Genomic DNA, 56942 nt, shown 5'->3' on the forward strand with positions numbered 1-56942 from the left:
AAGAACGAAGACCTGCTGCTGCCGATCTCCACCTCCTTCGACCTGAAGCTGGGCAGCAACGGCAACATGAACTGCTTCGGCGAGAATCCGGACGGCAACAGCTATTCGCTCAACGCACCGTGCGCGTGGCTGCAGTACTGGGTGGAGATGGACCCGGCCAAGGCTGGCGACTACCGTCGTTACCTGGAGAACTACTCGACCCAGCAGCGCGAGGCCGGCCGCTTCAAGCATCCGCCGAACGTGCGCCTGCGCACCGTGATGGAATGGCTTGACTTCAACGGCGCGGTGCCCAGCGACGTGCGCCTGCAGCTGTGGCTGGCGTTGGGCTTCCTGGGTGTCTGCCTGGTCAACACGGTGGGCCTGCTGCTGGCCAAGTTCCTGCGTCGCAGCGGTGAGATCGGCGTACGCCGCGCGCTCGGTGCCAGCCGCGGCCAGATCTTCCTGCAATGCCTGGTGGAAGCAGGTGCGGTCGGCGTGGTCGGTGGCGTGCTGGGTATCGGCCTGGCGCTGCTCGGCCTGTTCGCGGTGCGCCAGCAACCGGTGGAATACGCCAAGCTGGCCCACCTGGACGGCAACATGCTGCTGCTCGCACTGGGCCTGACCCTGCTCGCCAGCCTTGCTGCCGGTTTCCTGCCCGCCTGGCGCGCCATGCAGGTCACCCCGGCCATCCAGCTCAAGTCGCAGTAAGCACCCGAACGAGGACTCCCATGGACATCCGCCCCATCCTCAGCACGCTGCGCCGGCACAAGACTGCCGCTGCCCTGATCGTGCTGGAAGTCGCACTGACCTGCGCCATCGTCTGCAACGCGCTGTTCCTGGTCAGCCAGCGCGTGGAGAAGATCAGCATGCCCAGCGGCATCGCCGAGAGCGAACTGGTGATGCTGCGCGTCAGTGGCATCGGCAAGCAGACCGACGCCATGGCCCGCACCCGCGAGGACCTGGCATCGCTGCGCGCGATTCCCGGCGTCAGCAACGTCACCATCATCAACCAGGTTCCCTTCCGCAACGGCTCCTCCAGCAGCAGCATCTCGCGCGAGGTCGACCAGGAACGGCCGACCACCAACGCCTCGATGTACACCCTGTCCGAGAACGGGCTGGCCACGATGGGCATCAACCTGATCGCAGGCCGCGATTTCCTGCCCGACGAATACCAGAACTTCGAAGACGCCAGCAAGGGCGGCGCCAAGGAAAAGGCGATTCCGGTGATCTTCACCCAGGCCACCGCCGCCAAGATGGAACCCAACGGCAGTGCGCTGGGCAAGACCTACTACATGGGCAAGCAGCCGCTGCATGTGGTCGGCATCGTCGACACGCTCAGCACGCCCAATGGCTGGAATGACAACTGGACCAACTCGATGCTGCTGCCCATGCGGCGCACCTTCGATGAAGGTGGCACCTATGTGCTGCGCACTTCGCCAGAGCGCCGCCAGGAGGTCCTCGATGCCGGTGCCGCCGCGCTGGAACGCAACGATCCCAACCGGCTGATGCGCGACAAGCTGACCTATGAAGACCAGCGCAAGGACTTCTTCAAGAACGACCGCGCGATGGTCGGCCTGCTGATCACCGTCAGCATCTCGCTGCTGGTGGTCACTGCGCTGGGCATCATCGGCCTGGCCAGCTTCTGGGTGCAGCAGCGCAGCAAGCAGATCGGCATCCGCCGTGCGCTGGGCGCGACCCGCGGGCAGATCCTGCGCTACTTCCAGACCGAGAACTTCCTGCTGGCCTCGCTGGGCATCGTGCTGGGCATGCTGGCGGCCTACGCGATCAACCTGGCGCTGATGAACCTGTACGAGCTGCCGCGCATGCCGCTGTACTACCTGCCGCTGGGTGCGCTGCTGCTGTGGGTGCTGGGCCAGATCGCGGTGTTCGGTCCGGCACGGCGCGCGGCGGCGGTACCGCCTGCGGTCGCCACGCGGGGCGCCTGAGATGCGTGCCTGCGCGATGTGCCTGATGCTGCTCCTGCCGCTGCCGGCGCTGGCCGGCGGTGGCAACGCGCAGACACTGGAATGGCGCCAGGATGCCGCGCGGCTGTCACTGCGCTCGACCGAGGGCCAAGTGCGCGTGGAGGCTGCCAGCCCGGAAGCACGCTTCGGCGTGCGCAGCGGTGATCGCATCCTCCGCGTGGACGACACGGCGGTGCGCCGGGTCGAACATCTGGCCGAGGCACTGCGCCATTCCCACGCCGCCACCGCCTATCTGTTGCTGCGCCGCGACAGACGCGAACTGACGGTGGCGGTCGACGCCGCAGCCTGGCGCCAGGCACTGGAAGTGCCGCCGCCACCTGCGCCGCCAGCGCCCCCGGCGCCTCCCCGGCGCTGAGCAGGGGCCGCTCCTGCACAACCACGGGTTTGGCTATGCTTGATGGGTGGCGCCGGGCTCTCCCGGTGCGTGGACACGAACGGCTCCAACGGCGCCGCCCATCCCTTTCTGCAGAACCGTTTGATGCCTGCGATCCTGATCATCGACGACAACGCCAGCGTGGGTACCGCGCTGGACGTACTGTTCTCCCTGCACGACATCGACACCCTGCAGGCGCAGACGCCCGCCGACGGGCTGGCGCTGCTCGAATCACAGCCGGTCGACCTGGTCATCCAGGACATGAACTTCAGCGAGGACACCACCTCCGGCGAGGAAGGCGAGGCCCTGTTCGCGCAGATCCGCGCGCGCCATCCGGACCTGCCGGTGATCCTGCTCACGGCGTGGACCCATCTGAGCAGCGCCGTGGACCTGGTCAAGGCCGGCGCCGCCGACTACCTGGCCAAGCCCTGGGACGACCGCAAGCTGATGACCACGGTCAACAACCTGCTGGAACTGTCCGAGGCGCGCCGCGAACTGGACCGGCGCCGCAGCCGTGAACTGCACCAGCGCAACGCACTGGAAGAGAAGTACGACCTGTGCGGCGCGGTCTTCGCCGACCCCGCCAGCGAGCGCGTGATCGCGCTGGCCTGCCAGGTCGCACGCTCGGAACTGCCGGTATTGATCACCGGCGCGAACGGTGCCGGCAAGGAAAAGATCGCGCAGATCATCCAGGCCAATTCCCTGGTGGCCAAAGGGCCGTTCGTGGCAGTCAACTGCGGCGCGCTGCCCTCGGAACTGATCGAAGCCGAACTGTTCGGTGCCGAAGCCGGTGCGTATACCGGCGCCAACAAGGCCCGCGAAGGCAAGTTCGAGGCCGCCGATGGCGGCACCCTGTTCCTGGATGAGATCGGCAACCTGTCACTGGGCGGGCAGATGAAGCTGCTGCGCGTGCTGGAAACCGGCCGCTTCGAGCGCCTGGGCTCCAACCGCGAGCGCCAGGTCAAGGTCCGCGTGGTCAGCGCGACCAATGCCGACCTGCCGGCGATGATCCGCGACGGTACCTTCCGCGAAGACCTCTATTACCGCCTCAACACGGTAGAACTGGTGCTGCCGCCGCTGGCCGAACGACCGGGCGACATCGTGCCGCTGGCCGAGCGCTTCCTGACCGCTGGCAAGCCGTTGTCCACTGCGGCCACCGCGGCCTTGCAGCGGCACCCCTGGCCGGGCAACGTGCGCGAGCTGCGCAACGTGATCCAGCGCGCCGAGCTGCTGGCCACCGGCAACCGCATCGAAGTGGCCGATCTCAACCTGCCGCGCGCAGCCGCCACACCGCGCCCGGCCCCCAGTGCGGGCAATGATCCCGACCGTGCACGCATCGAAGATGTGCTGGCGCGCAACCATGGCGTCATCGCCCAGGCCGCCGCAGAACTCGGCCTGAGCCGCCAGGCGCTGTACCGGCGCATGGACCGCCACGGTATTCCCCGCGAATGAAACGCCGCTCGTTCACTTTCCGCCTGTTCCTGCGCCTGCTGCCGGTATTGGCACTGGCGGCGGCACTGCCGTGGCTGCTGGCCTACTGGATGGACCATGGCTGGGTGGTGACCACGGTGTCGGCGTTGATCCTGCTGTCATTGATGTGGTGGACCCTGCGCCGGGCGACCGCCCCGGTGCGATCTCTGATGCGGGCCCTGGCGGGTACCACCAGCAGCTATCGCGACGGCGAGTACAACTTCGGCGTGCACTGGCCGGGGAACGACGAGCTGGGCGACCTGGTGCAGGCCCACCGCGAACTGGGCGATGTACTGCGTGAGCAGCGGCAGGGCCTGGTGCAGCGTGAACTGCTGCTGGACACAATGGTGCAGAACACGCCGGTGGCGATGCTGCTGATCGCCTCGGGCGGTGATGGCATCGCCCGGGTGGTGTTCTCCAATCTGGCGGCACGCAAGCTGCTGCATGGCGGCTGGAAGCTGGAAGGCCAGCGCCTGGAGGACGTGCTGGAACAGGTGCCGGTGGAACTGCGCGATGCCATCGCCCGTGGCGGTGACAGCCTGTTCGCGGTGCATGCCGAGGGCGAGGACGGCGACGAGGATGACGAGCAGGTCTACCACCTCTCGCGCCGCGCGTTCCAGCTCAACGGCCGCCCGCACGACCTGTTGCTGGTGCGGCTGCTGACCGCCGAACTGCGCCGCCAGGAAGTGCAGACCTGGAAGAAGGTGATCCGGGTGATCAGCCACGAGCTCAACAACTCGCTGGCGCCGATCGCTTCGCTCGCCCATTCCGGCGGCGTGCTGGTGCAGCGTGAGCGCTTTGACCGGCTGCCCGAGATCTTCACCACCATCGAGGACCGGGCGCGTCACCTGGAAGGCTTCATCCGTGGCTACGCACGCTTTGCCAAGTTGCCGCAGCCGCAACTGCAGACCGTGCACTGGGCCCCCTTCCTGTCCAGCCTGCGCCAGCAGATCCCGTTCACCATGGAGCGCGAGCCGGACGAAGAACTGAGCAGCCGCATCGACATCGCGCAGTTCGGGCAGGCGCTGCTGAACCTGTTGAAGAACGCGCACGAAGCCTGCGCCGAAGCAGAGCCGCCGAACGATGATGTACAGGTGCAGCTGACCCGGTTGCCGCAGTGGCTGCGCCTGGATGTGCTTGACCGCGGCAAGGGCATGAACGAGCAGGTGCTGCAGAATGCGCTGATGCCGTTCTATTCGACCAAGCGCAATGGCACCGGGCTGGGGCTGGCGCTGACCCGCGAGATCGTGGAGGCACACGGTGGTCGGGTGTCGTTGCAGAACCGCGGCGATGGCGGGCTGTGCGTGTCGATTCTGTTGCCGGTGGGCTGAGCGGGCAGATCCACGCCATGCGTGGACGTGCCGACCCAGGTCGGCACCTACCAGACCTGCCGCATCGCCACCCGCAGGTGCATCGGGAACCCAAGCGCGGCTTCTTCGGCCATCACCGCACGCAGGCCATCGTTCCACTGCGCCTCGGGCACTACCTCGAACCCTTCACTGGCATAGAAGGCCGCATTCCACGGCACGTCGGACAACGTGGTCAGCACCGCTGCCGCGTAGCCGCCAGCCCTGGCCTGTGCCAACGCATGGCGCAACAACACGCGACCATGACCGCGGCGCGCGTGCGCGGGATCCACGTCCATCTGCAGCACATGGAAGTCACCGCACAGCTCACCGGCCAGCAGGTAGCCCGCGATGCCACCGTCAGCCGCATCCAGCACCCACAACTGGCCACGTTGAAGGCCATCCTGCAGCGTCGGCAGGTCCAGGCCATGCCCGGCAAATACCGGGTAGGCCTGGTGCCCCTTCAGCAGCTCACCGGCACGTTGTTCAATTGCCGGCAGCATGCCGAGTTCGTCGGCGTGCGGGATGCGTGGCTCAGGACTTCTTGAGCGGGCGCTTCCAGCCATCGATGGTTTCCTGTCGTGCACGTGCCAGCGTCAGCTTGCCATCCGGGGCGTTGCGGGTGATGACCGAACCGGCAGCGATGGTGGCGCCCTCACCGATCAGCACCGGTGCCACCAATGCGCTGTTGGAACCGATGAAGGCGTTGTCGCCGATGGTGGTGGTCGACTTGTTCACGCCGTCGTAGTTGCAGGTGATGGTGCCGGCACCGATGTTCACCTTGCTGCCGATCACCGCGTCGCCCAGGTAGGTCAGGTGATTGGCCTTGCTGCCAACACCGAGGGTGACCTTCTTGGTCTCGACGAAGTTGCCGACATGCACGCCATCGGCGAGCACTGTACCCGGGCGCAGCCGTGCGAACGGCCCCACCAATGCAGCACCTTCGGTGACCACGCCTTCCAGGTCGCAATGCGCGCGCACTTCGGTGCCCGGGCCAAGATTGACGTCCTTCAGCCGGTTGAACGGGCCCACGGTGACGCCGTCGCCGAGCACGATATTGCCTTCCAGAACGACGTCGACATCGATCAGCACGTCGCTGCCCACGGTGACGGTGCCACGGATATCCAGGCGTGCCGGGTCACGCACGCGCGCGCCCTGCGCGCACAGGGCCCGAACCGCACGGCGCTGCCAGGCACGCTCCAGCTGCGAAAGCTGCCAGGGATCATTTGCCCCTTCGGCTTCCTGCGCGTCGGCCACCAGCGCCATCTCGGCCGGGGTGTACTCGTGCGCGGCAAAGGCGAACACGTCGGTCAGGTAGTACTCGCCCTGCGCGTTGCTGTTGGACAGCTGCGACAGCCAGCGCCGCAGCGCGGTCGACTCGGCGGCAATGATGCCGGTGTTGATCGTGCGCACACGCAGCTGGTCGTCGGTGGCGTCCTTCTGTTCGACAATCGAGCCGACCTTGCCTTCGGCATCGCGCAGCACGCGGCCGTAACCGGTCGGGTCATCGACATCGGCGACCAGCACCGCCAGTCGACCCGGCTGTGCCAGCAGGTCGCGCAGGGTTTGCGCGCGGATCAGCGGCACGTCGCCGTACAGCACCAGCACCTGCGCGGCGTCGGGCACCTGCGGCATCGCCTGCGCGACGGCGTGCCCGGTACCGAGTTGCTGTGCCTGCTCGGCCCATTGTAGATCGGGCTGGTCGGCAAAGTGCTGGCGCACCGCTTCACCACCATGGCCGTAGACCACGTGGATCGCGGCCGGCTGCAGCTCGCGGGCGGCATCGATCACATGCGCCAGCATCGGCTGCCCAGCGATCGGCTGCAGCACCTTCGGCAGCACCGACTTCATGCGCTTGCCCGCGCCAGCGGCGAGGATGATGACGTGCAGGGCTTGGGTCATGGGAGCAGCAGTCCGTAGTTCGTTGCCGGTGATTCTAGAGCGTGGGCCGTTAACATGGGGATCTGCCCGCCCACACTCCGACCATGAGCCTGCTCCGCCAGGGAAGCGGCTACCTCATCATCGGCGTGCTGCAACTGCTGCTCGACTGGGCGGTGTTCGTGCTGGTCACGGCCGCCGGCCTGCCCGTGGTGCAGGGCAACCTGGCCGGGCGCGTGGCCGGCATGCTGCTGGGGTTCTGGTTGAACGGGCGAATCACCTTCGCCACTGCCGACGGCGAGCAACGGCTGGGCTGGCGACGCTTCGCACGCTTCCTGCCGCTGTGGTTGCTGCTCACCACCGCCAGCACGCTGCTGGTCTTGAGCGCCGACCATGCATTGGGCCTGCAGTACGCCTGGTTGGCCAAGCCACTGGTGGAGGGCGGCCTGGCCGTGATTTCCTTCCTGCTGCTGCGGCACGTGGTGTACCGCTGATACGACGTCAGGATCGGGATCGGTAGCGTCGACGGTCAATCGACTGCCCTTCCATCAGACCGCGGAAATCCCTCGCTGCGCGCGACAGTCGACTCGACCCGCCGCCCAAACAAAAACGCCGGCACAGGGCCGGCGTTCTCGTGGGTGCAGCGCGAACCTCAGTGCTTGAGGTTCTTGCGCAGGCGCTCCAGCGCCTGCAGCTGGACAACGGCTTCAGCCAGCTTCTGCTGGGCCTCAGCCACTTCCATCGCCTCGCCGCGGTTGGCCAGGATGCGCTCGGCTTCTTCCTTGGCCTTGCGGACCGAGGCTTCGTCGATGTCCTGCGCGCGGATCGCGGTGTCGGCCAGCACGGTCACCACCTGCGGCTGCACTTCCAGGATGCCGCCGGAAATGGCGAAATCCAGCTGCTCGCCGTTCGGCGTGGTCACCACCACCTTGCCCGGCTTCAGGCGGGTGATCAGCGGCGCGTGCTTGGGCGCGATGCCCAGTTCGCCCAGCTCACCGGTGGCCACGACCAGGGTCGCTTCGCCACGGAAGATTTCCTGCTCGGCGCTGACGATGTCGCAACGGATCGTGCTCATGCAAATCTCTTCGCTGTTCGCGGCGGCGCAATGCCACCGTGGGGGTCCACCGGCGCGGGCGGTTGCCCGGCGCCGGCGTCAGGTCGGGCAGGATCGCTCCCGCCCGTCCCGGATCAGGCCTTCTCGGCCATCTTCTTGGCCTTCTCGACCGCTTCTTCGATGCCGCCGACCATGTAGAACGCCTGCTCCGGCAGGTGGTCGTACTCGCCATCAACGATGGCCTTGAAGCCACGGATGGTGTCCTTCAGCGGCACGTACTTGCCCGGCGAACCGGTGAACACTTCGGCCACGTGGAACGGCTGGCTGAAGAAGCGCTCGATCTTACGGGCGCGCGACACGGCCTGCTTGTCCTCTTCGGACAGCTCGTCCATGCCCAGGATCGCGATGATGTCCTTCAGTTCCTTGTACTTCTGCAGGGTCTGCTGGACGCGCTGGGCGGTGTCGTAATGCTCGTGGCCGATGACCAGCGGGTCCATCTGGCGGCTGGTGGAGTCCAGCGGATCGACGGCCGGGTAGATACCCAGCGAGGCGATCGAACGCGACAGGGTGACAGTCGAGTCCAGGTGGGCGAAGGTGGTCGCCGGCGACGGGTCGGTCAGGTCGTCCGCGGGAACGTAGACGGCCTGGATCGAAGTGATCGAACCGTTCTTGGTCGAGGTGATGCGCTCCTGCAGGACGCCCATTTCCTCGGCCAGGGTCGGCTGGTAACCCACGGCCGACGGCATACGGCCCAGCAGTGCCGACACTTCGGTACCAGCCAGGGTGTAGCGGTAGATGTTGTCGACGAACAGCAGGACGTCCTTACCCTTGCCGTTTTCGTCCTTCTCGTCGCGGAAGTACTCGGCCATGGTCAGGCCGGTCAGGGCGACGCGCAGACGGTTGCCCGGCGGCTCGTTCATCTGGCCGTACACCATCGCCACCTTGTCCAGGACGTTGGAGTCCTTCATTTCGTGGTAGAAGTCGTTGCCCTCACGGGTACGCTCACCCACGCCGGCGAACACGGACAGACCGCTGTGCGCCTTGGCGATGTTGTTGATCAGTTCCATCATGTTGACGGTCTTGCCGACGCCGGCGCCGCCGAACAGGCCGACCTTGCCGCCCTTGGCGAACGGGCACATCAGGTCGATGACCTTGATGCCGGTTTCCAGCAGTTCGGTGGCCGGGGACTGGTCTTCGTACGACGGGGCCGCACGGTGGATTTCCCAGCTGTCGCTGGCGGCCACCGGGCCGGCTTCGTCAATCGGACGGCCGAGCACGTCCATGATGCGGCCCAGGGTGCCAGCGCCGACCGGCACGGAGATGCCGCGGTTGGTGTTGGTGGCAACCAGGTTGCGCTTCAGGCCGTCGGTGGAACCGAGGGCGATGGTACGCACCACGCCGTCACCCAGCTGCTGCTGGACTTCGAGGGTGATTTCGGTGTTGTCGACCTTCAGTGCGTCGTACACCTTCGGCACCGACTCACGCGGGAATTCGACGTCGACGACCGCGCCGATGATCTGAACGATCTTGCCCTGACTCATTGCTGCATCCTCTAAATGTGTGCTTTGAACGAACGCGGTCAGACTGCTGCCGCGCCGCCGACGATTTCGGAGATTTCCTGGGTGATCGCTGCCTGGCGCGCCTTGTTGTAGACGAGCTGGAGGGTGCCGATCAGCTTGTTGGCGTTGTCGCTCGCCGCCTTCATCGCAACCATGCGTGCGGCATGCTCGGAGGCGACGTTTTCCAGCAGTGCCTGGTACACCAGCGACTCGATGTAACGCGTCATCACGTGCTCCAGCACGGTCGCGGCATCGGGTTCGTACAGGTAATCCCAGTCGTGGTGAGCGACCTGCTTCTCAGCCGGCGGCAGCGGCAGCAGCTGATCGAAGCTGGCCTTCTGCACCATGGTATTCACGAAGCGGTTGTAGACCAGGTACACGCGGTCGACCTTGCCTTCGGTGAAGGCGTCGAGCATGACCTTGATCACACCGATCAGCGATTCCAGCTTCGGCACGTCGCCGATGTGGGTCACGCTGCCGACCATGTTGACCTTCACGCGGCGGAAGAAGGTCGATGCCTTCTGGCCGATGGTCACCAGGTCCACTTCCGCACCCTTGTCCTGCCATGCCTTGGCTTCGCCCAGCATCTTGCGGAACAGGTTGTTGTTCAGGCCGCCGGCCAGGCCGCGATCGGAGGAGATCACGATGAACCCGACCCGCTTGACCTGCTCGCGCTCGACCAGGAACGGATGCTGGTAGTCGGTGCTGGCCTGGGCCAGGTGGCCGATCACCTGCTTCATCGCCTGCGCGTACGGACGCGAGGTCTTCATCCGATCCTGCGCCTTGCGGATCTTGGAGGCCGAGACCATTTCCAGGGCGCGCGTCACCTTGCGGGTGTTCTGCACGCTCTTGATCTTGGTTTTGATTTCGCGTCCGCTTGCCATCTCTTGTTTCCCGTGGCGCGGGGCTGATGCCCCGCGTTGTTCAACCGTTTGAGCGGGGCGAGCCCCGCTCTACGAGCGCTGGATTACCAGCTGCCGGTGGTCTTGAACTCGGCGATGCCCTTCTTGAAGGCACCTTCGATGTCGTTGTCCCAACCGCCGGTGGCGTTGACCTTGCTGACCAGTTCGCCCTGGGTGTTGGCGAAGTGGGCGTGCAGGCCTTCTTCGAACGCCAGCAGCTTGTTGACCGGCACGTCGTCGAGGTAACCCTCGTTGACGGCGTAGATCGACAGCGCCTGGTTGGCGATCGACATCGGCGCGTACTGCTTCTGCTTCATCAGCTCGGTGACGCGCTGGCCACGCTCCAGCTGCTTGCGGGTCGCCTCGTCCAGATCCGAGGCGAACTGCGCGAACGCAGCCAGCTCGCGGTACTGGGCCAGCGAGATACGGATGCCGCCCGACAGCTTCTTGATGATCTTGGTCTGGGCCGAGCCACCGACGCGCGACACCGAGATACCGGCGTTCACGGCCGGGCGGATGCCGGCGTTGAACAGGTCGGTTTCCAGGAAGATCTGGCCGTCGGTGATCGAGATCACGTTGGTCGGAACGAACGCGGACACGTCGCCGGCCTGGGTTTCGATGATCGGCAGCGCGGTCAGCGAACCGGTCTTGCCGGTGACCTTGCCTTCGGTGAACTTCTCGACGTATTCCTCGGACACGCGGGCAGCGCGCTCGAGCAGGCGGGAGTGCAGGTAGAACACGTCACCCGGGTAGGCTTCACGGCCCGGCGGGCGCTTCAGCAGCAGCGAGATCTGGCGGTAGGCAACGGCCTGCTTGGACAGATCGTCGTACACGATCAGCGCGTCTTCGCCGCGGTCCATGAAGTACTCACCCATGGTGCAGCCCGAGTAGGCGCTGATGTACTGCATGGCAGCCGATTCGGAAGCGGTCGCGGCCACCACGATGGTGTGGGCCAGCGCGCCGTTCTCTTCCAGCTTGCGCACGATGTTGGCGATGGTCGAAGCCTTCTGGCCGATCGCAACGTACACGCACTTGATGCCGGTGCCCTTCTGGTTGATCACCGCATCGATCGCCATCGCGGTCTTGCCGGTCTGGCGGTCACCGATGATCAGCTCGCGCTGGCCACGGCCGATCGGGATCATCGAGTCGACCGACTTGTAACCGGTCTGCACCGGCTGGTCGACCGACTTGCGCCAGATCACGCCCGGAGCAACACGCTCCACCGGAGCGGTCAGGTCGGTGCCCAGCGGGCCCTTGCCGTCGATCGGTTCGCCCAGCGCGTTCACGACGCGGCCCAGCAGCTCCGGACCAACCGGCACTTCCAGGATGCGGCCGGTGGTCTTGGCGACGTCGCCTTCGCGCAGGTGCTCGTAGTCACCCAGCACCACGGCGCCGACCGAGTCGCGCTCCAGGTTCAGGGCCAGGGCGAAGGTGTTGTTCGGCAGTTCGATCATTTCGCCCTGCATCACGTCGGCCAGACCGAAGATGCGCACGATGCCGTCGGACACGCTGGTCACGGTGCCTTCGTTGCGCGATTCCGCGGCCAGCTTGACCTTCTCGATGCGGTTCTTGATCAGTTCGCTGATTTCGGAGGGGTTGAGCGTGGTTGCCATCGTCAAGTCCTAGTGCCGGCAGCGGGGCCGGACGTTAAATGAATTCAGTTAGCGAGCGCGGTCTGCAGACGGGCCAGCTTGCCCTTCAGCGAACCATCGATGACCACGTCGCCGGCGTCGATCACGGCGCCGCCGATCAGCGAGGCATCGACCGCGGTGGTCACATCGACCTCGCGGTTGAAGCGCTTGCGCAGCGCGACCTTGATCGCGTCCAGCTCACTGGCCGACAGTTCGGCGGCCGAGGTGACGGTGGCCTTGACCACGTGCTCGGCTTCGGCGCGCAGGGCGTCGAACATGCCGGAGATTTCCGGCAGCAGCGGCAGACGATGCGATTCGGCCAGGATGGCCAGGAAGCGCGAGTAGGTCTCGCCGTGCGACACCGGCGCCAGCAGGGCGACGGCGTCGTCACGACCCAGCTCCGGGTTGGCGAGCAGGGCCGCCACGCGTGGGTCGGCGGCGACGTGGGCGGAGAACGCCAGGGCGTCCGACCACGGCGCGAACGCGCCTTCGTCGCGCGCGGTCGCGAACGCGGCGCGGGCGTACGGGCGGGCAAGCGTGAGGGCCTGGCTCATCCTTAGATCTCCGAGGCCAGCTCGTCGAGCAGCGCCTTGTGGGCGTTGGCGTCGATTTCGCGCTTGAGCAGCTTTTCGGCACCGGTCACGGCCAGCGCGGACACCTGCTTGCGCAGATCTTCACGGGCACGGTTGGCGGCGGCGTCGATTTCAGCCTGGGCCAGTTCCTTCTGACGGGTGGCTTCGGTGATCGCTTCGTTACGGGCAGCATCAACGATCTGGTTGGCACGTGCGTGGGCCTGATCGATGATCTCGTTGGCCTTGGTGCGTGCTTCCTTCAGCGCTTCGTTGACCTTCTCCTGCGCCTGGGCCAGATCTTTCTGGCTGCGGTCGGCAGCAGCGAGGCCTTCAGCAATCTTCTGCTGGCGCTCTTCGATCGCGTTCATCAGCGGCGGCCAGATCTTGGTCGCGATGATCCAGATCAGACCAGCGAAGGCCAGCGCCTGCGCAAGAAGGGTGAAATTGATATTCATGGTTAGCTCGATCGCTGGTTTCGGGGTGGACGCGCCGCCGTAGCGGCGCATCCGGCCTTCATCCGAAACCGGGTGCATCAGCACCCGGTCGTCTCAAACCGCTGTATCAGCCGGCCAGAGCCTTGGTGACGGCGCCAGCGAAGGCAGCCGACAGCGGGTTGGCGAAGGCCAGCAGCAGGCCGACGGCGACCGAGATGATGAACGCGGCGTCGATCAGGCCGGCGGTGATGAACATACGGACCTGCAGGACCGGGATCAGTTCCGGCTGGCGGGCGGCCGACTCCAGGAACTTACCAGCCATGATGGCCAGACCCAGACCGGCGCCCAGCGCGGCCAGGCCGATCATGATGCCGACGGCAAGGGCGGTGGAGCTCTGAATCTGCGCGAAGTTGGTCAGGACGGCGAAGTACATGGTTATCTCCAGGAACTTAAGTTGCTAAGGGTGATGAAACGGATGAAGGTTGAAACGCGTTGAAGCTTGAAACTCAGTGAGCGTCTTCCGACAGGCTCAGGTACACGATCGACAGCATCATGAAGATGAAGGCCTGCAGCGGGATCACCAGCAGGTGGAACAGCATCCAGCCGAGGCCGAACACACCACCGGCAATGGCACCGAAGAAACCGGCACCACCCAGCACCCAGATCAGCAGGAACACGATTTCGCCGCCGAACATGTTGCCGAACAGTCGCATCGCCAGCGAGATCGGCTTGCTCAGCCACTCGACGATGTTGAGGATCAGGTTGAACGGCATCATCCACTTGCCGAACGGCGCCGTCAGGAATTCCTTGATGAAGCCACCCAGGCCCTTCGACTTCAGTGCGAAGAACAGCATCAGGAAGAACACGCTGATGGCCATGCCCAGGGTGGCATTGACGTCAGCGGTCGGGACCGGCTTCCAGTAGTGCACGCCCACCCACTCCAGCGGCTTGGCGATGAAATCGGCCGGGATCATCTTCAGCAGATTCATCAGCAGAATCCAGAAGAAGATGGTGATGGCGATCGGCGTGACCAGCTTGCTCTTGCCGTGGTAGGTGTCCTTGGCCTGGCGGTCGACGAACTCCAGGCAGATCTCGACGAAGGCCTGCCACTTGCCCGGCACGCCGGCGGTGGCCTTGCGGGTCCCCAGCCAGAACGCGACAACGATCACCAGGCCCATCAGGACCGCAGTGAGGAAGGTATCGACGTGGATATGCCAGAACATACCCTCACCCTTGCCGACCGGTGCGGTCAGGTTGTGCAGGTGATGCTGGATGTAGCTGGTAGGGGTTAGAGCCTCGCCCGCCATGTGTCCGGAACCTTCAGTTAATTGAATTCTGTCAACGCCTGGCCATGGCCAGGACCTGGAACATCAAGCCGACGGCGATACCGGCCAACAGCGCCAATGCAGGCAGCTTGAAGACCAGGAACCCCACCAGCAGGACGCCGAAAACCACCACCCACTTGGCCACGATCGCAATGATCAGGCGAGCCATCGCCGATCCTGCGGCCAGTGCCCCACCACCCAGTGCCATCCGTGCCGCCACCCAGCCACCGGCCGAAATGGCCACACCGGACGCCAGCGCGCCGAGGGCATATTTCGGACCTACCAGCAGGAAGGCCAGGGCCAGGACAGCCACTGCGGCCAGCGGGTAGACCGCGGCGCGCAGCATCAGTCGCCGACCCGCATCAACGGAGTTCAGCACAGGACGTCCCGCGTGGTTGCAAGTGGAGGGCTGAGGCGGCTACAGCAGGGGGGCCTCATCGAGCCGCCAAATTATAGCAATGGGACAATTTGCGAGACAACCGCTGCCTGTTCATCCCGGGAAGCCGCAAGTTGCGGTAACGGTTACATTTTTGCGTGCCACCCGGGGGACAATGACGTCCGTATGATGCTGCGGCGCAATATTGAACTTTGGTCGCATCCGGCGGAACTTTCGCCGAATGCGCCGGTCCGATCTTTCGACCTGCCTGCAGCAACCTCGTCGACGCTCCGCCCCGCAGGTCCCACGATGGCCCCGAAGCCCGGCTCCGGGGCCATCTTTTTGCATCGTCGCGACAGCGCTGAACCGTGCACACGCCGTGGACCATACGTTCACGGATGGTGGACGGGCCTGTCCGGCACAGTGGTCTTCATTCTGATGAACCACTGCAAGGACTCTTCGATGCGCCCTGTACCCACCCTGCTCGCCCTCTCCCTGCTCGCCGCCGGCGCCTCGTTCGCCACTGCCGCCCACGCCGCTGAAGGCGACGACCGCTTCGCCCTGCGCCTGGGTGCGATGAACATCGACTCGGACAATACTCTCCGCGGCAAGACCAACGTGGCCGGCCAGGACATCGGTTTCTCCGAGGACTTCAAGCTGGGTGGCAAGGAGTGGGAGCCGCGCATCGACGGCATGTTCCGCATCAGCAACCGCCAGCGCCTGCTGTTCAACTACTTCAAGTACGACAAGGACCGCCGCGAGACCCTCGGCCAGGACATTTCCTTCGGTGACGTCAACGTGCCGTCGGGCAGTTTCGTCAAGGGCGAGCTGAAGTACCAGGTCGCCAGCCTGGTCTATGACTACTCGGTGGTGGACACCGATACCTTCGACCTCGGCCTGCAGCTGGGTGCCGAGTACGCCAAGGTGAGCACCAAGGCCTACGCGGATCTGGGCACCGTCTACGAAGGCCAGTTCCTCAACGAGAAGACCGACGGCGTGGCGCCGGTGGTCGGTGCGCGGCTGAGTTTCACCCCGTCCGAGAAGTGGATGATCACGCTGCAGGGCCAGTACCTCAACACGCGCTGGGGCAGCTTTGATGACTACAAGGGCGACCTGAGCCGCGCCAACGCCATCGTCGATTACCGCTTCACGAAGAACTTCGGCGTGTTCGCCGGCTATGACTGGTTCAAGCTGGACGCGGACAAGAAGGGCAGCGACGGCACCATCGGCCTGAAGCAGGAATTCAAGGGCCCGGTGGCCGGCGTCAGCTTCGTGTTCTGACACCCGCCCCTTCCACGGCATTCTCTCTCCTGGCGCGGCCTCCGGAACATCGGGGCCGCGCTTTTTTGTTTGCACGGTCAAGCAGAAGCGGGTTGGTCGAGCGCGGGGGGAGAGGGGCTTGCGAGCGAATGTCCCCCGGCGCCGGCCTGCGGCCGTCACCTCCTCCTTTACTTCGCACGCAAGCCCCTCTCCCCCCGCGTGTCAGGCATCCGGGCGGCTTTGGCACTGGCTCTTACTATCCGCAAGCCGAGCCGCTGCGTGGGTGGCAGGCGTTTGGACAAAGTAAAGGAGGAGGCGACCGCCACAGGCGGGCGACGGGGGACATTTGTCCAAATGCCTGCCACCCGCGCTGCGGCCCGAACGCTCGCAATGAGAGTGATCGAGGCTCAACAAAAAAACCCCGGCAAATGCCGGGGCTTTTCATTTGGAACGGCGCAGGCGCCTTACTTCTTCTTCGGCATGTACAGATCGGTGATCGTGCCGTCGTAGATTTCCGAGGCCATTGCCACCGATTCGCTCAGTGTCGGGTGCGCATGGATGGTGTGGCCGATGTCTTCGGCTTCGGCACCCATCTCGATGGCCAGGCCGATCTCGGCCAGCAGGTCACCGGCATGCACGCCAACGATCGCACCACCGATGATGCGGTGGGTCTCTTCGTCGAAGATCAGCTTGGTGAAACCCTCGGTACGGCCGATGCCGATCGCGCGGCCACTGGCGGCCCACGGGAACTTGGCCACGCCCACCTTCAGGCCCTTGGCCTTGGCTTCGGTCTCGGTCACGCCGACCCAAGCGATTTCAGGGTTGGTGTAGGCCACCGACGGAATCACGCGGGCCACCCACTCCTTCTTGTGGCCGGCAGCCACTTCGGCGGCCAGCTTGCCTTCGTGCGTGGCCTTGTGGGCCAGCATCGGGTTGCCGACGATGTCGCCGATGGCAAAGATGTGCGGCACGTTGGTGCGCATCTGGCGATCCACCGGGATGAAGCCACGCTCGGTGACCTGCACGCCGGCCTTCTCGGCATCGATCTTCCTGCCGTTCGGCGAGCGGCCCACGGCCACCAGCACGCGGTCGAAGGTGCCCTGCGCCAATGCCGGCGCCTGGCCTTCCTCGGCAGCTTCGAAGGTGACGGTGATGCCTTTGGCATCGGCGGTGACGCCCGAGGCCTTGGTCTTCAGGTGCACTTCGATGCCCTGCTTCTTCAGGCGGTCGGCCAGCGGCTTGACCAGGTCCTTGTCGGCGCCCGGCATCAGCTGGTCCATGAACTCGACCACGGTGACCTTGCTGCCCAGCGCACCGTACACGGTGGCCATTTCCAGGCCGATGATGCCGCCACCGACGACCAGCAGCGAGCCCGGCACTTCGGCCAGCTCCAGCGCGTCGGTGGAATCCATCACGCGCTTGTCGTCCCACGGGAAGTTCGGCAGCTTCACCGCCTGCGAACCGGCGGCGATGATGCACTTCTGGAAGCGCAGCAGCTGGGTGCTGCCGTCAGCTGCGGTGATTTCCAGTTCGTTGGCGGAAACGAACTTGCCGACGCCCTGCACGCTGCGGACCTTGCGCTGCTTGGCCATGCCGGCCAGGCCCTTGGTCAGCTGGTTGACGACTTTTTCCTTGTACTGGCGCAGCTTGTCCAGGGTGATGGTCGGCTTGCCGAACTCGACGCCGAAATCACCGGCGTGGGCCACTTCGTCGATCACCGCAGCAGCATGCAGCAGTGCCTTGGACGGAATGCAGCCGACATTGAGGCAGACGCCGCCGAGGCTGGCGTAGCGCTCGACCAGCACCGTATCCAGGCCGACGTCGGCGGCGCGGAACGCCGCCGTGTAGCCGCCCGGACCGGAGCCCAGCACAACCATCTCGCATTCGATGTCGGCCGGCTTGCCGCTGGACAACGCCGGCTTCGGTGCGGCAGGTTCGGCCGGGGCGCGGTGCGACGGGGTCACCGGCGGCTTGCTGGCCGGAGCAGCTGCTGCCGGAGCCGGCGCAGCGGCCTTGGCTGGGGCTTCGGCGACGCCTTCAGCGTCCAGCACCACGACCACGGCACCCTCGGACAGGGTGTCGCCCAGCTTGACCTTGATTTCCTTGACCACGCCAGCAGCCGAGGACGGCACTTCCAGAGTGGCCTTGTCCGATTCCAGGGTCACCAGACCCTGATCCTTCTTCACCGTGTCGCCAACGGCGACCAATACTTCGATCACCGGCACATCGCTGTAATCGCCGATGTCGGGAACCTTGACTTCAATCGTGGCCATGGTGGGTTTTCCTCGTGCCCGCCCGGCATGGCCGGCGGGCTGTCACTGCATCTGTTCACGCGGCCGCGCCAGGGGCTGCGGCCGCACGGTGGGGGCGAAGCGGTGCCTTACAGCAGCACGCGGCGCATGTCGGCCAGTACCTGCGACAGGTACGTGGTGAAGCGTGCGGCCAGAGCGCCGTCGATGACGCGGTGGTCGTAGCTCAGCGACAGCGGCAGCATCAGCTTCGGTGCGAATTCCTTGCCGTTCCAGACCGGCTGGATGGACGACTTGGACACGCCCAGGATGGCCACTTCCGGTGCATTGACGATCGGGGTGAACGCGGTGCCACCGATGCCACCCAGCGAGCTGATCGAGAAGCAGCCGCCGCTCATGTCGGCCGGGCCCAGCTTGCCGTCGCGCGCCTTCTTGGCCAGTTCGCCGGTTTCCTGCGCGATCTGCACCACGCCCTTCTTGTCCACGTCGCGGATCACCGGCACGACCAGGCCGTTCGGCGTATCGGCGGCAAAGCCGATGTGGAAGTACTTCTTCAGGGTCAGGTTTTCACCGCTGGCATCGAGCGAGGCGTTGAACTCCGGGAACTTCTTCAGCGCCGCGGCGCTGGCCTTGATCAGGAAGGCGAGCATGGTCAGCTTGATGCCGGCCTTCTCGTTTTCCTTGTTCAGCGCCACGCGCAGGCCTTCCAGATCGGTGATGTCAGCCTGCTCGAACTGGGTGACGTGCGGGATCATGGCCCAGTTGCGGGCCAGGTTCGCACCCGAGATCTTCTTGATGCGCGACAGCGGCTGGACTTCGGTCTCGCCGAACTTGCTGAAGTCGACCTTCGGCCACGGCAGCAGGTTCAGGCCACCACCGGCAGCGACAGCAGCACCGCCGGCAGCCGGCACGCCACCGCTGAGTGCGGCCTTGACGAACTTCTGCACGTCACCCTTGGTGATGCGGCCACCCTTCTCGGTGCCGTTGATCTGCAGCAGGTCCACGCCCAGTTCGCGGGCGAACACACGCACCGCCGGGGTGGCATACGGCACCTTGGCCGGCAGCACGCCATCGGCGTTGAACTGCACCGGCGGGCTGGACGGGGTACCGGCCGAGGCGATCTCGCGGGCCGCCAGCCTGTCCGGCTGCGCCGGCACAGCGACCGGCTCGACCTTGGTGGCGGTCTCGGCGGCAGCCGGAGCGGCGGCTGCGGCAGCCTTGGTCGGCGCCGGTGCGCCAGCGCCCTCGGCTTCGATGATGGCGACCACATTGCCCTGCGACAGATTGTCGCCAACCTTGACCTTGATCTCCTTGACCACACCGGCCACCGACGACGGCACTTCCATGGTGGCCTTGTCGCTTTCCAGCGTGACCAGGCCCTGGTCCTTCTTGACCGTGTCGCCGACGGCGACCAGCACTTCGATGACCGGGATGCCGGAGTAATCGCCGATATCCGGCACCAGCGCCTCCACCGCGCCACCGCTGGCGGCCGGGGCAGCCGGGGCAGCAGCGGCCGGAGCCGGCGCGCTCTGGGTAGCGGCAGCCGGGGCAGCGGCCTTGGCCGGTGCCGGAGCAGCAGCGGCCGGCTTGGCGGCTTCGCCTTCGGCCACTTCGATCAGCGCCACGACCTTGCCTTCGGACAGGCTGTCGCCGACCTTGACCTTCAGTTCCTTGACCACGCCAGCCACCGACGACGGCACTTCCATGGTCGCCTTGTCACTTTCCAGCGTCACCAGGCCCTGGTCCTTCTTGACCGTGTCGCCGACGGCGACAAGCACCTCGATTACCGGGATATCGCTGTAGTCACCGATATCGGGGACAAGTGCTTCCTTGATTTCGGCCATGGGGATAACTCCGGCAATCTGGTGTAGGGAAACGTCTATTGTGCGGCCAGCGGGGGCCAGCGCCAACCGTTACAGGTGTTTTCAGTACTCACGCAGCCGGGACACGCTGTTGCTCATGGGTTGCGGCCGCGACCAGTCGGTAGCGTATTGTCCGGACGATGTCCGCTTCATGTCGCCAGTGCGTCGGCTACCGGCTGCCAGGCCTGGCGCAGCCGCGGCAGCGACCAGGCCGCGTTGGCCGGGCTGGTGGACGGCAGTGCCAGCAGCCTTGGCGGAGTCTCCAGGCAGGGCAGCACCCAACGCTGGAATGCCTTCAGCGAAGCGGCACCGTTGCAGCCGATCAGCTCCAGCTCAGGAAGCGAAGCGATCAATGCCGGCAGCGCATTGGGCACTTCCGTGCCACGCACGATGTCGGCATCCAGGCTGCCACGCCGCTCGCACTGGCCGATCACATCCCACAGGCCGATACCTGCCGCCTGTAGTGCCTGCAGTCGCTGCGCATAGGGCAGACCCGCGTCGAAGCCACAGATATCGGCCAGCACAGGCCAGAAGCGATTGCGCGGATGCGCGTAGTAGCGCTGCTCCTGCAATGACGCAACGCCGGGCATCGAACCCAGCAGCAGCACCCGGCACTTCATGTTCACCTGCGCTTGCAGGCCGATGCACACCGTTGCTTCGCTCACATCTTCTCCAACTGCATGAATGTCGCCGAAGGCCGAAAAGCCCATGAAAACAGGCTTTTCGCTCCGGTCGCTGAACAAGGAAAACTATTTTTTAACGTGCGTCGGATTCGATTCATGTTGGGGCGACTACGGTGTGCTCGCCCCGCAACCGGGGGCCCAAAACAAGAAACATTAGGAGATACCCCCATGCGCTCCATCCGTATCCTGAGTCTCGCCCTGCTGACCTCCGCCGCCTTCGCGCCGGCCGCTTTCGCCCAGGACAGCAGCAGCACCGACACCGCTTCGGGCAAGCATTTTGCCGTTGTCGGCGGCATCTCGCTGCTGGAACCGAAGAACGACCCGATCACCGGCGTGAAGAAGACCGATGGTGGCCCGGCGCCGACCGTCAGCTTCAGCTACTACATCAACGACAACTGGGCCGTTGAGCTGTGGGGCGCTGCCGACAAGTTCGACAACAAGTTCAAGGGCCCGGACAACGCCCGCCTGGGCTCGGTCGAGCAGCAGCCGATCGCGCTGAGCGGCCAGTACCACTTCGGCCAGGCTGACAACGTGTTCCGCCCGTTCGTGGGCGTGGGCTACTACCAGTCGAGCTTCAGCAACGAGAAGCTGGGCAACGGCGCTGACACCGACATCCGCTTCAAGGATGCCAAGGGCGTGATCGGCACCGTCGGTGTGGACATGAACATCAACTCCACCTGGTTCGCCCGTGCTGACGCCCGCTACATGCGTTCGCGCCCGGACGTGAAGGTGGGCGGCGAGAAGATCGGCGAAGCCAAGATGGATCCGTGGACCGTCGGCTTCGGCATCGGCGCCCGCTTCTGATCCAGGCTGCACCTGCTTCACTGATGTAACGCGACGGGCCCTTCGGGGCCCGTCGTCGTTTCTGTCACCCGCGTTCCACCTGTAGAGCCGAGCCCATGCTCGGCTGCTTTTATGTAGAGTCGAGCCAAGCCCCTATCCCGAGTCGAGCGGCGGGCTCCGCGCGCATTGCGATGCGTTACGTTCAATGGCGCCCACGGTCAATGGTGGCGCGGCTCGGCTCTACATAAACAGGATGCGGAGGCACGATGCACGACGTCGACCTGCTGGTGATCGGTGGCGGCATCAACGGCGCCGGCATCGCCCGTGATGCCAGCGGCCGCGGCCTGCGCGTGCTGCTGTGCGAACAGCACGACCTGGCCGCGCATACCTCCAGTGCCAGCAGCAAACTGGTCCACGGCGGCCTGCGTTACCTGGAACAGGGCGAGCTGGGCCTGGTGCGCAAGGCGCTGGGCGAACGCGAGGTGGTACGCCGGCAGGCGCCCCATCTGGTCCATCCATTGCGCTTCGTACTGCCGTGGAAACCCCACCTGCGCCCACGCTGGATGCTGCGCATGGGACTGTGGCTGTACGACCACCTGGGCCGGCGCAGCCCGGCATTTCCCGCCTCGCACGTCCTGGACCTTCAGCGTGATCCGCTCGGCCCTTGGCTCTCTCCGGACCTGCGGCAGGCCTTCAGCTACGCCGACGCGCAGGTCGATGACGCGCGCCTGGTGCTGCTCAACGCCCTGGACGCTGCCCAACGTGGCGCGCAGGTACATGTGCGCAGCCGCTGCATCGAGCTGCGCCCTGTACAGGGCCATTGGCAGGCCGTGCTGGAATCCGCCGATGGACAGCAGCATGTGACCGCGCGCGTCGTCGCCAATGCGGCCGGCCCATGGGCCGGCGGCCTGCTGGAGCAGATGGAGGCACGCAGCGGCGGCCCCGCGCTGCGGCTGGTACAAGGCAGCCACATCGTGCTGCGCCGTCCCTGGCCCGATGACAGTGCCTGCCTGCTGCTGCAGCCCGATGGCCGCGTGGTGTTCCTGCTGCCGTTCGCCCACGATCATCTGCTGGTCGGCACCACCGACACCGACTACCGCGGTGACCCGGCGCGCTGCGGCGTACTGCCCTCCGAGGTGAGCTACCTGTGCGCGGCCGCCAACCGTTATCTGCGCGAGCCGATCACTGCGCAAGACGTGGTCTGGCAGTTCGCCGGTGTGCGCCCACTACTGGCCGACCCGGACCCGCGTGCGGCAAAGCTGAGCCGAGACTACCGCCTTCAGCTGCAGTCCGACCCGGCGCCGGCGCTGCATGTGCTGGGTGGCAAGCTGACCACCTACCGGGTGCTGGCCGAAGAAGCGCTGAACCTGCTGCGGCCAGCTCTGCCACAGATGGGACCGGCCTGGACGGCAGGTGGAGACCCGCTGCCGGGCAGCGACTGGGGTGACGCCGCACAGGCGCGCTCCCGCCTGCAGGCGCTGGCACCGTGGTTGCCCGAGGAAATCGCACGCCGCTGGGCCGGCGCCTACGGCAGCCGCAGCGCGGAGCTGCTGCATGGCCTGCAGGGTGTGAACGATCTTGGCGAGGACTTTGGCGGCGGCCTGCATGCGCGGGAAGTCGCCTTCCTGCGTGAGCACGAATGGGCCCTGGATGCCGAGGACGTGCTGTGGCGGCGGAGCAAGCTGGGGTTGCGGTTGGATGCGGCGCAGGTGGCGCGGCTGCAGGCGTGGATGGGGCGGCGGATCCCTTTCCCACGGAACGGGCTCTGACCCCCCGTGTTGCCACGTGTGCCAACCAGGGTTGGCAGCTACCAGGGCGGCCGCGCGCGACGCGATCGATGCATTAGGATCTCCCCATCGCTACCGGAGACGCTGCATGACGCCCCGCTACGTGCTGGCCATCGACCAGGGCACCACCAGTTCGCGCGCGATCCTGTTCGACCGTGCCGGCGACATCGTCGGCAGTGCGCAGCGCGAGTTCGCGCAGATCTTCCCGCAGCCCGGCTGGGTCGAGCATGACCCGCGCGAGATCCTCACGAGCGTCTATGCCACGCTGACCGAACTGCTCAGCCGCGGGCAGATCGACCCGCGCCATATCGCCGCACTGGGCATCACCAACCAGCGCGAAACCACCGTGGTCTGGGACCGTGCCACCGGCCAGCCGATCCACAATGCCATCGTCTGGCAGTCGCGGCAGAGCCACGCCATCTGCGAGCGGCTGAAGTCCGACGGGCATGAAGCGCTGATCCGCGAGCGTACCGGTCTACTGATCGACGCCTATTTCTCCGCCACCAAGGTGCGTTGGATACTTGACCATGTGGAGGGCGCGCAGCAGCGCGCCGAACGCGGCGAGCTGCTGTTCGGCACCATCGACAGCTGGCTGGTGTGGAACCTCAGTGGCGGCCAGGCGCACGTGACCGATTACAGCAATGCCGCGCGCACCCTGCTGTTCAACATCCACACGCTGGACTGGGATGACGACCTGCTGGCGCTGCTGGACATCCCGCGCGCGATGCTGCCTCAGGTGCGCGATTCCAGTTCGGTGTATGCGCATACCCGGCCGCAGTTCTTCTTCGACCACCCGATCCCGATCGCCGGCATCGCCGGTGACCAGCAGGCGGCGTTGTTCGGCCAGGCCTGCTTCCAGCCGGGCATGGTCAAGAACACCTATGGCACCGGCTGCTTCATGCTGATGCACACCGGCACGCAGGCGGTGCGTTCGCGCAACGGCCTGCTGACCACCATCGCCTGGGGCCTGGATGGCCGCGTGGAATATGCGCTGGAAGGTTCGATCTTCATCGCCGGCTCGGTGGTGCAGTGGCTGCGCGACGGCCTGCGGATGATCGAGCGCGCCAGTGACAGCCAGGCGCTGGCCGCGCAGGTGCCCGACAGCAGCGGCGTCTATCTGGTTCCCGCCTTCGTCGGCCTGGGGGCGCCGTACTGGCGCAGTGATGTGCGCGGTGCGATGTTCGGCCTGACCCGTGGCACCCGCAAGGCGCACTTCGTGCGCGCGGCGCTGGAAGCGATGGCCTACCAGACCCGCGACGTGCTCGATGCGATGCAGTCCGATGCCGGTATCGCGCTGACCGAACTGCGCGCCGATGGCGGCGCGATCGGCAACGACTTCCTGGCCGGCTTCCAGGCCGACATCCTCGGCGTGCCACTGCTGCGGCCGCGGTTGACCGAGACCACCGCGCTGGGCGCAGCCTACCTGGCCGGTCTGGCAGTGGGGTTCTGGTCCAGCCGCGAACAGATCGCCGCGCAATGGGGCCTGGACCGGCGCTTCGAGCCACAGATGGACGTGGCCCGGCGTGAAAAACTGTATGCAGGATGGCAGCAGGCCGTTGCCGCCACCCTCGCCTTCCACGTCGACTGACTTTGTAGAGCCGAGCCATGCTCGGCTGCCGTTGGTGGGGTGCCGCAAAAAAGCAGAGCCGAGCATGGGCTCGGCTCTACAGGGACATTGGCGCCGGCAATCAGAACGCCGGCAGCACCGCGCCCTTGTACTTGGTCTCGATGAAGGCCTTCACCTGCGGGCTGGTCAGGGCCTTTGCCAGCTTCTGCACGCGGGCGTCGTCCTTGTTGTCCGGGCGCGCGACCAGGAAGTTCACGTACGGCGAGTCCTTGCTCTCGATCGCCAGTGCATCCTTGGTCGGGTTGAGGCCGGCGTCCAGCGCGTAGTTGGTGTTGATCAGGGCCAGGTCGACCTGGTCCAGCACGCGCGGCAGCATCGCCGAGTCCAGCTCGCGGAACTTCAGGTTCTTCGGATTGGCGGTGATGTCACGCAGTGTCGACAGCGCGTTGGTCGGATCCTTCAGCTCGATCACGCCGGCCTTGTGCAGCAGGATCAGCGCACGGCTGTTGTTGCTCGGGTCGTTCGGGATCACCACGTCGGCGCCTTCGCGCAGCTCGGCCAGCGACTTGATCTTGCGCGAGTACGCACCGAACGGCTCGATGTGCACGCCGATCACCTTCACCAGATCGGTCTTGCGGTCGCGGTTGTAGGCGTCCAGGTAAGGCTCGGTCTGGAAGTAGTTGGCGTCCACCTGCTTCTGCACCAGCTGGTCGTTGGGCTGCACGTAGTCGTTGAATACGCGCACGTCCAGATCCACGCCTTCCTGCTTGAGGATCGGCTTGACCACTTCAAGGATCTCGGCATGCGGCACGGCCGTGGCGGCCACCACCAGCTTCTGCGAGGGCTCGCCGGACGTGCCGCAGGCGGTCAGGGCCAGCGCAGCGGCGAGCAGGGGCAGCAACAGGGTCTTCTTCATGGGCGGGAGGGTTCTCGGGGGGAGTGTCAGGAGTTGTCGTAGTTGCTCAGGGCGAGCTCAAGCAGCGCCTTGGCCTGCTCGCGCAGCATCACCGGTTCGACGATCTCGGCATCCGAGCCGTAGTGCAGCACGTCCATCAGCAGCTCGCGCGAGACACTGTACGGCACCTTCAGTTCATAGCGGCCGTCGGCCAGGAAGCGGCCCTGCTGCTTGGAATGCCAGTGCTCGTCGGCCACCCAGCGCGCGGCCTTGGCGCTGAACAGGATGGTCGCCCAGCCCTTCGGCGCGCCGGAGAAGATGCCGTAGCTGGCCCCCAGCTGCTCGTCCAGTTCGCTGTCGGCCACGTCGCGGGCGGTGCTGTCGATCACCCGCGCCTTGTGGATGCGATCCACGGCAAAGCTGCGCAGCGCCTCGCGGTCATGGTCCCAGGCATCCAGGTACCAGTTGTCGCGGTAGTGGGTCAGGCGCTGCGGCGAAACGGTGCGCTTGGTCGGCTCGTCGGTGGAGCGGGCGCGGTACTCGAACGCCAGCTGGCGGCGCTCCAGCACCGCCGAAGCCACGCTGCGGAAGCTGCCTTCATCGAACTTGCGGCCACGGTGCGGAATTACCCGCACGCGGTCCACCGGCCAGCTGGAAACACCAGCCTGGGCTGCCAGCAGGCTCTCGATGCGCTGCTGCAGAGGTGCCAGCACCGAGGACAGCACGCCGCCGCCGGTCCGCGCCAGCAGGTGCTGCGAGGCCAGCAGGGCATGCAGTTCCTCCGAGCTCAGCCACAGGCCGGGCAGCTCGAAGCGGTCGCTCTCGTCGGCCTGGTAACGGAAGCCGGCCTCGCCGTCGCCCTCGATCGGTGCCATCAGCGCGTCGCGCAGGAAGGCCAGATCGCGGTAGACGGTGGCACGGGAGCAACCGAGCTTGTCCTGCAGGGTCGCCACCGTCACCGGATAGCGTGCGGACTTGAGCAGACGATGCAGGGCGGTGATGCGTTCGTATCGGTCCATACCCCCGATTATGTCCGAGTCGCGGGTCTTGTGTGGGACGTTTGGGCTATCGTGGTCGCCCCCACCCCTCTGGAACACCCGATGCGCCGGTTGCCTGCCCTGTCCCTGCTGGCCTGCCTGCTGCTGGCCGCCTGTGATCGCGCCCCCGCGCCGGCCAGCACCGACGCGCCCGTGCCTGCGGCGGATCCGGCGCAGGCGGTACTGGGCGCCAGCCAGCGCTTCTCGGCCCTGCGCAGCTTCCACGCCGAACTGGAGGTGCTGGGTGCACCGCAGCCGGTGCGCAGCGCCATGGACTTCGTCGCCCCCGACCGCTTCCGGGTGCAGACCCCGGCCGGTCCGCAGACGATCATCGGCGACACCATGTTCCTGCAGGCCGACGACGCGATCCGGCAGGTACCGACCCCACCGGGCCTGCTCGAGCAATGGCGCAACCCGCTGCCGGCCGATGCCCTGCCTGCCGATCTGCAGGCCGAAGACCTGGGCAGCCAGTCGCTGGACGGGGTCGAGACGCGTCACTACCGCCTGCGTGGCGCGCAGCCCGGCGAACGCCTGGAGTACTGGGTGGACGCACAGGGCCTGCCGCGGCAGATCGTCCGCAGCGGCAGCAGCAATGGCCGCAGCTTCCAGCTGCGCCTGCGCTATTCGCGCTTCAACGACCCGGCATTGCGCGTCGATCTGCCCTGAATAGGCGATCGCGGCAACGTCTGCTGAAGAAACCGTTTGGATCGATTCGGACCGCCATCACGCTTCCAGTATCATCACCGGCTGTCAACCGCTTCGGAGAAGCCCCGATGTCCCTGCGCGTGTCCCTGCTGATCCCCCTGCTGCTGTGCGCACCGCTCGCGTATGCGCAGGATGCCTCCGAACTGGCGGCGATGTCCTCGCCGTGGAGCGGCAGTGGCGGCGAGCTCGGCTTCGCTTCGGCACGCGGCAACAGCAGCACCGAGAGCTTCAACGGCCGCCTGCGCCTGCGCTACACCGATGGCGACTGGGTGCACAGCATGGACCTGGCCGGCCTGCGTTCCAGCTCCAAGGTGATCGAGACCCGCGACGACGGCTCCACCAGCCGCCGCAACAACACCACCGCCAACCGCTACACCGGCAGTGCCGGCAGCGCGCTGCAGCTGGGCGAGCACCGCCAGCTGACGGCCACGGTGCGTACCGAGCGCGATGACTTCGCCACCTACGACCGCCAGAGCTCGTTCGGTCTGGGTTACGGCACCCGCCTGTGGAACACCGAGCGTTTCTCGTTCGACGCACAGATCGGCCCCGGTGTGCGCCGCACCCACAGCACCGAGGACGACCGCACCCGCACCGGCATGATCGGCCGCGGCCTGTTCGACATGAAGTACTCGCTGACCGACAACACCGACCTGGTCAACACCCTGCTGGTCGAATCGGGTTCCTACAACACCTTCGGCCAGAACGACTTCGGGGTTTCGGTGAGCATGAACGAGCATCTGGCGCTGAAGGCCGGCTGGCAGGCGCGTTACAACAGTGACGTGGCCGAGGACAAGCGCAAGACCGATACGCTGACCACGATGAACGTGGTCTACAAGTTCAAATAAGCAGAACGGGCGCCGAGGGCGCCCGTTTCGTTTTTGTAGAGTTGAGCCATGCTCGACTTGAGCGCGAAGCCCGGGATTTTCCCGGCGAAGAGCAGCCGAGCATGGCTCGGCTCTACAGACATCGGGGCTCAGGCGTTCAGCAGTTCGCCGGCGCCATCGTCCAGCAGCAGCTTCGCCACGCGCTGGCCCAGCGCTTCCGGGGCATTGGCCGGGCCCACCGCCTCGGCACGCACCGCACGGCCATCGCTGGCGCTGCCAACCAGCCCCTGCAGGTGCAGGTCGTCGCCCTGCCACTGCGCGATGGCCGCAACCGGTACATGGCAACTGCCATGCAACGCACGGTTCATCGCCCGCTCGGCTTCCACGCAGGCACGCGTGGTTGCGTCATCAAGCGGGGCGAACAACGCCATCAGGCGCGCATTGCCGCCATCGCACTCCACTGCCACCGCGCCCTGCGCCGGGGCCGGCAGCCACTGCGGCGGTTGCAGGCGCGCGACGATGCGCCCGCCCAGGCCCAGACGCTCCAGGCCGGCCACGGCCAGCACGATGGCGTCGTAGCCGCCGTTGTCGAGCTTGGCCAGGCGGGTGTTGACGTTGCCGCGTAGGTCCAGCAGCTCCAGGTCCGGGCGCAGCGCGCGCAGCTGGGCCTGACGACGCAGCGACGAGGTACCGACCCGCGCGCCGATCGGCAGCGCGTCCAGCGAAGCGTACAGATTGGAGACGAAGCCATCGGCGGGATCGTGGCGGGTCAGCATTGCCGGCAACGCGAACGGCGCGTCCAGTTCCATCGGCACATCCTTCAGCGAATGCACGGCGCAGTCGGCCTCGCCACGCAGCATGGCCAGCTCCAGTTCCTTCAGGAACAGGCCCTTGCCACCAATCGCGGCCAGCGAACGGTCGAGCACCTCGTCGCCGCGGGTGCTCATCGGCACCAGTTCCACATGCAGGCCGGGGTGGGCCTGGCGCAGGCGGTCGGCGACGTGTTCGCTCTGCCAGAGGGCGAGCGGGCTCTTGCGGGTGGCGATGCGGACGGTTTCCATCCGGTCATTATCGCGCCTTCGGCGCGGATACGGCCAACGGCGGAGCCCCTCGTGGCTTGAAGCAGCAGCTGGGCTTGGCCGGTCGGGGTGGGCTGCGCAGGGGTCGCTGCAAGTACGTCCATGTAAGCTCGGTCGCCGCATCCATGCGGCTCACGCCCCTGCGCAGCCCACCCCGACCGGCCTCTGACAGTTTCCGTGTGCGTCAGCCACGGAAGATCAAAAGAAAAAAGAAAAAAGCAGAAGCAGAAGCAGAAGCAGAAGCAGAAGCCGTCGGCTTCCGGGGTCAGATCCCTTTTCCGCAGGAAAAGGGATCTGACCCCTCTTCCCCCCACCCGATAACAACAATGCCTTTGCCGTCCGACACGGGAAAAGCGAGAGGGTTGGGCCGGGGTGGGGTGGCGGGACCGTTGGCGCCATGGATGGCGCCATCGAGCTTACAGGGATGTACTTGCAGCGTGTCCCGCCACCCCACCCCGGCCCGACCCCGCACGTAGAAACACCGAGCCATGACCCGCTGTTGCTGTTGCTGTTGCTGTTGCTGTTGATCTCGAAGCAGTCGCGGCCGCAGGCCGCGCGGAACCACTCACAGATGCCGCAATTCCTGCTTCAACGTCGCCACGCAGCGGCGGCTGACTTCCAGCGGCTGCTTGCCATGGCGCAGCATCGCCTGCACCTGGCCGCCCGTGCCTCGACGCAGCTCCACCAGCTCATGGCGTGCCACCAGGCAGTTGCGATGGATGCGGATGAAGCGGCTGGCGAACTCCTCCTCCAGCGACTTCAGCGACTCCTCGATCAGGTCTTCGCCGCGTGCGTGGTGCACCACCACGTACTTCTCTTCGGCCTGCAGGTAGTGGATGTCGTCCAGCGGAATCAGGCGCAGGCTGCCGCGCAGGCGCGCGCACAGCATGCTGCGGGCCTGCTGCCCGCGGTGGTCCTGCGGCTGGCCGTCGCGGCCGGCCAGGAACGTGCGTGCGCGTGCGATCGCTGCAGCCAGGCGCTCGGCACGCACCGGCTTCATCAGGTAATCGATCGCTGCCGCTTCGAAGGCCGACAGTGCATGCGCGTCGTAGGCAGTGCAGAACACCACCGCCGGGCGTGGCTCGAAGCTGGCCAGGTGGCGGGCCGCTTCCAGCCCATCCAGCCCGGGCATGGCGATATCCAGCAGGACCAGGTCCGGCTGCAGCTCCGCGCACGCGTGCAGGGCCTGCTCGCCGTTGCCGGCCTCGGCCACCACATCCACGCCGTCCTGCGCGGCCAACAGGCTGCGCAGGCGCTCGCGCGCCAGCGGTTCGTCATCGGCGATGACTACCCTCACGATCGCTCCCTCACTGGATCGGCACTGTCACCTGGCAGGCATAGTAGCCCTCGCTCCAGCCAGCCGTCATCCGCGCGGCGCTGCCGAAGCGCCAGGCCAGCCGATGGCCGATGCTGTGCTGGGCATGGCCGGCACCGCGCGCCAGCGCCAGCCCGGGGGCCTGCGGATCGGGCGCCGGATTACGCACGCGGATCTGCAGCTCATTGCCCTCGCGCGCCAGCTGCAGCTCGATGGTGCCACCCTCGGGCAGCCGCGAGATGCCATGCAGCACGGCGTTCTCCACCAGCGGCTGCAGTACCAGGCGAGGCAGGGGAAGATCCCAGGGCAGTGGCTCGTCGCGTTGCCAGCTCACCTGCAGGCGCTCGCCCAGTCGAAGTGATTCGATCGACAGATAGCGCTCGGCCAGCTCGCATTCGTCACGCAGGGTGGAATCGCCCTCGCCCGCCCCCAGCGCGGCACGGAACAGATCGGACAGGTCCAGCACCGCCCGCTCGGCCACCACCGGGTCGCGATGCAGCAGGCTGGCGATCAGGTTCATGCTGTTGAACAGGAAATGCGGGCGGATCCGCGCCTGCAGCGCGTCGGCCTGTGCGCGTGCGTTGGCCTGTACCTGCGCGGCCCAGCGATCACTCACATAGAAGTAGCGCAGGGCCAACGCCGTGATCAGCGCCGTCGTCGCGGCGCTGCCCAGCGTGAAGCGCCAGAAGCTGATGCCGCGGGCGAAGTTGTCGCCAAGCACCGCGTACAGGGCATGCACGATGCCCGCGCAGACCACCGCGATCAGCGTCGCCAGTGCGATGGCCGAGACCGCCCCCAGGACCTGTGGCAACCTCGACAACGCGTTCCGCAGCAGGCACAGGCTGGCCGTTACGGCCAGCGCCAGCCACAGCGCGAAACCACTGGCCGACAGCAGTTCGCCCACGGTCCAGTGGCGGCTGCCATCCGGGGCCAGGGCCAGCACCACCACCACCAGTTCGGCCAGGCCGAGCATCGCCGCCAGCCGCGGCAGGCGGCACAGTTCCGGCATCCAGGGCGGGGCGCTGGCCGGTGACATGGCTCAGGCAGCGCCCAGGCGTTCCTGCAACCAGTCACCCAGCGCCTGGATCTCTTCGGCGCAGACCTGGTGGGCCATCGGGTAGCTGTGCCATTCCACCTCCAGGCCCAGTGCCTGCAGGGCCTGCGCGCTGTGTACGGCCACCGCCTGCGGAATCACCGGGTCGCTGCTGCCATGGGCCATGAACACCGGCACCTGCACCGCTCCGTCAACGCGCTTGGCGCTCTCGGCTTCCGGCAGGTAGGTGGACAGTGCGATCAGGCCAGCCAGTGGCGCGGTGCGTGACAGCGCGGCGGTCAGGATGATCGCGCCCCCCTGCGAGAAGCCGGCCAGGAAGATCTTCTCCGGCGCGATGCCGCGCTCGACCTCCCGCGCAATCAGCGCATCCAGCTGCACCACCGATTCCTGCACGCCGGCCATGTCGGCGCGCGAACGGAAATCCATGCCGACGATGTCGTACCAGCCACGCATCGGCACGCCGTTGTTGATCGTGATCGGCCGCACCGGTGCATGCGGGAACACGAAGCGCAGCGCCGGCCAATGCGGACGCACCAGCTCCGGCACGATCGGTGCGAAGTCGTGGCCGTCGGCGCCGAGGCCGTGCAGCCAGATCACCGACCACTGCGGCGAGGCGCCGGTTTCCTGTTCCACCGTTTGCAGCATGATGCGGCTCCTTCAAGTTCGAGCCGCATTATGCCGCTGCCGCGGGACGATCAGTACAGCGTCGGTTGTTCGGCGGCTTCCCGTCGCAGCTGCGCGGCGCGTACCAGCACCGGCGGCGGGATGTTCTCCTCGGGAATATCGAGCAGGCCGAGGCGATGCAGGAAGGCACCCGGGCCGCGCGAAGACGTCAGCGCCACCACCGGTACCGCCAGCACCATGCCGATCACCACCGGCGCCATCCACGCGGCCAGCGAGGGCGATACCGCCCAGGCCAGCACGCCCATGAAGGCACCGAACACGCCCAGGCCGCCGTAGCCGCGGATCAGCGCCAACCACGAGATGCCGCCATCGTCGCGCTGCTGTGCGTCCCAGCCGGAATCGCGGCCGGACAGCACTTCGGCCACGCCGCGCGACTGCACGTACATCACCACCGGTGCCATCAGTGCCGCCAATACGGTTTCCACCAGCATCGAGACGAACGCGCGGATCGCGCCGCCACACCCGCGGCGGTCGACCGGGTCCAGCAGCATCGCCAGGTAACCCAGCACCTTGGGCAGCAGCAGCACCGCCATGGTCGCCGCGAACAGGCGCACCACCTGCTCCTCGTCCTGGGCCCGCCAGTACACGCTCGGCGACAGGTGCAGCAGGGCGTTGAAATCGATGCCTTCCTGGAACAACGGGATGGCGATGCCGATCAGCATCAGCATCGCCCACATCGGCGCGGTGAAGTAATGACCGATGCCGATCAGCATGTGCATGCGGCTGATCCAGTGCAGGCCGCGGCTGCCGACCACCTTGCCGTGCTGCAGGTTGCCCTGGCACCAGCGGCGGTCGCGCACCAGCAGATCGGTCAGCGTCGGCGGACCTTCTTCATAGCTGCCCCCCAGGTACGGCACCATGTGCGCGGCCCAGCCGCCCCGACGCATCAGCGCCGCTTCGACGAAGTCATGGCTGAGGACGTGGCCACCGAACGGCTTGCGCCCCGGCAGCGCCGGCAGCCCGGCCTGATCGGCAAAGGCGCGGGTGCGGATGATGGCGTTGTGACCCCAGTAATTGCTCTCGGCACCGTGCCACCAGGCCACACCGCGGGCGATCACCGGACCGTACACGCGGCCGCCGAACTGCTGCATGCGCGCGAACAGGGTGCGCCCACCGATCACCGACGGCAGGGTCTGGATCAGGCCGACATCGGCGTTGTGTTCCATGCCCGCGACCAGGCGCACGATGCTGTCGCCGGTCATCAGGCTGTCGGCGTCGAGGATCAGCATCTGCGGGTAGGCGCCGCCGAAGCGACGGACCCAGTCGGCGATGTTGCCGGCCTTGCGCCCGCTGTTATCGCCACGGCGGCGGTAGAACAGCCGCGCCTGGCCATCGGTCACGCGCTCGCGCAGTTCGGCGAACACCTGCTCCTCGGCCCGTGCGATGTCTTCGCGGCGGGTATCACTGAGCACAAAGAAGTCGAACCGGTCGAGCTGGCCGGTGGCGGCCACCGACTCGTAGATCGCCTGCAGGCCGGCCAGCAGCCGGCGCGGGTCTTCGTTGTAGGTCGGCATCAGCAGCGCGGTGCGGCTGTGCACCGCCGGCAGCGGCTTGTCCGGGTCGATGCCGAGGCGGTAACCCCGGTCGAACACGGCAGTCAGGAAGCCGGCCACTGCACTGGCGAAAGACAGCGCGATCCAGGCAAACAGGCCGACAAACAGGACCAGCAGGCAGGCTTCGAGCACGCTGATGCCATTGGCCGACAGCACCCGCCACATCATCCGGGTGGCGATGGCGGTCATCGCCAGCGTGCCGCCGAAGATGTAGAACCGGCGCAGGCCGATCAGTCGCGGCGAGGTGCGGTGGCGGCGAACCTTCAGTTGGCCTTCGCGCAGGGTCTGCTCGGGCATCTGCAACGGCGATTCGGCCGGCAGCAGCGTCCAGCCGGCATCACGCCGGGACGTATCTGCTTCCGCATGGATGGTCTGCACCCCCATTGCCGCCTACTCCGCGCAGTCGGCACGGCCGGCCATCCCGGCCGGGCTGCATGCACCAAGGTTCCCGGCGCGCTTTCCCGGCGCCCGCACTTGTCCTGGCTGCGTCGGCCTCACGCCACGCAGTCGCTGTCTGTCACTACCGGAACCCACACGATCTCCAACGGGGCGGAATCGAAAATGCGGCTCAGTCTAGGGCGCCGGATGTAAGCCGAGTGCGAAGGTCTACGCCGGGATTTATCCCCATTCAGCAAACAGCAGGCGAGTGCCGGGGCGTGGGTACGGATGTCACTTGGTCGCCCCAGGTACTGGATCGTAACAAACGCGAACGGTTATCATTTCATCAACCAGGCAGGTCACCGTCTTCCGCACGGCCGAGACCCACCCAGCTGCGCCGGTTCGAGCCGCGCGCCCAACGACCCATGGAAAGGGGGCCTGCCTGCTTGTCTGCTTGCGCCCGTTGCTTCCATCCGGTCCCCCTCATCCGATGGAAGCCGTCATGTCCCAGCTGTTCCGTTCCCGTTCCGCGCGCCTGCCGCGCACCCGCCTGGCCAGTGCCCTGGCCACCGCCTGCCTGCTGGCCCTGCCCGGCCTGGCCGCCGCCGAGGCCAGCGCCGATGCCTCCACCAAGGATCTGGATACCGTGGTGGTCACCGCCTCGGGCAACCAGCAATGGATCAAGGATGCGCCGGCCAGCATCAGCGTGATCAGCCGCGAGGACATCGAGCGCCAGCCGGTGCACGACCTGGCCACCCTGCTCAGCCGCGTGCCGGGCGTGACCGGTGGCCTCAGTGCGGTCGGCGAGCAGTCCAAGATCAAGCTGCGCGGCATGCCGTCCAATTACACGCTGGTGCTGGTGGACGGCAAGCGCATGGGCAGCTCGGCCTCGACCAACTACCGCCCCGACCTCGGCCGCCAGGATCTGAACTGGATCTCGCCCGACCAGATCGAGCGCATCGAAGTGGTGCGCGGACCGATGTCGTCGCTGTACGGCTCCGACGCCATGGGCGGCGTGATCAACATCATCACCCGGCGCATCGGCGATGACTGGAGCGGCAGCGCAACGCACAGCTATACCCGCCCCGGCGATGACAAGCGCGGTGATACCCAGCAGATCGGTGCGACCTTCTCCGGCCCGCTCGGCGAACGCTTCGGCCTGCGTATCGGTGCCAACAGCATGCGCCGCGACTCGGACCGCTCCAACGGCGGTGTCTACGGCAACGCCTACGCCGGCGAGAAGGACCGCAACGTCGACGCGCTGCTGCAGTGGAAGCTCAGCGATGCGCAGGAACTGTCGCTGGAAGCCGGCCATGGCGTGCAGCAGGCCTTCATCGATGCCTCTCTGGAGAAGCAGGACGAAGGCGCCTGGGGTGCCAGCGAACTCAAGCGCAGTTCGCTGGCGCTCAACCACGACGGCAAATGGAGCTTCGGCAACTCGAAGATCAGTGCGTACTGGACCGAGTACAAGAACGACATCGGTGCCACAGGCCGCTCCGAAGCCACCGATACGATCATCGAGGGCAGCCTGACCACGCCCTTCACCCTGGGGGTTGAACACCAGTTCGCCGTGGGCGGCCAATGGAAGCGCCAGGAACTGACCAACACCGACACCATCGGCCGCGCGCCGATCGACTATGCCGGCAATGCCGTCAGCGGCTCCGATCTGGAAGTGGATACCTGGGCCCTGTTCGTCGAAGACGAACTGAAGCTGCACCGCACCTTGGCGCTGACCCTCGGCGCACGTCTGGATCACCATGAGAAGTTCGGCGGCCACGTCAGCCCGCGTGCCTACCTGGTCTGGCATCCGGCCGAGCAATGGACCATCCGCGGTGGCGTTTCCAAAGGCTTCCGCGCACCCAGCCTGACCGAGAATTCGGCCACCGCCGCCACCCAGTCCGGCGGCCGAGGCTGCACCTCGCTGATCCCGCTGGGCTATACCCGCGGCGGCTGCTACATGGCCGGCAACCCGGACCTGGACCCGGAAACCAGCACCAACCGCGAGATCGGCATCAGCTTCGACAACGACCTGGTCGATGCGGGCCTGACCTACTTCCATACCGACTTCAGGAACAAGATCGAGTACGCACCGCTGGGCAGGTTCAACGGCATCTGGTGGACGCGCATGAGCAACGTGCAGCGCGCACGCACCAGCGGCATGGAAGGCAACCTCAATTTCCGCTTCGGCGAGCACTGGCGCTGGCGCACCTCGGCGACCTGGATGAAGGAAGCCAAGAACCTGACCACCGGCCGCAACCTGATCGATACTCCGGAATTCTCTGGCTATTCGTCGCTGGACTGGACGCCCAGTACGGTGTTTTCCAGCAGCCTGTCGGCGCAGTACACCGGCAAGCAGACCGGCACGGCGACGACCTTCCTCAAGGCCTACACGTTGTATGACCTGACCGCGGCCTGGAACGTCAACGAGGTACTGACCCTGCGTGGCGGCGTCAGCAACCTGGCCGACAAGAAGCTGTATGCCGAAGGCTCCACCGACTACTTCGTGGCCGGGCGCAGCTACTTCATGAGCATGACCGCGCGGTTCTGACCGGCCGCGCGCGCCGCGATCGCGCTGGCAGCACGCCAGCGCGATCGGCGGTGTTGCGGATTACTCGCTTTCCAGCGCGGCCGCGGCCGCGTTCTGCGTAGCGGCCGTGCGTGCACGGTCCATCGCTACCGCCAGTTGCTGGCGTGCGAGCAGTTGTTGTGCCTGCACCACTTCAGGTGTCGGCAGGAGCACCGGTCCCGGTGCGTTTTCCGGTGTAGCAGGTGTGGTCATGCAACCTCCATGGACATCCCGCCGCCACCCGGGTTCAGCTGGGGTGGCAGCGGAACTGCGCACCCTATCCTAAAAACAAGGCGGATGGGTGACGGTGCGGCGCCCCGCCGCACCACAACGAACAAGGCGGGCGTCACATTCTTGACGCCGAAGCTTGGATCCTGAATAGGACTTGTCCTATCATGAAAACGTTTTCCAACAGGGATGTTTCCCATGAATACCACTGACCTGTCCCAGTTCAGCCCGAAGTGGCAGTTCCGCTTCAACTTCTTCCGCCAGCACGGCGCCCCCAAGAATCCCGGCTTCAAGCAGGCCTGGAAGGCGCTGTCCTTCGGCGACCGCCTGAAGATCAACCTGAACTTCTTTGCGTTGTTCTTCGGCGCCATCTACCTGTTGATCCTGGGCATGTGGCGCAAGGCACTGGTGTTGATCGGCATCAACATCGTGCTCGCCATCATCACCATGTTCCTTCCGGACGTCGTGGGGCGCATGCTGTTCATCGCCATGAACCTGCTCGTCGCCTCCAGCACCAACTACAGCTACTACCTGGAGAAGGTGGAAGGACGCACCAGCTGGAACCCGTTTGAAGGCATGTTCTGAGCCCTCAGAACTGCGCAGGGATGCGCGGCAAGGATGCAATCGACGCCCGGCCCCCGCCGGGCGTCTTCGTTTGCGGGATCAGGCCGCGCGGCGAGCCGTGGCCACCGGCTCGGCCTGCAGGCGGAAGCGCGAGACCGCCACCGCCAGCTGCTCGGCCTGTTCTTCCATCGCACGCGCGGCGGCACTGGCTTCCTCCACCAGCGCGGCGTTCTGCTGGGTGGTCTCGTCCATCTGCACCACGGTCTGGTTGACCTGCTCGATGCCCGCCGACTGCTCGCGAGAGGCCGCCGAGATCTCGGCCATGATCTCGTTCACTCGACCGACCTGGCCGACGATTTCCTGCATGGTGCGGCCCGCGCCGTGCACCAGCTGCGCACCGGCACCGACCTGCGCCACCGAGGCGTCGATCAGCTCCTTGATCTCCTTCGCCGCACCTGCCGAGCGCTGGGCCAGCGCGCGCACTTCGCTGGCGACCACGGCGAATCCACGCCCCTGTTCGCCGGCACGCGCCGCTTCCACCGCCGCGTTCAACGCCAGGATGTTGGTCTGGAACGCGATGCCGTCGATCACCGAAATGATCTCCGCAATGCGCTGCGACGAGGCCTCGATCTGCTCCATGGTCTGCACCACCTGGCTGACCACCTGCCCGCCTTCGCTGGCCACACCCGCTGCGGAGCCGGCCAGGGTGTTGGCCTGCAGCGCGTGGTCGGCATTCTGGCGCACCGTGGAGGTCAGCTCCTCCATCGAGGCCGCGGTCTCTTCCAGGTTCGCTGCCTGCTGCTCGGTACGGCGCGACAGGTCACTGTTGCCCGCGGCAATCTCACCCGCCGCCAGGCGGATGCTGGCCGCCGACTGCTGGATCTGGCCGACGATCTGGGTCAGCTGCTGCACGGTGCTGTTGGCATCGTCGCGCATCACCGCGAACACACCGTGGAAGTCGCCGTGCATGCGCGCGCTGAGATCGCCTGCGGCGATCGCGCGCAGCAGCGTCGACAGCTCGGCCAGGTTGTGGTCGCTGACCTGCATCATGGTGTTGAGGGTTTCCACCATGCGGCGGAAGTCGTGGTCGAAGCGCAGCGTGTCGCCGCGCACCGCGAAGTCGCCGGCGGCGGCGGCGGCGGCCAGCTGCTGGATCTGATCGTTGATCGCCGCCAGGTTGCTCTTGGTGGTGGCCATCGCAGCGGTGAACACCGCCTTCTCGCCCGGCAGCGCTTCCATGTCCACGCTCAGGTCACCCACCGCATAACGCTGCATCACGTCGACCAGACGCTGGGTGACGGCGTTGCTGGAGGCCACCAGCTGGTTGCTGTCGGCCACCATCCGGCCGTACTCGCCCGGGAACGCCGCGGCGTCCATGCGGTAGCTGAGTTCGCCGGCGTCATGGCGACGCGCCATCTCCGCCTGCGCCGCCATCACCGACTGCAGCTGACCCCGCATGCCCTGCATCGCGTCCAGCAGGCGGCCCACTTCGTCGTTGCTGCGTGCCGGCAGGGTGCTGTCCAGCTTGCCTGCGGCGACGTCGCCGGCCACGCGCACGGCTTCGGCCAGTGGGTGGATCGCCAACCGGCGCAGCAGCACATAGACACCCACACTCAGCGTCAGCGCGGCTACCACGCCAACCAGCAGGGTCAGCCACAGCAGCTGGCGCGCCTCGGCCACGATCACCGCGTGTGGCATCACCACGCCCAGCGCGAAGCGCTGCGGCGCGTCGCCCACGCGCAGCGGCACGTACACGCGCACGTTGCCTGCCGCATCCGGAGTGAAGGCTTCGAACCGGCGGTCGGCGGCGATGTCGGCCAGCATGCTGCGGGTCAATGCGTCGTTGCGCGGCTTGCCGATCTCGGCGGCGTTCGCCGAGGCCAGCACCACACCGTTCGGCGAGAGCAGTTCAACGCGCCCGGCGCCCATCGGCTTCAGCGTGGCCAGGTGCTTCTGCAGCGCCGCCAGCGAGAAGTCCACGGTGAATACACCGAGGAACGTGCCGTTTTCGATGATCGGAGTGCTCAGCGTGCTCATCAGCACCTGCTGGCCGGCGATGTCGTAGGCATAAGGTTCACTGACCTTGGGCAGCTTGTCGCGGCTGGGCACCACGTACCAGTCGGCCGAGCCGTCAGCGGCTTCGGTGTAGTCGGTCATGGTCGACTGCTGTGGCTTGCCGTCATGCCAGGCCCAGTAGCTCATGTAGCGGCCGCTGGCATCGTGCATCTCGGCATTGGCGAACTCGGCATCCTTGCCATCGAAGGCGTCGGCTTCCCACATGGTGCTCTTGCCCAGCCATTCTGGATGGCTGCGCAGCTGCTCGCCCAGCACGGCCGCCAGGCTGGCGCGATCAGGCGCGTCACCCCGCGCACGCTGGGCGAGCACGGCCTCGACCATGGCGTCGTTGCTTGCAAAGGCGGTGCCCAGATCCGCCGCGACCTGGCGGGCTTCGGCGGTGGCTTCGCTGGCCATGGTCTGGCGCGAGGCATCGATCAGGCTGGCGCTGGCCTGGCGGTAGATCAGGAACGCGGTCAGGCCGAAGCACAGCAGCGCGATCGCAGCGGTGCCCAGCATCAGCTTGTGGGCGATGCTGCCCGGGCGGCGGGCAGCGGCGGAACGGGGAGAATGCATGGAAGGGTCCGCAAGGCAGTTCAGGACGACCGGCACCGCGAGGGCACCGCGCAGGTGCGCGATCCGTCGCGCAGGCCACCCGCCGCCGGGACCCGCCCGGCGCAGGAAGCGCACCGGGTTAGCGGCCGCCTGCGAACGAGGTTGAGGCGCTCCGCCTGCACATTCCTGAACCTGCTCAGGGTCGGGTCAGGAACCCGCCCCGTTCCGTCCTATTCGGCAACCCGATCCTTGATCCACTGCGCCCGAGGCAACACCTCGATGCTGCCAGCCGCGTACTGCTGCAGCACGTCGTCCGGGCCGAAGCGCGGCTGCCAGCCCAGTGTGCTGCGCATCAGTGCACTGTCGTAGACGCGGTCGATGCTCAACGGCAGCGGCCAGCCGCGGCGCTCGAACTCGGCCAGCAGCAGCGGGGCGCGGCGGGCCAGCACCCGGCGGGGCTGGGTCGCCAGTTCCAGGCAATCCTCGCGCAGGAACGGTGTCGGTGCGCAGGCAATATAGCGTGCGAAGGCAGCGCCCTCATCGTGCAGCAGCGCGGCATGTGCACTGGCCACGTCGCGCGCGTCGATGCCGCGGTGCAGGCGGAACATCGCCATCCGCTCCGGTGGCTCGGGGAAGCAGCGGGCCATGCGCAGCACGCGCACGCTGAAGCCCGGTGCCGCAGCGGCTTCGGCCAACGCCTCTGCCTGCAGCTTGCTGCGATGGTAGATCGTGCGCGGCAACGGCTCGGTATCTTCATCGATCCAGCGGCATCCGCCCGCCACTACCGCATGGCCATACAGGGCCGTGGTGCTGGTCAGCACGAAGCGGCGTGCACCGGCCTCGCGGGCAGCCTGCAACAGGTGTGCGGTCGCCTCCACATTGGTCTGCTGGAATACCGCATCCGGCACCAGGCCGACATGAGGTGCGTGCAGGGCGGCGGTATGGATCACCGCATCGACCCCCTGCACCGCCCGCGTCACGGCCTGACGATCGGTGACATCGGCAATGATGCGGGTGGTGGCAAATGGGCTGCGATCCAGCCCCACCACTTCGTGGGCCGCCGCCAGCGCGCCGAAGATCGCACGCCCGATCCGCCCGGAACTGCCGGTCAACAGAATCTTCATTGAGTCCATTCACTCGAAGCGCCCGGGAACTACCGGGATGCTTCGATTCTAGGCACGCTGCATGTCGTCTGCGATAGGGCGCGGTTGCAATTGTGCGTTCATTTTGGCGATGCCGATCGGGCCAGCAGCTGCCGGGCGACGAACAGCGGATCGTCACCGCCTGCCGCATCAGGCGTGACCCCGGTACGTTCCCAGTTGGTTCCGGTACGAAGGTTGATCGGCTGCCGGTCGGGAATGCTGATCTGATAGCCATCCGGCAGCAGCACAGGATCATCGAACATATGTGCCGCGCCGCCACTTCGACTCCCAACGACACGTGCCCGCCCCTGCGCCTGCAGCGAGTACGCGACGAATTCGGCGGCCGAGCCGGTGCGGCGGTCGATCAGCACCACCAGCGGCTTCAGGTACAGCCCCAGGCTCGCCGGTGGCAACGGTACCGGACTGCGTTGGCCACGTTGTTGCAGTGACTGCACCTGGTTGATCTCCGCCGCCAGCAGGGTCCGCACCAGCAGGTCCGCACTGCCGTCATCACCTCCCCCGTTCTGGCGCAGATCGAGCACCAGGCCATCGGTGTCGGCCAGCAGGGTGAAGGCCGCGGCCAGCTTCGGCCGGGCCAGATCGAGCGGATAGAAGGTGCTCAGGCGCAGGTAGCCGATGTTGCCTTCCAGCACCCGCACCTCGCGCACGCCCGCACCATTGCTGCGTGCATCCGCGCGCCAGGCCATCAGCCAGTCATCCTGGCCGGCGCTGGCATCCACCCGCTCGACATGGAAGTGGCCATCGAACACGTCCAGGTCCTGGTTCAGGCGTGCGCTGAACACCTTCGGGTCCGCGCAGCTGTCCGCATAGCGCTGCTGGGCGGACCAGCCGCGCACCACCTCGGCAATGCGCGCGCCTTCGGCCACGTCCAGGTACTGCGCCTGTATCGCCGTGGCCGCCGCCTGCAGCACCGCGTCCTGGGCCGGGCAGGACGCCGCCAGCAGCGCGCCCAGCATCCACGAAACCACCATGACCGCACTCCACGTTGATGATATGTAAGTGCTTATATATCATCGCGACCATGGATCTCCAACATGCCTCCCTGGGAACGCTGCTGCGGGCCCTGCTCGACCAGCTCGACCCGGCGGTCGAGCAGGCCTACCGCGACCTGAAGCTGGACTACCGGCCGCGCTACACCCCGGTGCTGCGCACGCTGATGGCGCAGGGCCCCTGCCGCATCAAGGACCTCGCAGTGGCCTGCGGGCTCAGCCATTCGGCACTCAGCCAGACGGTTTCAGCGATGGTGCGCGACGGTTGGCTGCACGCTGCGGTCGGTGAAGACAGCCGTGAGCGCATCCTGCAGTTGAGCCCGCGCGCACTGCAGGCGCTGCCGGCGCTGCAGACGCAGTGGCAGGCCACGGCTCGCGCGGCGCGCAGCCTCGATGCCGATCTTGGACAGTCGTTGGAGCAGGTGCTGCGCGACGCACTGCAGGCACTTGAGCAGCGGCCGTTCGCGCAGCGACTGCGCGACAAACCCCAGCGCTGAGGCACCTACTGTTCGGCTGCCATCTCGATTTCACTGAGGAAGGTCCAGCTGCCATTGGCCAACCGCAGCTCGAGCGTGCGGCACTGCGCGGCCAGCGGCGCGGCATTGCCCAGCACGTATTCCTCTTCGGTCGAACCGCTCAGCCCGGCCTGGGTGAATGGCGCCGACAGCACGCCGATGCGGGTTGCGGCAGTGCCCGGCTCAGCGCACATCACCTCCACCGACGTCGGCGTGACGATGCCCCAGGCCGGGCGGGTCATCGTGTGCAGGCCGATCCAGTCCACCCGCCGGCGCTGGCCGAGGTCGATGGTGATGCTGACATTGCCGTGCACACCCACCCAGCCGGCATCCATCGGGTTGCGCGGATCCCCCACCCGGCGATCGAACAGTTCATGCCCGGTGCTGTCGGGATAGTTTGCGTCCGGCGCCGTGCTGTAGCTGTAGGTGGTCTGCACCGGATCGACACTGTAGGACGCACCGAGGCCATACAACCCGCGATAGGTGTTCATCAACCGCGGCGATTCGCCATACCCCTGGCCGGGGCCGACCACCTCGGACATGTGGTACTGGTTGAGCCAGGCAACGCGCTTGCCGGCCGAACGCGCACTCCACAACTGCTGGTTGATGCGCTGCACCGACGCGGAGCGATAGGCACCGGACAGCCCGTTGCCGGTCTCCAGGAACAAGGGGCTGCCATGGTTGAACAGTTCGATGTCGGCCCACAGGCCGCTGGCACCCAGCGCCGCCGAAAGCGCCTCGTAGTACGCCTCGGTGGAATGACCCGCGCGATCCCACTGGAACAATCGGGCATGCGAGGCAGCACCGATGCCGTCCTGCCAGATCTGCACGTCCACGCCGGTGGCAGTACGGAACTGTGCAGCAGCCCGGCCCACGCTGGCCGGATCCACGCTGGATGACGCCAGGTAGGGTGCCACCATCACCGGCCGCGAGGGTGTACTGCCTTTGAGCGCCGTCACGATCGCGCGATAGAACGACGCGCGATCAATCGGCACCTGTGCCGGCTCGTCGGTGATGTACCAGCCGGCGAACGCCGGATGCGATCCGTACTGCTGGCCAAGCTGCGCCAGCGACTGCGCCGCATCCTGTGCCACGGCCGTTGCATTCTGGCCCTGCCAGAAGGTGGCGCACTGCCCCGAACTGTAGGTGGTGCCCACCACGACCTTCATGCCGCGCGCGGCTGCCGCATCGAGCACGGTGCCGAGCTTGCCGGGAAAGCCGGCAATCCATTCGAAATCCTGCACACCGCTGGCGCATCCCACGCCGGCACGGGTGGCACGCACCTGACCGAGGATGATCGTGTCGTTGCCGAGGTCCTGCAGTTCATCCAGGAACAGCGGCAATTGCGCGGCTGGCAGCTGTTCGTCGGTGGCCGAATAGCCGACGTGAACAAAGCTGCCGGACAACAGGGGGCTGGCTGCATGGACGGGGGCGATACAGGCCAGCAATGCGATCAATCCAATCCTGTTCATGTTCTACGTCCCTGTGGTGGCCAGGCAAGTGGCGTTGTCGCGCATGCTATCAACAGCGGCGGTGACCTCGGTTGAGCGAAAGCGCTTACGGGTTGCGCCACCCGCCTGAATGGCTGCGCCATCAGCCCCGTGCGCAAGGCGCGTGAAAACCGTGGCGAAGATGGCGACCTGGACTTAGCGTGCGATGGCCAAGCATGGAGGCCGTCGTCTACGAAGGCGGCGTCCACACTGCAGGAGATTTCACATGACTGAGCAGAACCCGCGCAGCTCCAACCGGGGCTTCGCATCAATGGACCAGGACAAGCAGCGCGCGATCGCTGCCAAGGGCGGGCGTGCCGCACATGCCTCCGGCAACGCGCATGAATTCAGTCCGGCCGAAGCACGTGTCGCAGGCCGCAAGGGCGGCGAGGCGATCAGCCGCAACCGCCAGCATATGGCCACGATCGGTCGTGAAGGTGGGCACGCTCGCCACGCCAATGCGCGCCAGCAGCAACAGCAGCAACAGCAGCCACACGAGATCGAACGCACGGCAGAGGGCCCGCAACGCCAGCAGGGCTGAACGCTGCGCGTCAGGCCGGTGCGCGCTGGCGATACAGACCCAGCGCAGCAAGCAGGACCAGCGCACCGGCCACAGCCATCGCCCAGCCGAAACCACTGGCCATCGCACTGCGATACCACGCCAGTGTCTGCGGCGTGGCGTGCATCGAGCTTGGTTGCAGGATCAGTTCGCGCGCCTGTACCACCAGCCCCCGCTGCCCGGCCGCCTGCGCGGAAACGGCGAAGTGCTGCACGGCGCGCTGGCCCATCAAGCTGCCCAGCAGCGCGATGCCCAGGCTCATGCCTGCCTGGCGTAACGCGTTCATCGTGGCTGAGGCGATACCCGCGCGCTCGACCGGCGCGCTGGCCATGACCGCCATGCCGGTTGCCGGCACTGCCAGCCCCATGCCAATGCCAAGCAGCACCAGCACAGCGCTGGCAAAAGCGCGCGACGTAGCCGGTTCGAACGTGGCCATCGCGCACAGCGCTATTCCGGCCAGGGCGTAGCCCAGCACCAGCGCGGCATGCAGCCCGAGGTGGGCGACCAGACGACCGAACAACAGCGAGACGACCCCCATCAACAGGAACTGCGGAGCCAGCTGGGAGCCGGCCTGCGCAGCGCTGTGGCCCTGCGCCTGCTGGAAGAACAGCGACAGGAAGAACAGGCTGGCATAGGCAGTGAAGCCCAGCACGAACGATGCCAGGTTGAACATGCCGAAGCGGCGGTCGGCAAACAGGTCCAGCGGCAGCAATGGGCGTACAACCCGGCGTTCAACGATGCCGAACAGGATCAGTCCGGCGGCTGCGACGCCCAGCGCCAGCAGGGTCACCGGCGCCAGCAGGCCATGCTCGCCGATCGCGATCAGGCCATAGCTCAGCGCACCCAGCGCGACGATGCTGAGCAGCTGCCCGGCGGGGTCCAGTGCGGCGTGCTGCGGATGCCGCCGCTCCGGAATTCCCCAGACGCCCAGCGCCAGCGCGAGCAGGCCCAACGGCAGGTTGATCAGGAAGATGCTGGGCCATCCGGCGCGCTGCACCAGCACGCCGCCCAGCAGCGGGCCAAGCACCAGGGCCAGCGCACTGAACGCGGACCAGCCACCGATCGCACGTGCACGTTGGCGCGCATCGGGAAACGCATGGCTGAGGATCGGCATTGCGGCGGGAATCAACAATGCGCCCGCGATGCCCTGCACTGCGCGCCCGGCCACCAGGGTTCCAAGATTGCCGGCACAAGCGCACAGCAGGGACCCCAGCGTGAAGGTGGCGACGCTGAGCAGCCACATCCGCCGATGACCGTAACGATCCCCAAGCGGCCCCGCCGACAGCATCAACGCCGACAACGCGATCGCGTAGGCGTTGATCACCCATTGCAGGCCGGCCATGTCGGTGTGCAACGCCTGCTGCAGGGTCGGCAGGGCGACGTTGACGATGCTGATGTCCAGCGAGGCGAGAAATGTGCCGAGGTAGGCGGCCAACACCAGGGCCGGACGTTGGAAACGCTGCATGTGTGGATCCCGGGGAGGACGTGCGCGCATCGTAGCCACTGACTGACCGTCGGTCAATGACTGGCGGTCAGTCAATGCCGAAGGACAGCTAGAATGGCCACCGTCGCACCCGGACCTTGCCCACCATGCAGACCCCAGCTGTCGCCAGGCCTCGCACCAAGCCTGCGGAAACCCGCCAGGAAGAACTGATGGACGCCGCGCAGGCACTGTTCCTGTCAAAGGGAGTGGACGCCACCACCATCAGCGACATCGTCGCCGCGGCTGATGTGGCCAAGGGCACCTTCTATACCTACTTCGCCTCGCGCACCGAGATCCTGCAGGCGCTGGCGCAGCGCTACACGCGGCAGTTCATGGAAGCGGTCGACCAGGCCGTGCAGCAGCACCCCGTCGGCGATGGCGTAGCACGCCTGCGCGCCTGGATCCGCGCCAACATCGAACTTTACGTGCGCACCCATGCACTGCACGACGTGGTGTACGCCAACCATCATCACCACCAGCGCGGCAACGCCGAACGCAATGCAATCCAGCAGCAGCTGCTGGGCATCCTCGAAGCGGGCAACGCCGCCGGTCTGTGGCAGCTTCCGGCGCCGCAGGTTACCGCCTCGTTGATCTACGCCGGCGTGCACGGCGCTACCGACGACCTGATCGCCACACCGGCACAGGATGCCGATGCGTTCATCGAAGCCGTGCAGGCCGATTGCCTGCGCATGGTCGGCGTGCCACCGGCCGGTGCAAAGCGGCGCTGACGAACCGTCTGTCGCTCAGGTATGGGCGAGGATGTTCAACAACCGCCCGAACGGGTCACGGACGAAGAAGCGACGCACGCCCCAGGGCTCATCGGCCGGGCCATATTCCAGCGGGATGCCGGCCGCGCGCATGCGCTCCAGTACCTGCTGCAGATTGTCCACTTCGATCGACAGATCCGGCACTGCGGTGCCGGACCCCCCTTCACTGGCAAAGCTGACCTGCGCCAGCGCGCTGCCCTCGCCGCCGTGGGTGACGATCCAGCCGTGGTCCATCACCACCGGCATGCCCAGCAGCTCGCCATAGAACACTGCGGCACGCGCAGGATCAGGCGTGGCGATGTTGGCGACGACACGTTTGACGGCCATGTGCAGCGGCTCCGATGCGATTCCCCATCCTCGCCGCTGCGTGCATGGCCTGCAAGCGGGCTGCGCTGAAACAGAAGAGCCCCGTCGGTGACGGGGCTCGTCATCAGTCCTGCATTGCCACTGCTTACACAGCGCCGCAGCGATCCATGACGCAACGATCGTATTCGTACTGGCATTCCATCGCATCACCGCCACCGGACAAACAGGCCTGGTAAGCCTTCCAACAGGGAAGATCGCATGGCGGAATCGGCCCGGCCACAGCAACCGAACCGCTGCAGGCCAAGGCGAACACGGCACCTACGATCATTTTCCTGAAAGTACGCATCGACATCACTCCTTGATAAGCCTGGTGAGCCCAGGCCGGGCCACGGTAGCGGGGTTTCCCGGGGATGGAGTGAACAGGTGCGTCACGAAACATTAACCTGTTCATTAAATTTCCTTCACACCACTGGGGGTGATCGGCGCGCTGCGGGGTTAACGGCCTTGTTGTCCGTCAATCAAGGAAGTTGTCCGATGAATCACCCGCTGCACGGCCGGTCGTCCCGCTCCCGTTCTCCGATGCACAGCCGCCTCGCGCTGGCGGTCACCAGCACATTGCTGCTTGCCAGCACGTTGCCCGCGATGGCCAACGACTCATTCGAGGTCTGGCAACAACAGCGCCAACTGCAGGCGGCGTGGGCACAACCGGCCACTGCGGCGATCCCGTCCGCAACCACCCCGTTGCCGATTGCAGCCCCCGCAGCGGCGGCCAGCAGCACGACGACCCTCGGCAATCCGGGCGATCCAGCCAGCTGGCGTACGGACGAATTCAATGCCGACTGGGGCCTGGCCGCGACCAACGCGGACCACGCCTATGCGCGGGGCCTGACCGGTACCGGCATCCGCCTGGGTGTGTTCGACAGCGGCACCGGCCTGGACCATCCGGAGTTCGCCGGGAAGAACCATCGCAGCCTCCGTCTGGCCGATGTGTTGGCCGATGGCAGCCTGTGCGGAAGCGAGGTACTTGCCGGCCCGGATGCCTGCTTCACCAGTGACGGCAATCAGGTCGCCATCGATTACACCCTCATTGATCCGGCCTACAGGGACCTGCTCAATCGCAACGGCTACTTCGAGGGCCCGGGCTACAACGTGCACGGCACCCACGTATCCGGAACCATCGCCGCCAACCGCGACGGCAACGGAATGCACGGCGTCGCGTTCGGGGCGGACCTCACCGTGGCCCGCCTGTTTGCCAACAGCGTGAACTACCTGACCGTCGTCGAGCGCAATGGCGGACTGTATCTGGACAGTAAATCGGTTGCCGGGCTGGGAGCCTCCGACTCGATCTTCCCGCAGCTATACGCACAGCTCAACGAACAGCACGTCCGCGCAGTCAACCACAGTTGGGGCCTGACCAACGAACCGGACACTGCCGAGAAGCTCGACTTCTATCTGTCGCATCCGGATCTTGCGGACAGCCTCGGCGCGATAGCAGAAGGCTCACGTACCCGCGGCCTGATCCAGGTATGGGCTGCGGGAAACACCGACTCGGTCAATCCCTCGCCAGAGCAGGCGCCGATCGCGGGCATGTATGCATCGATGCCACGCGAATTCACTGACGTCGAGCCGTACTGGTTGGCCGTAGTCAACGTCAACCAGGCGCTGGAGCTGAGCAATCGCTCGATGCGCTGCGGCCTGGCCGCGAACTGGTGCCTGGCCGCGCCTGGTTCGAACATCAATTCGACCGTCTATGGCGAAGATTCGGTCATCGATGCCAGCCCCCGCGAGGACAATGGGAATGTGATCCTCGAGGTCTCCGGCCAGGCCCCAACGTATGCCTACGGGAACCTGAGCGGCACCTCGATGGCCGCACCGCACGTCACCGGTGCACTGGGCCTGTTGTTCGAACGCTTCCCTTATCTGGACAGCGCCCAGGTGCGCGACGTACTGCTGACCACCGCGCGCGATCTTGGCGCACCGGGCATCGATGATGTCTATGGCTGGGGCCTGATGGACCTGCGCAAGGCCATCGAAGGCTACGGCTCGCTGCGCGTGGATACCAACGTGGTGATGAACCAGAAGGCCGGTGGCCTGAAGGTCTGGGAAGGCGATGCCTGGGACGACTGGACCAACGACATCGGTGGCCCCGGCAAGCTGACCAAGTCCGGCATCGGCTGGCTGCGCCTGAGCGGTGACAACACTTTCAACGGCGCGGTACTGCAGGACGGTACGCTGGAATTGAATGGCGCCAACACGCTCACGTCTGCGGTCGAGGTCCAGGGTGGCCAGTTCCTGCTCAATGGCAGCCTGGTCTCCACCGCGCTGAACACCACCGGGGGCGTGAGCACGGTCAGCAGCAGCGGCCTGCTGAAGGACAGCAACCTGACCGTCAACGGTGGCGTGGTGTCCTTCAACGGCACGCAGACCGGCGGCACCACCACGGTCGGTGCCAACGGCCTGCTGAAGGGTGTCGGTACGCTCGGCAGCACCCACGTCGACGGCATCATCGCGCCCGGCAATTCGATCGGCACGCTGACCATCAACGGCAACTACGTACAGGGTGCAACCGGCGTCTATGCTGCCGAACTTGCTCCGGGCGGGCGCAGTGACCAGCTGCACGTGACCGGCACCGCCACCCTCGGCGGCACCCTGATCGCACTGCCGGAGCCGGGTACCTACTACCTCGGCGAGCAGTTCAATTTCATCCGCGCCGACGGCGGTGTCAGCGGCCAGTTCGCGAAAACCGACTTCAGCGCGTTCTCGCCGTTCCTGCAGTTCAGCCTGGCTTACGGTGCCAATGGCACCCGCATCGACGTGGCCCGTGGTGCGTCGCTCGCCAGTGCCGCCGCCACGCCGAACCAGCGTGCGGCCGCGGCGGCGGCCGATGGACTGGCAATCAACCAGGGCCTGCCCAAGCCGCTGACCCAACTGTTCCCGCAACAGGTCGGTGGCGTGCTCGATGGCCTCAGCGGCGAGCTGCATCCGGCCACGGCACTGGCCCTGGTCGAGGGCAGCCGCCATGTGCGCGATGCCGCACTGTCACGCCGTGCCGGTGCAGCCGCACCGGGATCCGATACGGGTGATGCCACCGGTGCCTGGGTGCAGGCGCTGGGCGGCAACAGCAAGCTGGATGGCAACAGCAACACCGCGCGCACTGACGCCAACAGCAATGGCCTGCTGGTCGGCATCGACCGCGAGTTCGGTGGCTGGCAGATCGGCGTGCTGGCCGGTACCGGCCGCACCGACGTGAAGCAGCAGGAGCGTCGTGCCAAGTCGAAGATCGACAACACGCACTTCGGCGCCTACGCCAGCCACACCTGGGGCGGGTTCGGCCTGCGCGGTGGCGTGGCATGGAGCCGCAATGAAGTGAAGAGCACGCGTGATGTTGCCTTCGCAGGCTTCAGCGACAGCCTGAGCGCGCGCTACAACGCACATACACGCCAGGCCTTCATCGAAGCGGGCTACCGTTTCGGCAATGCGGAAGGTGGGCTGGAGCCGTACCTGCAGGTCGCCCGCGTGGAAGTGGACCTGAAGCAGATCAACGAGCGTGGCGGCGCGGCGGCACTGCACGGCAAGGTGGACGACACCGGCACCACCATCGCCACCGCTGGTCTCCGCTTCGACAAGGGTCTGAAGGCATCGTTCCAGCAGGACAGCTGGTTGCACCTGCGTGGCGGTGTCGGCTACCGCCGTGCCTCCGGCGACCGCAGCCAGGTGGCCAACCTCGCCTTTGCCAACAGCAGCACCACGTTCGCGGTCGAGGGTGCTCCGATTGCCGACAACGCCGTCGTGGCCGAGCTGGGCCTGGCGGCGTGGCTGACCCCGCGGCAGCAGCTGGAGCTGGGCTACAGCGGTCAGTTCGGCAGTGAAAGCCGCGACCATGGCGCCACTGCACGCTGGTCCGTCCGCTTCTAAACACGTGTTCTCTTGACGGGTTGGGGCGGCCTCGCGGCCGCCCCCTTTTTTTTGCCCGCCATCCAGCGCTATGTGCGGTGCCGCAGCGCGGCGGTACCTGCCAGGCTGGCAAGTGGCAGCAGCAACCCGTAGGCCACCAGCGGCCACACGGTATCGCCGGGCAGCACCAGGGTAACCAGCGTGCCGATGCCTGCCACGATCAGGCTCTGCACCGCGTAGTACAGAGCCACCGCCGTACCCGACGCATCGGCGAAATCACGCAGCGCGCCGCTTGCGGCCACCGAAACCACCATCACCAGCCCCACCGCGATGCCCCACATGGGCAGCACCACCGCGATGAACGAGGGAGGCCACGCTGCGGCCAACGCCATCAGCAGCACCCCGGCCACCATCACCCACAGGCCGCGCAGGAAGGTACCGCGCACGTTCCAGCGGGCAATGCACACGTGCGCCATCCGCGCCGTGACGATCATCACCAGCGCCACCGTGGCGAAGGCAAGGCTGAACGACAGGGGCGAGTACTGCATGCGCCCGACCAGCAGCCGGGGCGCGACCGAGAAGAACACGAAGAACGTGCCCATGCCCGCACTGAAGCCCAGCGTGTAGACCCAGAACGCGCCGCTGCCGAGGATGCGTCGTACCGCCGGTCGCGACGCGTCATGGCACCGCGGGCGGGTTTCCTGCCAATGCCGTACCGCGCGCATGCCGGCGATCATGCCCAGTGCGCCGAGCAGAACGAAGATCGCGCGCCAGCCAACCGCGCCTGCCAGCAGTGCGCCGAGGATCGGTCCCAGTGCCGGCACGAAGGCCAGCATCGAGGCGAACAGCCCATACAGCGACGCACCTTCGGGTGTATCGGCATACACGTCACGGACCGTGGCAAAGGTCGCCACCAATGCCGCCGACGCCCCCACCGCCTGTACGGTCCGCCAGGCCAGGAATGCTGCGCCGCTGCTGGACATGGCCAGCGCAAACGACGAAAGCGCGAACAGCAACGCCCCCGGCAACAGGACCGGCCGCCGCCCGATGCGGTCGGACAACGGGCCGAACAGCAACTGGCCCAGGCCGAGCACCAGCAGGTAGATGCTCAACGTCAGCTGCACCACCGTCGGTGATGTCTGCAGTGCCCGCGGCATCACCGGCACCACAGGAAGATAGATATCCATGGCCAGCGAGGCCAGGAGGTCGAACGGCGCCATCAGCACAATGGCCGATGGCAGCGGGTGGGCCCAACGCGGGGCCTGTCGATTGAACATGGGGAGTCTCCGCCCAGAGTGAATCCGGCGGTGATCCATCCACTTCGCGTGCATCGCAGGGATGATCACCGCAACAACGTCTGCATCGTTGTTGCGGCTCAGCGAACTGTCTGCGGACCGTTCCCGTTGTTCATGATGTCCATCGAATGCGAATGCAGGTGGCGCAAGTGTAGCAATCGTCCACCTGCCGCGCGGCGCTCAGGCCAGGGGCAACATGTCGATGCGCCGGCACGGCGTCTCCTTCACCTGCTCGATCAGCCGTCGCACCACAGGCGAGGTCTCCGCCCGCCGGTACTGCACAGCGATGGTCGAGACGATGGTGGGGCCGGCCAGTGGCAGATAGATCATTCCGGGCAGCACCAGCGTGCGTTGCAGTACCGATGGCACGATCGCCACCGAACCAACGCCGACCGACACCTCGGCCAACACCGCCGCCAGATGCCCGGGCTGGGAACGGATACGTGGAATGAACCCGCCGCGGCGCCCGACTTCCATTGCGCCCACCGGCTGCTCCGGCATGACGAAGCTTTCCCGGGCCAATGACGCCGGCTGTACCGGCGCGCGGGCCTGCGCCAGCGGATGGGTTTCCGGCAGGGCCACGCAGAACTGGTCTTCGACCAGGGTGTGTTCGCCGAAACTGTCGGGTACATCCATCGGAGGCCGGCAGAACACCACATCCACCCGACCTTCCTGCAGCAGCTGCGGGAGCTCGCCCATCGGCCATTCGCTCACCTGCAGTTCCACGCCCGGGTAGCGGCTGCGGAACCGGCTGAGCTGATCCTGCAACGCACCGGCATACAGCGCCGAGCCGACGTAGCCGATCTCGATCTTGCCGATCTCACCCCGCCCGGCGCGCCGGCCCAGGGTTTCGGCCTGTTCGAACCGGCGCAGCACATCGCGGGCTTCCGCCAGGAACACCTCGCCTGCGGAGGTCAGCAGCACTTCGCGCCGGCTGCGGTCGAACAGGCGCGTGCCGAGGCGACGCTCGATGTCCTGGATCTGCACGCTCAGCGTGGGAGTGGCGATCCCCAGCCGCAGGGCCGCGCGACCGAAGTGCAGTTCCTCGGCCAAGGTGACGAAGTACTCCAGGTGACGGCGTTCCATGGGCGGCATTTCGTTAGGTTCAAGCTAACGTAACCAGAAAACACCGAGAATGAAACAAACACCTATCATTGCTGGAATGGCGGTCCTCTCTTCGTGCGAGTGACCGGTGCCGCCCTCCCCTCCCTCTTCGCCTGCACGGCACACGCTGCCTGACGCGATCCTGCTGGTGGCCTCGCTGGGCTGCACGATGACCGTGCTGGAGACCAATGCCGTGGCGGTCGCACTGCCCAGCATCGCGCGCGACCTGCACGCCGGATTCGCCGATATCGAGTGGGTGATCAGTGCCTACATCCTGTCCTTCACCTCACTGCTGCTGCCCGCCGGTGCTGTCGCCGACCGCTACGGCCGCCGCCGGGTGCTGCTGATCGGCATCAGCCTGTTCGCCCTCACTTCTCTGCTCTGTGCACTGGCGCCCGGTGCCACCCTGCTCTACCTGGCGCGGGCACTGCAGGGCATCGGTGCTGCTTTCCTGCTGGCGCCCTCGCTGTCGATCATCGGCCACACCTACCACCAGGGGGCCGCCAAAGACACTGCATGGGCGTTCTGGGGCACAGCCATGGGCGTGATGATGGTGCTCTCGCCACTGATCGGCGGCCTGCTGTCCGCGCTCTGGGGCTGGCGCGCGGTGTTCATTGCGATCCTGCCGTTCCTGGGCCTGCTCGGCTACGGCACGCTGCGCTGGATACCCGAGTCGTCCGACAGCGCGGTCCGCCCGCTCGACCCGCCCGGCATCATCACCTTCAGCGTTGCCATCTTCGGCATCGTGTTCTTCCTGGTCGAAGGACTGGCAAAAGGATGGTCATCGGCGCCGGCGCTGAGCGGGCTGGGCCTGGCCATCATCATGGCCGCCGCCTTCGTCCTCGTTGAACGGGCACGGTCACATCCCATGGTCGATCTCGGGCTGCTGGCCAGTCCACGTTTCGTCGGCGCACTCATTGCCATGGTCGGCTATTCGGTCAGCGCACAGGTGATGGCGTCGATGCTGCCGCAGTACCTGCAGAACGGCATCGGCTTGGGCGTACTGGCTGCGGGTGCCGGCATGCTCCCGTTCGCTGCGGCGATGCTGCTGTTTCCCAGCGTGGGCCGCCGGCTCGGTCGCCATCTGAACAGTCCGGCGGTGCTGGCGATCGGGCTGTCGATCACTGCCGCGGGCAATGCCGTGGCCGGACTGGCCGCGTGGCAGCATCTGCCCTGGCTGGCATTCGTCGCAATGGTGGTGATCGGTGCCGGCGGCGGCATCCTCAATGGCGAGACATCCAAAGCCATCATCGGCGCGGCACCGCGCGAGCGGGCCGGCATGGCCTCCGGCATCAGCGCGACCACGCGCTTTGTCGGTATCCTGCTCGGATTCACCATGCTGTCCAGCGCCTTGACCTTGGGCGTCCGCAACGCACTGTCGGCTGTGGTTCCCGCGCGCGATGTACTGTCGATGGCCGATGCGATCGCTACCGGCACCTTCACCGGTGCGCGCAACATGGCCTTCGCACAGGCGATCTACAGCCACGGATTTGCCAGTGCACTGTGGACGTCGGCCATTACCGCGCTGCTGGCCAGCCTTGCGGTGTTGCTGCTGGGCCGTAGTCCCGCACAGCGATGACGCTGGAGCGCGGATTACGAAGTTGGCCGGGGCAGCCACGCTGCCCCGACCGTGGCGGCCCCGGGGAGAAGGCCGCCGATGATCGTCAGGCCGCCTTCATGGCGTGCTTGCGCGCCCGCATCACGTTGTGGCATTCCTGCACTTCGGGCAGCAGCTGGGTGACTTCCTGGCGCACGGCCGGCGGCAGTTCGTTGTCCTTCAGCACGTCCTTGAACGCGCCAAGCAGCCTGTCTTCCGACTCTTCCAGCTCGGCCACGTAACCATAGTTGGTGTCGCCGAATGCAGCGCGCACCTTGCCGTAGAACTGCTGCATCGACCCGACCATGGTGCCGTGCTCGGCGGGCTTGCCGCCGCTGGCGGCGACCGAACTGCTCAACGCGGCGACGATGCGGCCCTTGACGCCGGCAATGCGGGTGAACAGGGCCGACAGTTCGGCATCCTTCACCTTGGTCGCAGCTTCTTCGTAGAACGACTTTCCGTCCCGGGCAATCTCGATCAGGTCGTTGAGGCGATGTTCGATGGTGGACTGGGTGCTCATGGAATCGCTCCTGTGTGCTCGATGGTCTATGGAGAATGACAGCGCGAGTGCGTTGCCTTCGGGATCACTGTGGAGGTTTGAATGTGCCGGTTGGGTGAGTACGAATTGATGCATGCATCACCACCCTCAACGCGTCCTGACTCCTTCATCCCATCGCATTTCCGCGTTCACGGCGTCTGAGCAGAACGCCTACGATTCACCAGGGCGCGATGACGATGATCAGCGCCACCAGCAGTGCGATGGCAAGCACCAGCAACAGCACATGCCACTGCTTCCACGTGGGTTTTGGTTTACCGGGGGTATTCATCGGATGTCTCCTGGAGTCTGTCATCGGCCCGCAGCCAGACTGAAGCAGGGCACCCCCGGTGCGCGTCGCGGTTTCGTGCATGGCTTGTGCATGAACGCTGTATCCAGCGCGCGACGATAACGCGTCCATAACGTAATCGAGTTGTAAACGGAATGTTAGGTTCCTTCCGATTCCGCACAGCGGAGTTTCAGATCGGTTTCCACGCAGCTATGCGGAAACCCATTCAACTGGATTTGGAGAGAGCCAAATGCATTACAAGTACACCCTGCTTTCCCTGGCAGTGGGCACGGCCCTGGCCGCCGCCTGGTCACCGGCCGCGCATGCGCAGGATGACGGCGACAAGACGCCGAAGAACCTCGATCGCATCCAGGTTACCGGCTCTGCCA

At 66.3% G+C, this 56942-nt stretch carries 52 protein-coding genes (2 of these 52 running past the window's edge); 20 read left to right on the plus strand and 32 right to left on the minus strand.

Annotated features, from left to right (window positions below; genetic code table 11):
• The 5 genes from AC5QAH_RS14490 to AC5QAH_RS14510 form a co-directional block, all read left to right on the plus strand.
• Positions 1–687, plus strand: partial view of an ABC transporter permease gene (locus AC5QAH_RS14490; protein WP_049411040.1) — the 3' portion only. The gene continues 612 nt to the left of window position 1, outside the view; only the last 687 of its 1299 coding nucleotides appear in the window; its start codon lies beyond the left edge, outside the window; it ends in the stop codon at positions 685–687.
• Positions 688–707: 20 nt separating this feature from the next.
• Complete coding sequence (locus AC5QAH_RS14495; RefSeq protein WP_010481336.1) at positions 708–1925, plus strand: ABC transporter permease; 1218 nt, start codon at positions 708–710, stop codon at positions 1923–1925.
• 16 nt (positions 1926–1941) lie between these two features.
• A complete protein-coding gene (locus AC5QAH_RS14500; RefSeq protein WP_019338856.1) occupies positions 1942–2319 on the plus strand; it encodes a PDZ domain-containing protein in 378 nt (125 codons plus the stop codon).
• A gap of 123 nt (positions 2320–2442) precedes the next feature.
• Positions 2443–3789: a sigma-54-dependent transcriptional regulator gene (locus tag AC5QAH_RS14505; protein WP_010481334.1), complete on the plus strand. Its 1347-nt coding sequence runs from the start codon at positions 2443–2445 to the stop codon at positions 3787–3789.
• On the plus strand, positions 3786–5138 hold the full coding sequence (locus AC5QAH_RS14510) for a sensor histidine kinase (protein WP_010481333.1): 1353 nt from the start codon (positions 3786–3788) through the stop codon (positions 5136–5138). Before AC5QAH_RS14505 ends, AC5QAH_RS14510 begins: the two co-directional genes overlap by 4 nt.
• A gap of 47 nt (positions 5139–5185) precedes the next feature.
• Here AC5QAH_RS14510 and AC5QAH_RS14515 read toward each other — a convergent pair whose 3' ends face one another.
• Together AC5QAH_RS14515 and glmU are read right to left on the minus strand one after the other, a co-directional pair.
• Positions 5186–5719 carry a GNAT family N-acetyltransferase gene (locus AC5QAH_RS14515; protein ID WP_053443550.1) on the minus strand — a complete coding sequence of 178 codons (534 nt, stop codon included), beginning with the start codon at positions 5717–5719 and terminating at the stop codon, positions 5186–5188.
• A complete protein-coding gene (gene glmU / locus AC5QAH_RS14520; RefSeq protein ID WP_010481330.1) occupies positions 5688–7055 on the minus strand; it encodes a bifunctional UDP-N-acetylglucosamine diphosphorylase/glucosamine-1-phosphate N-acetyltransferase GlmU in 1368 nt (455 codons plus the stop codon). Before glmU ends, AC5QAH_RS14515 begins: the two co-directional genes overlap by 32 nt.
• Positions 7056–7138: 83 nt before the next feature.
• On the opposite strand from glmU, the gene AC5QAH_RS14525 reads away from it, so the two are divergent.
• A complete protein-coding gene (locus AC5QAH_RS14525) occupies positions 7139–7525 on the plus strand; it encodes a GtrA family protein (RefSeq protein WP_495232420.1) in 387 nt (128 codons plus the stop codon).
• 158 nt (positions 7526–7683) lie between these two features.
• Here the strand turns inward: AC5QAH_RS14525 and AC5QAH_RS14530 are convergent, their stop codons facing one another.
• The 9 genes from AC5QAH_RS14530 to AC5QAH_RS14570 all read right to left on the minus strand — a co-directional run bounded on the left by AC5QAH_RS14530 (position 7684) and on the right by AC5QAH_RS14570 (position 14887).
• On the minus strand, positions 7684–8106 hold the full coding sequence (locus tag AC5QAH_RS14530; protein WP_005419509.1) for a F0F1 ATP synthase subunit epsilon: 423 nt from the start codon (positions 8104–8106) through the stop codon (positions 7684–7686).
• 113 nt (positions 8107–8219) lie between these two features.
• A complete protein-coding gene (gene atpD, locus AC5QAH_RS14535; RefSeq protein ID WP_010481327.1) occupies positions 8220–9626 on the minus strand; it encodes a F0F1 ATP synthase subunit beta in 1407 nt (468 codons plus the stop codon).
• 38 nt (positions 9627–9664) lie between these two features.
• Positions 9665–10528, minus strand: coding sequence for a F0F1 ATP synthase subunit gamma (gene atpG / locus AC5QAH_RS14540; protein WP_010481324.1), 864 nt, complete (start codon positions 10526–10528; stop codon positions 9665–9667).
• An 83-nt stretch (positions 10529–10611) separates the two neighbouring features.
• Positions 10612–12159, minus strand: a complete 1548-nt coding sequence (atpA, locus tag AC5QAH_RS14545) for a F0F1 ATP synthase subunit alpha (RefSeq protein ID WP_005411130.1) — start codon at positions 12157–12159, stop codon at positions 10612–10614.
• A 44-nt stretch (positions 12160–12203) separates the two neighbouring features.
• Positions 12204–12731: a F0F1 ATP synthase subunit delta gene (locus AC5QAH_RS14550; RefSeq protein WP_010481321.1), complete on the minus strand. Its 528-nt coding sequence runs from the start codon at positions 12729–12731 to the stop codon at positions 12204–12206.
• A 2-nt stretch (positions 12732–12733) separates the two neighbouring features.
• Entirely contained in the window at positions 12734–13204 is a 471-nt protein-coding gene (locus tag AC5QAH_RS14555) for a F0F1 ATP synthase subunit B (RefSeq protein ID WP_005419512.1), read from the minus strand.
• Positions 13205–13310: 106 nt separating this feature from the next.
• Positions 13311–13616, minus strand: a complete 306-nt coding sequence (gene atpE, locus AC5QAH_RS14560) for a F0F1 ATP synthase subunit C (protein WP_005411133.1) — start codon at positions 13614–13616, stop codon at positions 13311–13313.
• Positions 13617–13689: 73 nt separating this feature from the next.
• Positions 13690–14490 carry a F0F1 ATP synthase subunit A gene (gene atpB / locus AC5QAH_RS14565; protein ID WP_010481316.1) on the minus strand — a complete coding sequence of 267 codons (801 nt, stop codon included), beginning with the start codon at positions 14488–14490 and terminating at the stop codon, positions 13690–13692.
• 31 nt (positions 14491–14521) lie between these two features.
• Positions 14522–14887: a hypothetical protein gene (locus AC5QAH_RS14570; RefSeq protein ID WP_006394654.1), complete on the minus strand. Its 366-nt coding sequence runs from the start codon at positions 14885–14887 to the stop codon at positions 14522–14524.
• A 459-nt stretch (positions 14888–15346) separates the two neighbouring features.
• Between AC5QAH_RS14570 and AC5QAH_RS14575 the strand changes: the two genes are divergently transcribed.
• Complete coding sequence (locus tag AC5QAH_RS14575) at positions 15347–16165, plus strand: hypothetical protein (RefSeq protein WP_010481314.1); 819 nt, start codon at positions 15347–15349, stop codon at positions 16163–16165.
• Between the two features lie 443 nt (positions 16166–16608).
• Here the strand turns inward: AC5QAH_RS14575 and lpdA are convergent, their stop codons facing one another.
• The 3 genes from lpdA to AC5QAH_RS14590 form a co-directional block, all read right to left on the minus strand.
• Positions 16609–18417, minus strand: coding sequence for a dihydrolipoyl dehydrogenase (gene lpdA, locus AC5QAH_RS14580; RefSeq protein WP_100446773.1), 1809 nt, complete (start codon positions 18415–18417; stop codon positions 16609–16611).
• A 107-nt stretch (positions 18418–18524) separates the two neighbouring features.
• Positions 18525–20237 carry a dihydrolipoyllysine-residue acetyltransferase gene (aceF, locus tag AC5QAH_RS14585; protein ID WP_126560089.1) on the minus strand — a complete coding sequence of 571 codons (1713 nt, stop codon included), beginning with the start codon at positions 20235–20237 and terminating at the stop codon, positions 18525–18527.
• Between the two features lie 167 nt (positions 20238–20404).
• Positions 20405–20920 (minus strand): DNA-deoxyinosine glycosylase, encoded by a 516-nt coding sequence (locus tag AC5QAH_RS14590; RefSeq protein ID WP_029379745.1) that lies wholly within the window; start codon positions 20918–20920, stop codon positions 20405–20407.
• A gap of 186 nt (positions 20921–21106) precedes the next feature.
• On the opposite strand from AC5QAH_RS14590, the gene AC5QAH_RS14595 reads away from it, so the two are divergent.
• From AC5QAH_RS14595 to glpK, 3 genes are all read left to right on the plus strand, one after another.
• Positions 21107–21742 carry an OmpW/AlkL family protein gene (locus tag AC5QAH_RS14595; RefSeq protein WP_010481310.1) on the plus strand — a complete coding sequence of 212 codons (636 nt, stop codon included), beginning with the start codon at positions 21107–21109 and terminating at the stop codon, positions 21740–21742.
• Between the two features lie 245 nt (positions 21743–21987).
• Positions 21988–23490 carry a glycerol-3-phosphate dehydrogenase gene (gene glpD, locus AC5QAH_RS14600; protein ID WP_495232421.1) on the plus strand — a complete coding sequence of 501 codons (1503 nt, stop codon included), beginning with the start codon at positions 21988–21990 and terminating at the stop codon, positions 23488–23490.
• Positions 23491–23596: 106 nt separating this feature from the next.
• Positions 23597–25096 carry a glycerol kinase GlpK gene (gene glpK / locus AC5QAH_RS14605; protein WP_049411058.1) on the plus strand — a complete coding sequence of 500 codons (1500 nt, stop codon included), beginning with the start codon at positions 23597–23599 and terminating at the stop codon, positions 25094–25096.
• 100 nt (positions 25097–25196) lie between these two features.
• On the opposite strand, the gene AC5QAH_RS14610 is transcribed toward glpK, so the two are convergent.
• Both AC5QAH_RS14610 and AC5QAH_RS14615 read right to left on the minus strand, forming a co-directional pair.
• Positions 25197–25991 carry a MetQ/NlpA family ABC transporter substrate-binding protein gene (locus tag AC5QAH_RS14610; protein WP_010481303.1) on the minus strand — a complete coding sequence of 265 codons (795 nt, stop codon included), beginning with the start codon at positions 25989–25991 and terminating at the stop codon, positions 25197–25199.
• A 26-nt stretch (positions 25992–26017) separates the two neighbouring features.
• A complete protein-coding gene (locus AC5QAH_RS14615) occupies positions 26018–26989 on the minus strand; it encodes a helix-turn-helix transcriptional regulator (protein ID WP_010481302.1) in 972 nt (323 codons plus the stop codon).
• Between the two features lie 81 nt (positions 26990–27070).
• Between AC5QAH_RS14615 and AC5QAH_RS14620 the strand changes: the two genes are divergently transcribed.
• Positions 27071–27673, plus strand: a complete 603-nt coding sequence (locus tag AC5QAH_RS14620; protein ID WP_010481299.1) for a LolA family protein — start codon at positions 27071–27073, stop codon at positions 27671–27673.
• A gap of 107 nt (positions 27674–27780) precedes the next feature.
• On the plus strand, positions 27781–28557 hold the full coding sequence (locus AC5QAH_RS14625; protein WP_010481298.1) for a DUF481 domain-containing protein: 777 nt from the start codon (positions 27781–27783) through the stop codon (positions 28555–28557).
• A 128-nt stretch (positions 28558–28685) separates the two neighbouring features.
• On the opposite strand, the gene hemC is transcribed toward AC5QAH_RS14625, so the two are convergent.
• The 5 genes from hemC to mdoH all read right to left on the minus strand — a co-directional run bounded on the left by hemC (position 28686) and on the right by mdoH (position 34605).
• Positions 28686–29597 (minus strand): hydroxymethylbilane synthase, encoded by a 912-nt coding sequence (hemC, locus tag AC5QAH_RS14630; protein WP_019338866.1) that lies wholly within the window; start codon positions 29595–29597, stop codon positions 28686–28688.
• 583 nt (positions 29598–30180) lie between these two features.
• Positions 30181–30912 carry a LytR/AlgR family response regulator transcription factor gene (locus AC5QAH_RS14635; protein ID WP_010481294.1) on the minus strand — a complete coding sequence of 244 codons (732 nt, stop codon included), beginning with the start codon at positions 30910–30912 and terminating at the stop codon, positions 30181–30183.
• A 10-nt stretch (positions 30913–30922) separates the two neighbouring features.
• The gene (locus tag AC5QAH_RS14640) at positions 30923–31966 is read right to left on the minus strand and encodes a sensor histidine kinase (RefSeq protein WP_043397582.1); all 1044 of its coding nucleotides are present in this window, start codon (positions 31964–31966) and stop codon (positions 30923–30925) included.
• Between the two features lie 3 nt (positions 31967–31969).
• Positions 31970–32629 (minus strand): alpha/beta hydrolase, encoded by a 660-nt coding sequence (locus AC5QAH_RS14645; RefSeq protein ID WP_100050030.1) that lies wholly within the window; start codon positions 32627–32629, stop codon positions 31970–31972.
• 50 nt (positions 32630–32679) lie between these two features.
• Positions 32680–34605, minus strand: coding sequence for a glucans biosynthesis glucosyltransferase MdoH (mdoH, locus tag AC5QAH_RS14650; protein ID WP_049413091.1), 1926 nt, complete (start codon positions 34603–34605; stop codon positions 32680–32682).
• Positions 34606–35101: 496 nt separating this feature from the next.
• Here mdoH and AC5QAH_RS14655 point away from each other — a divergent pair, with 496 nt between their 5' ends.
• A complete protein-coding gene (locus AC5QAH_RS14655; RefSeq protein WP_241873362.1) occupies positions 35102–37147 on the plus strand; it encodes a TonB-dependent receptor domain-containing protein in 2046 nt (681 codons plus the stop codon).
• A gap of 60 nt (positions 37148–37207) precedes the next feature.
• Here the strand turns inward: AC5QAH_RS14655 and AC5QAH_RS14660 are convergent, their stop codons facing one another.
• Positions 37208–37378 carry a hypothetical protein gene (locus tag AC5QAH_RS14660; RefSeq protein ID WP_167345305.1) on the minus strand — a complete coding sequence of 57 codons (171 nt, stop codon included), beginning with the start codon at positions 37376–37378 and terminating at the stop codon, positions 37208–37210.
• A 213-nt stretch (positions 37379–37591) separates the two neighbouring features.
• Here AC5QAH_RS14660 and AC5QAH_RS14665 point away from each other — a divergent pair, with 213 nt between their 5' ends.
• Entirely contained in the window at positions 37592–37978 is a 387-nt protein-coding gene (locus tag AC5QAH_RS14665) for a DUF2628 domain-containing protein (RefSeq protein WP_010481288.1), read from the plus strand.
• Positions 37979–38056: 78 nt separating this feature from the next.
• On the opposite strand, the gene AC5QAH_RS14670 is transcribed toward AC5QAH_RS14665, so the two are convergent.
• From AC5QAH_RS14670 to AC5QAH_RS14680, 3 genes are all read right to left on the minus strand, one after another.
• Entirely contained in the window at positions 38057–40588 is a 2532-nt protein-coding gene (locus tag AC5QAH_RS14670) for a methyl-accepting chemotaxis protein (RefSeq protein ID WP_495232422.1), read from the minus strand.
• A gap of 209 nt (positions 40589–40797) precedes the next feature.
• Complete coding sequence (locus AC5QAH_RS14675) at positions 40798–41691, minus strand: NAD-dependent epimerase/dehydratase family protein (protein ID WP_312662626.1); 894 nt, start codon at positions 41689–41691, stop codon at positions 40798–40800.
• A 98-nt stretch (positions 41692–41789) separates the two neighbouring features.
• Entirely contained in the window at positions 41790–42701 is a 912-nt protein-coding gene (locus AC5QAH_RS14680; protein ID WP_312662628.1) for a S41 family peptidase, read from the minus strand.
• Between the two features lie 50 nt (positions 42702–42751).
• On the opposite strand from AC5QAH_RS14680, the gene AC5QAH_RS14685 reads away from it, so the two are divergent.
• Positions 42752–43216: a MarR family winged helix-turn-helix transcriptional regulator gene (locus tag AC5QAH_RS14685; protein WP_495232423.1), complete on the plus strand. Its 465-nt coding sequence runs from the start codon at positions 42752–42754 to the stop codon at positions 43214–43216.
• A gap of 5 nt (positions 43217–43221) precedes the next feature.
• On the opposite strand, the gene AC5QAH_RS14690 is transcribed toward AC5QAH_RS14685, so the two are convergent.
• Complete coding sequence (locus AC5QAH_RS14690; protein WP_272774172.1) at positions 43222–44706, minus strand: DUF4434 domain-containing protein; 1485 nt, start codon at positions 44704–44706, stop codon at positions 43222–43224.
• 244 nt (positions 44707–44950) lie between these two features.
• Here AC5QAH_RS14690 and AC5QAH_RS14695 point away from each other — a divergent pair, with 244 nt between their 5' ends.
• Positions 44951–45265, plus strand: a complete 315-nt coding sequence (locus tag AC5QAH_RS14695) for a KGG domain-containing protein (protein WP_071305900.1) — start codon at positions 44951–44953, stop codon at positions 45263–45265.
• 10 nt (positions 45266–45275) lie between these two features.
• Here the strand turns inward: AC5QAH_RS14695 and AC5QAH_RS14700 are convergent, their stop codons facing one another.
• Positions 45276–46748, minus strand: a complete 1473-nt coding sequence (locus AC5QAH_RS14700; protein WP_100446793.1) for an MFS transporter — start codon at positions 46746–46748, stop codon at positions 45276–45278.
• Between the two features lie 125 nt (positions 46749–46873).
• On the opposite strand from AC5QAH_RS14700, the gene AC5QAH_RS14705 reads away from it, so the two are divergent.
• Positions 46874–47494: a TetR/AcrR family transcriptional regulator gene (locus AC5QAH_RS14705; protein ID WP_029379742.1), complete on the plus strand. Its 621-nt coding sequence runs from the start codon at positions 46874–46876 to the stop codon at positions 47492–47494.
• Between the two features lie 15 nt (positions 47495–47509).
• On the opposite strand, the gene AC5QAH_RS14710 is transcribed toward AC5QAH_RS14705, so the two are convergent.
• On the minus strand, positions 47510–47860 hold the full coding sequence (locus tag AC5QAH_RS14710) for a VOC family protein (RefSeq protein WP_010481265.1): 351 nt from the start codon (positions 47858–47860) through the stop codon (positions 47510–47512).
• Between the two features lie 124 nt (positions 47861–47984).
• Positions 47985–48185 carry a hypothetical protein gene (locus AC5QAH_RS14715; protein WP_029550896.1) on the minus strand — a complete coding sequence of 67 codons (201 nt, stop codon included), beginning with the start codon at positions 48183–48185 and terminating at the stop codon, positions 47985–47987.
• Between the two features lie 188 nt (positions 48186–48373).
• Here AC5QAH_RS14715 and AC5QAH_RS14720 point away from each other — a divergent pair, with 188 nt between their 5' ends.
• Positions 48374–51754, plus strand: coding sequence for an autotransporter domain-containing protein (locus AC5QAH_RS14720; protein ID WP_043397550.1), 3381 nt, complete (start codon positions 48374–48376; stop codon positions 51752–51754).
• A gap of 68 nt (positions 51755–51822) precedes the next feature.
• Here AC5QAH_RS14720 and cml read toward each other — a convergent pair whose 3' ends face one another.
• The gene (gene cml, locus AC5QAH_RS14725; protein WP_049452896.1) at positions 51823–53010 is read right to left on the minus strand and encodes a CmlA/FloR family chloramphenicol efflux MFS transporter; all 1188 of its coding nucleotides are present in this window, start codon (positions 53008–53010) and stop codon (positions 51823–51825) included.
• 198 nt (positions 53011–53208) lie between these two features.
• Positions 53209–54114, minus strand: coding sequence for a LysR family transcriptional regulator (locus AC5QAH_RS14730; protein WP_049453021.1), 906 nt, complete (start codon positions 54112–54114; stop codon positions 53209–53211).
• Between the two features lie 106 nt (positions 54115–54220).
• On the opposite strand from AC5QAH_RS14730, the gene AC5QAH_RS14735 reads away from it, so the two are divergent.
• Complete coding sequence (locus AC5QAH_RS14735; RefSeq protein WP_049452899.1) at positions 54221–55711, plus strand: MFS transporter; 1491 nt, start codon at positions 54221–54223, stop codon at positions 55709–55711.
• A gap of 85 nt (positions 55712–55796) precedes the next feature.
• Here AC5QAH_RS14735 and AC5QAH_RS14740 read toward each other — a convergent pair whose 3' ends face one another.
• Entirely contained in the window at positions 55797–56249 is a 453-nt protein-coding gene (locus tag AC5QAH_RS14740; protein ID WP_010481259.1) for a PA2169 family four-helix-bundle protein, read from the minus strand.
• Positions 56250–56803: 554 nt separating this feature from the next.
• Between AC5QAH_RS14740 and AC5QAH_RS14745 the strand changes: the two genes are divergently transcribed.
• Positions 56804–56942: the 5' portion of a TonB-dependent receptor domain-containing protein gene (locus AC5QAH_RS14745; RefSeq protein WP_495232424.1), read on the plus strand. It continues 2696 nt past the right edge of the window; only the first 139 of its 2835 coding nucleotides appear in the window; its start codon is at positions 56804–56806; its stop codon lies off the right edge, out of view.

The organism is Stenotrophomonas sp. YJH_SMC_43 (assembly GCF_059372535.1).

Bases quoted from the DNA above. Each gene is read 5' to 3' on its own strand.
- AC5QAH_RS14495 (WP_010481336.1), top strand. From the start codon at position 708: ATGGACATCCGCCCCATCCTCAGCACGCTGCGCCGGCACAAGACTGCC.
- AC5QAH_RS14500 (WP_019338856.1), top strand. From the start codon at position 1,942: ATGTGCCTGATGCTGCTCCTGCCGCTGCCGGCGCTGGCCGGCGGTGGC.
- AC5QAH_RS14505 (WP_010481334.1), top strand. From the start codon at position 2,443: ATGCCTGCGATCCTGATCATCGACGACAACGCCAGCGTGGGTACCGCG.
- AC5QAH_RS14510 (WP_010481333.1), top strand. From the start codon at position 3,786: ATGAAACGCCGCTCGTTCACTTTCCGCCTGTTCCTGCGCCTGCTGCCG.
- AC5QAH_RS14515 (WP_053443550.1), bottom strand. From the start codon at position 5,719: ATGGCTGGAAGCGCCCGCTCAAGAAGTCCTGAGCCACGCATCCCGCAC.
- glmU (WP_010481330.1), bottom strand. From the start codon at position 7,055: ATGACCCAAGCCCTGCACGTCATCATCCTCGCCGCTGGCGCGGGCAAG.
- AC5QAH_RS14525 (WP_495232420.1), top strand. From the start codon at position 7,139: ATGAGCCTGCTCCGCCAGGGAAGCGGCTACCTCATCATCGGCGTGCTG.
- AC5QAH_RS14530 (WP_005419509.1), bottom strand. From the start codon at position 8,106: ATGAGCACGATCCGTTGCGACATCGTCAGCGCCGAGCAGGAAATCTTC.
- atpD (WP_010481327.1), bottom strand. From the start codon at position 9,626: ATGAGTCAGGGCAAGATCGTTCAGATCATCGGCGCGGTCGTCGACGTC.
- atpG (WP_010481324.1), bottom strand. From the start codon at position 10,528: ATGGCAAGCGGACGCGAAATCAAAACCAAGATCAAGAGCGTGCAGAAC.
- atpA (WP_005411130.1), bottom strand. From the start codon at position 12,159: ATGGCAACCACGCTCAACCCCTCCGAAATCAGCGAACTGATCAAGAAC.
- AC5QAH_RS14550 (WP_010481321.1), bottom strand. From the start codon at position 12,731: ATGAGCCAGGCCCTCACGCTTGCCCGCCCGTACGCCCGCGCCGCGTTC.
- AC5QAH_RS14555 (WP_005419512.1), bottom strand. From the start codon at position 13,204: ATGAATATCAATTTCACCCTTCTTGCGCAGGCGCTGGCCTTCGCTGGT.
- atpE (WP_005411133.1), bottom strand. From the start codon at position 13,616: ATGTACTTCGCCGTCCTGACCAACTTCGCGCAGATTCAGAGCTCCACC.
- atpB (WP_010481316.1), bottom strand. From the start codon at position 14,490: ATGGCGGGCGAGGCTCTAACCCCTACCAGCTACATCCAGCATCACCTG.
- AC5QAH_RS14575 (WP_010481314.1), top strand. From the start codon at position 15,347: ATGCGCCCTGTACCCACCCTGCTCGCCCTCTCCCTGCTCGCCGCCGGC.
- lpdA (WP_100446773.1), bottom strand. From the start codon at position 18,417: ATGGCCACGATTGAAGTCAAGGTTCCCGACATCGGCGATTACAGCGAT.
- aceF (WP_126560089.1), bottom strand. From the start codon at position 20,237: ATGGCCGAAATCAAGGAAGCACTTGTCCCCGATATCGGTGACTACAGC.
- AC5QAH_RS14595 (WP_010481310.1), top strand. From the start codon at position 21,107: ATGCGCTCCATCCGTATCCTGAGTCTCGCCCTGCTGACCTCCGCCGCC.
- glpD (WP_495232421.1), top strand. From the start codon at position 21,988: ATGCACGACGTCGACCTGCTGGTGATCGGTGGCGGCATCAACGGCGCC.
- glpK (WP_049411058.1), top strand. From the start codon at position 23,597: ATGACGCCCCGCTACGTGCTGGCCATCGACCAGGGCACCACCAGTTCG.
- AC5QAH_RS14610 (WP_010481303.1), bottom strand. From the start codon at position 25,991: ATGAAGAAGACCCTGTTGCTGCCCCTGCTCGCCGCTGCGCTGGCCCTG.
- AC5QAH_RS14615 (WP_010481302.1), bottom strand. From the start codon at position 26,989: ATGGACCGATACGAACGCATCACCGCCCTGCATCGTCTGCTCAAGTCC.
- AC5QAH_RS14620 (WP_010481299.1), top strand. From the start codon at position 27,071: ATGCGCCGGTTGCCTGCCCTGTCCCTGCTGGCCTGCCTGCTGCTGGCC.
- AC5QAH_RS14625 (WP_010481298.1), top strand. From the start codon at position 27,781: ATGTCCCTGCGCGTGTCCCTGCTGATCCCCCTGCTGCTGTGCGCACCG.
- hemC (WP_019338866.1), bottom strand. From the start codon at position 29,597: ATGGAAACCGTCCGCATCGCCACCCGCAAGAGCCCGCTCGCCCTCTGG.
- AC5QAH_RS14640 (WP_043397582.1), bottom strand. From the start codon at position 31,966: ATGTCACCGGCCAGCGCCCCGCCCTGGATGCCGGAACTGTGCCGCCTG.
- AC5QAH_RS14645 (WP_100050030.1), bottom strand. From the start codon at position 32,629: ATGCTGCAAACGGTGGAACAGGAAACCGGCGCCTCGCCGCAGTGGTCG.
- mdoH (WP_049413091.1), bottom strand. From the start codon at position 34,605: ATGGGGGTGCAGACCATCCATGCGGAAGCAGATACGTCCCGGCGTGAT.
- AC5QAH_RS14655 (WP_241873362.1), top strand. From the start codon at position 35,102: ATGTCCCAGCTGTTCCGTTCCCGTTCCGCGCGCCTGCCGCGCACCCGC.
- AC5QAH_RS14660 (WP_167345305.1), bottom strand. From the start codon at position 37,378: ATGACCACACCTGCTACACCGGAAAACGCACCGGGACCGGTGCTCCTG.
- AC5QAH_RS14665 (WP_010481288.1), top strand. From the start codon at position 37,592: ATGAATACCACTGACCTGTCCCAGTTCAGCCCGAAGTGGCAGTTCCGC.
- AC5QAH_RS14670 (WP_495232422.1), bottom strand. From the start codon at position 40,588: ATGCATTCTCCCCGTTCCGCCGCTGCCCGCCGCCCGGGCAGCATCGCC.
- AC5QAH_RS14675 (WP_312662626.1), bottom strand. From the start codon at position 41,691: ATGAAGATTCTGTTGACCGGCAGTTCCGGGCGGATCGGGCGTGCGATC.
- AC5QAH_RS14680 (WP_312662628.1), bottom strand. From the start codon at position 42,701: ATGGTGGTTTCGTGGATGCTGGGCGCGCTGCTGGCGGCGTCCTGCCCG.
- AC5QAH_RS14685 (WP_495232423.1), top strand. From the start codon at position 42,752: ATGGATCTCCAACATGCCTCCCTGGGAACGCTGCTGCGGGCCCTGCTC.
- AC5QAH_RS14690 (WP_272774172.1), bottom strand. From the start codon at position 44,706: ATGAACAGGATTGGATTGATCGCATTGCTGGCCTGTATCGCCCCCGTC.
- AC5QAH_RS14695 (WP_071305900.1), top strand. From the start codon at position 44,951: ATGACTGAGCAGAACCCGCGCAGCTCCAACCGGGGCTTCGCATCAATG.
- AC5QAH_RS14700 (WP_100446793.1), bottom strand. From the start codon at position 46,748: ATGCAGCGTTTCCAACGTCCGGCCCTGGTGTTGGCCGCCTACCTCGGC.
- AC5QAH_RS14705 (WP_029379742.1), top strand. From the start codon at position 46,874: ATGCAGACCCCAGCTGTCGCCAGGCCTCGCACCAAGCCTGCGGAAACC.
- AC5QAH_RS14710 (WP_010481265.1), bottom strand. From the start codon at position 47,860: ATGGCCGTCAAACGTGTCGTCGCCAACATCGCCACGCCTGATCCTGCG.
- AC5QAH_RS14715 (WP_029550896.1), bottom strand. From the start codon at position 48,185: ATGCGTACTTTCAGGAAAATGATCGTAGGTGCCGTGTTCGCCTTGGCC.
- AC5QAH_RS14720 (WP_043397550.1), top strand. From the start codon at position 48,374: ATGAATCACCCGCTGCACGGCCGGTCGTCCCGCTCCCGTTCTCCGATG.
- cml (WP_049452896.1), bottom strand. From the start codon at position 53,010: ATGTTCAATCGACAGGCCCCGCGTTGGGCCCACCCGCTGCCATCGGCC.
- AC5QAH_RS14730 (WP_049453021.1), bottom strand. From the start codon at position 54,114: ATGGAACGCCGTCACCTGGAGTACTTCGTCACCTTGGCCGAGGAACTG.
- AC5QAH_RS14740 (WP_010481259.1), bottom strand. From the start codon at position 56,249: ATGAGCACCCAGTCCACCATCGAACATCGCCTCAACGACCTGATCGAG.